The 54915-nt window shown below is 52.2% G+C and carries 50 protein-coding genes, 3 tRNA genes, 1 rRNA gene and 4 pseudogenes (1 of these 58 running past the window's edge); 30 read left to right on the top strand and 28 right to left on the bottom strand.

Annotated features, from left to right (window positions below; translation table 11 throughout):
- A 5S ribosomal RNA gene (gene rrf / locus ACN0UH_RS07405) occupies positions 1-98 on the top strand; the annotation flags it as partial.
- On the opposite strand, the gene ACN0UH_RS07400 is transcribed toward rrf, so the two are convergent.
- Positions 93-326 (bottom strand): hypothetical protein, encoded by a 234-nt coding sequence (locus ACN0UH_RS07400; RefSeq protein WP_417661447.1) that lies wholly within the window; start codon positions 324-326, stop codon positions 93-95. The genes rrf and ACN0UH_RS07400 overlap by 6 nt on opposite strands.
- A 114-nt stretch (positions 327-440) precedes the next feature.
- Here ACN0UH_RS07400 and ACN0UH_RS07395 point away from each other — a divergent pair, with 114 nt between their 5' ends.
- From ACN0UH_RS07395 to ACN0UH_RS07385, 3 genes are read left to right on the top strand one after another with little or no spacing between them, the layout of a single operon-like run.
- The gene (locus ACN0UH_RS07395) at positions 441-1103 is read left to right on the top strand and encodes a paraquat-inducible protein A (RefSeq protein ID WP_417661446.1); all 663 of its coding nucleotides are present in this window, start codon (positions 441-443) and stop codon (positions 1101-1103) included.
- Positions 1090-1713: a paraquat-inducible protein A gene (locus tag ACN0UH_RS07390; RefSeq protein WP_417661445.1), complete on the top strand. Its 624-nt coding sequence runs from the start codon at positions 1090-1092 to the stop codon at positions 1711-1713. The genes ACN0UH_RS07395 and ACN0UH_RS07390 overlap by 14 nt, the downstream gene beginning before the upstream one ends.
- Complete coding sequence (locus ACN0UH_RS07385) at positions 1706-4012, top strand: MlaD family protein (RefSeq protein WP_417661444.1); 2307 nt, start codon at positions 1706-1708, stop codon at positions 4010-4012. The genes ACN0UH_RS07390 and ACN0UH_RS07385 overlap by 8 nt, the downstream gene beginning before the upstream one ends.
- 87 nt (positions 4013-4099) lie before the next feature.
- Here the strand turns inward: ACN0UH_RS07385 and mksF are convergent, their stop codons facing one another.
- Genes mksF through mksB form a run of 3 tightly spaced genes read right to left on the bottom strand, consistent with a single transcriptional unit; the run spans position 4100 to position 8897 of the window.
- Entirely contained in the window at positions 4100-6934 is a 2835-nt protein-coding gene (gene mksF / locus ACN0UH_RS07380) for an Mks condensin complex protein MksF (RefSeq protein WP_417661443.1), read from the bottom strand.
- Positions 6931-7632 (bottom strand): Mks condensin complex protein MksE, encoded by a 702-nt coding sequence (mksE, locus tag ACN0UH_RS07375; protein ID WP_417661442.1) that lies wholly within the window; start codon positions 7630-7632, stop codon positions 6931-6933. Before mksE ends, mksF begins: the two co-directional genes overlap by 4 nt.
- A complete protein-coding gene (gene mksB / locus ACN0UH_RS07370; RefSeq protein WP_417661441.1) occupies positions 7629-8897 on the bottom strand; it encodes an Mks condensin complex protein MksB in 1269 nt (422 codons plus the stop codon). The genes mksE and mksB overlap by 4 nt, the downstream gene beginning before the upstream one ends.
- A 276-nt stretch (positions 8898-9173) precedes the next feature.
- On the opposite strand from mksB, the gene ACN0UH_RS07365 reads away from it, so the two are divergent.
- The 9 genes from ACN0UH_RS07365 to ACN0UH_RS07325 all read left to right on the top strand — a co-directional run bounded on the left by ACN0UH_RS07365 (position 9174) and on the right by ACN0UH_RS07325 (position 18239).
- Positions 9174-9824, top strand: a complete 651-nt coding sequence (locus tag ACN0UH_RS07365; RefSeq protein ID WP_417661440.1) for a hypothetical protein — start codon at positions 9174-9176, stop codon at positions 9822-9824.
- A 135-nt stretch (positions 9825-9959) separates the two neighbouring features.
- The gene (locus tag ACN0UH_RS07360) at positions 9960-11003 is read left to right on the top strand and encodes a DUF6160 family protein (protein WP_417661439.1); all 1044 of its coding nucleotides are present in this window, start codon (positions 9960-9962) and stop codon (positions 11001-11003) included.
- A gap of 2 nt (positions 11004-11005) precedes the next feature.
- Positions 11006-12052: a hypothetical protein gene (locus ACN0UH_RS07355; protein WP_417661438.1), complete on the top strand. Its 1047-nt coding sequence runs from the start codon at positions 11006-11008 to the stop codon at positions 12050-12052.
- Positions 12042-12647, top strand: coding sequence for a DUF6160 family protein (locus ACN0UH_RS07350; protein ID WP_417661437.1), 606 nt, complete (start codon positions 12042-12044; stop codon positions 12645-12647). Before ACN0UH_RS07355 ends, ACN0UH_RS07350 begins: the two co-directional genes overlap by 11 nt.
- Before the next feature lie 11 nt (positions 12648-12658).
- The gene (locus ACN0UH_RS07345; RefSeq protein WP_417661436.1) at positions 12659-14983 is read left to right on the top strand and encodes a DUF6160 family protein; all 2325 of its coding nucleotides are present in this window, start codon (positions 12659-12661) and stop codon (positions 14981-14983) included.
- A 285-nt stretch (positions 14984-15268) separates the two neighbouring features.
- The gene (locus ACN0UH_RS07340) at positions 15269-16054 is read left to right on the top strand and encodes an energy transducer TonB (protein WP_417661435.1); all 786 of its coding nucleotides are present in this window, start codon (positions 15269-15271) and stop codon (positions 16052-16054) included.
- A gap of 2 nt (positions 16055-16056) precedes the next feature.
- A complete protein-coding gene (gene rimI / locus ACN0UH_RS07335; protein WP_417661434.1) occupies positions 16057-16509 on the top strand; it encodes a ribosomal protein S18-alanine N-acetyltransferase in 453 nt (150 codons plus the stop codon).
- Between the two features lie 144 nt (positions 16510-16653).
- Positions 16654-17298: a carbonate dehydratase gene (can, locus tag ACN0UH_RS07330; protein ID WP_417661433.1), complete on the top strand. Its 645-nt coding sequence runs from the start codon at positions 16654-16656 to the stop codon at positions 17296-17298.
- 5 nt (positions 17299-17303) lie between these two features.
- Positions 17304-18239, top strand: a complete 936-nt coding sequence (locus ACN0UH_RS07325; RefSeq protein ID WP_417661432.1) for a DMT family transporter — start codon at positions 17304-17306, stop codon at positions 18237-18239.
- Here the strand turns inward: ACN0UH_RS07325 and ACN0UH_RS07320 are convergent.
- The gene (locus ACN0UH_RS07320) at positions 18236-18442 is read right to left on the bottom strand and encodes a hypothetical protein (protein ID WP_417661431.1); all 207 of its coding nucleotides are present in this window, start codon (positions 18440-18442) and stop codon (positions 18236-18238) included. The genes ACN0UH_RS07325 and ACN0UH_RS07320 overlap by 4 nt on opposite strands.
- A 204-nt stretch (positions 18443-18646) precedes the next feature.
- On the opposite strand from ACN0UH_RS07320, the gene ACN0UH_RS07315 reads away from it, so the two are divergent.
- Positions 18647-19135 carry a PaaI family thioesterase gene (locus ACN0UH_RS07315; RefSeq protein WP_417661430.1) on the top strand — a complete coding sequence of 163 codons (489 nt, stop codon included), beginning with the start codon at positions 18647-18649 and terminating at the stop codon, positions 19133-19135.
- A 404-nt stretch (positions 19136-19539) separates the two neighbouring features.
- The gene (locus tag ACN0UH_RS07310; RefSeq protein WP_417661429.1) at positions 19540-21195 is read left to right on the top strand and encodes a trypsin-like peptidase domain-containing protein; all 1656 of its coding nucleotides are present in this window, start codon (positions 19540-19542) and stop codon (positions 21193-21195) included.
- A gap of 122 nt (positions 21196-21317) precedes the next feature.
- Here ACN0UH_RS07310 and ACN0UH_RS07305 read toward each other — a convergent pair.
- Positions 21318-21505: pseudogene (locus ACN0UH_RS07305) on the bottom strand (integrase core domain-containing protein); the annotation flags it as partial.
- A gap of 117 nt (positions 21506-21622) precedes the next feature.
- On the opposite strand from ACN0UH_RS07305, the gene ACN0UH_RS07300 reads away from it, so the two are divergent.
- Positions 21623-21793: a YhfG family protein gene (locus ACN0UH_RS07300; protein WP_417661428.1), complete on the top strand. Its 171-nt coding sequence runs from the start codon at positions 21623-21625 to the stop codon at positions 21791-21793.
- A 112-nt stretch (positions 21794-21905) separates the two neighbouring features.
- Here ACN0UH_RS07300 and ACN0UH_RS07295 read toward each other — a convergent pair whose 3' ends face one another.
- Entirely contained in the window at positions 21906-23042 is a 1137-nt protein-coding gene (locus ACN0UH_RS07295) for a PIN domain-containing protein (protein WP_417661427.1), read from the bottom strand.
- Positions 23043-23486: 444 nt separating this feature from the next.
- On the opposite strand from ACN0UH_RS07295, the pseudogene ACN0UH_RS07290 reads away from it, so the two are divergent.
- The 3 genes and pseudogenes from ACN0UH_RS07290 to ACN0UH_RS07280 form a co-directional block, all read left to right on the top strand.
- Positions 23487-23744, top strand: a pseudogene (locus ACN0UH_RS07290) (DNA-binding protein); the annotation flags it as partial.
- Between the two features lie 30 nt (positions 23745-23774).
- Positions 23775-24219: pseudogene (locus ACN0UH_RS07285) on the top strand (tyrosine-type recombinase/integrase); the annotation flags it as partial.
- 75 nt (positions 24220-24294) lie between these two features.
- Positions 24295-24726: a hypothetical protein gene (locus ACN0UH_RS07280; protein ID WP_417661426.1), complete on the top strand. Its 432-nt coding sequence runs from the start codon at positions 24295-24297 to the stop codon at positions 24724-24726.
- 80 nt (positions 24727-24806) lie between these two features.
- On the opposite strand, the gene ACN0UH_RS07275 is transcribed toward ACN0UH_RS07280, so the two are convergent.
- Positions 24807-24883 (bottom strand) — tRNA-Met (locus ACN0UH_RS07275).
- 354 nt (positions 24884-25237) lie between these two features.
- Between ACN0UH_RS07275 and ACN0UH_RS07270 the strand changes: the two genes are divergently transcribed.
- Positions 25238-26431, top strand: a complete 1194-nt coding sequence (locus ACN0UH_RS07270) for a CynX/NimT family MFS transporter (RefSeq protein ID WP_417661425.1) — start codon at positions 25238-25240, stop codon at positions 26429-26431.
- Between the two features lie 72 nt (positions 26432-26503).
- Here the strand turns inward: ACN0UH_RS07270 and ychF are convergent, their stop codons facing one another.
- From ychF to ACN0UH_RS07225, 9 genes are all read right to left on the bottom strand, one after another.
- On the bottom strand, positions 26504-27604 hold the full coding sequence (gene ychF / locus ACN0UH_RS07265) for a redox-regulated ATPase YchF (RefSeq protein ID WP_417661424.1): 1101 nt from the start codon (positions 27602-27604) through the stop codon (positions 26504-26506).
- 36 nt (positions 27605-27640) lie between these two features.
- Complete coding sequence (gene pth / locus ACN0UH_RS07260; RefSeq protein WP_417661423.1) at positions 27641-28225, bottom strand: aminoacyl-tRNA hydrolase; 585 nt, start codon at positions 28223-28225, stop codon at positions 27641-27643.
- Between the two features lie 68 nt (positions 28226-28293).
- On the bottom strand, positions 28294-28947 hold the full coding sequence (locus ACN0UH_RS07255; RefSeq protein ID WP_417661422.1) for a 50S ribosomal protein L25/general stress protein Ctc: 654 nt from the start codon (positions 28945-28947) through the stop codon (positions 28294-28296).
- Positions 28948-29065: 118 nt separating this feature from the next.
- Positions 29066-30007: a ribose-phosphate pyrophosphokinase gene (locus ACN0UH_RS07250; protein ID WP_087515887.1), complete on the bottom strand. Its 942-nt coding sequence runs from the start codon at positions 30005-30007 to the stop codon at positions 29066-29068.
- Between the two features lie 46 nt (positions 30008-30053).
- Positions 30054-30128: transfer RNA gene (locus tag ACN0UH_RS07245), tRNA-Gln, on the bottom strand.
- Between the two features lie 64 nt (positions 30129-30192).
- A tRNA-Gln gene (locus ACN0UH_RS07240) sits at positions 30193-30267 on the bottom strand.
- A gap of 26 nt (positions 30268-30293) precedes the next feature.
- On the bottom strand, positions 30294-31187 hold the full coding sequence (ispE, locus tag ACN0UH_RS07235; RefSeq protein ID WP_417661421.1) for a 4-(cytidine 5'-diphospho)-2-C-methyl-D-erythritol kinase: 894 nt from the start codon (positions 31185-31187) through the stop codon (positions 30294-30296).
- Positions 31187-31804: a lipoprotein insertase outer membrane protein LolB gene (gene lolB, locus ACN0UH_RS07230; protein ID WP_417661420.1), complete on the bottom strand. Its 618-nt coding sequence runs from the start codon at positions 31802-31804 to the stop codon at positions 31187-31189. The genes ispE and lolB overlap by 1 nt, the downstream gene beginning before the upstream one ends.
- Positions 31804-33531, bottom strand: a complete 1728-nt coding sequence (locus ACN0UH_RS07225; RefSeq protein ID WP_417661419.1) for a tetratricopeptide repeat protein — start codon at positions 33529-33531, stop codon at positions 31804-31806. Before ACN0UH_RS07225 ends, lolB begins: the two co-directional genes overlap by 1 nt.
- Before the next feature lie 467 nt (positions 33532-33998).
- Between ACN0UH_RS07225 and hemA the strand changes: the two genes are divergently transcribed.
- The 6 genes from hemA (at position 33999) to ACN0UH_RS07195 (ending at position 39486) form a co-directional block, all read left to right on the top strand.
- Positions 33999-35279, top strand: a complete 1281-nt coding sequence (hemA, locus tag ACN0UH_RS07220; protein WP_417661418.1) for a glutamyl-tRNA reductase — start codon at positions 33999-34001, stop codon at positions 35277-35279.
- The gene (gene prfA, locus ACN0UH_RS07215) at positions 35276-36358 is read left to right on the top strand and encodes a peptide chain release factor 1 (RefSeq protein ID WP_417661417.1); all 1083 of its coding nucleotides are present in this window, start codon (positions 35276-35278) and stop codon (positions 36356-36358) included. Before hemA ends, prfA begins: the two co-directional genes overlap by 4 nt.
- A 132-nt stretch (positions 36359-36490) precedes the next feature.
- Positions 36491-37324 carry a peptide chain release factor N(5)-glutamine methyltransferase gene (gene prmC / locus ACN0UH_RS07210; RefSeq protein WP_417661416.1) on the top strand — a complete coding sequence of 278 codons (834 nt, stop codon included), beginning with the start codon at positions 36491-36493 and terminating at the stop codon, positions 37322-37324.
- On the top strand, positions 37317-38114 hold the full coding sequence (locus tag ACN0UH_RS07205) for a molybdopterin-synthase adenylyltransferase MoeB (RefSeq protein ID WP_417661415.1): 798 nt from the start codon (positions 37317-37319) through the stop codon (positions 38112-38114). The genes prmC and ACN0UH_RS07205 overlap by 8 nt, the downstream gene beginning before the upstream one ends.
- Positions 38107-38913 carry a glutamate racemase gene (gene murI / locus ACN0UH_RS07200; RefSeq protein WP_417661414.1) on the top strand — a complete coding sequence of 269 codons (807 nt, stop codon included), beginning with the start codon at positions 38107-38109 and terminating at the stop codon, positions 38911-38913. The genes ACN0UH_RS07205 and murI overlap by 8 nt, the downstream gene beginning before the upstream one ends.
- A gap of 54 nt (positions 38914-38967) precedes the next feature.
- Positions 38968-39486: an acyloxyacyl hydrolase gene (locus tag ACN0UH_RS07195; protein ID WP_417661413.1), complete on the top strand. Its 519-nt coding sequence runs from the start codon at positions 38968-38970 to the stop codon at positions 39484-39486.
- Between the two features lie 43 nt (positions 39487-39529).
- Here ACN0UH_RS07195 and ACN0UH_RS07190 read toward each other — a convergent pair whose 3' ends face one another.
- The 11 genes from ACN0UH_RS07190 to ACN0UH_RS07140 form a co-directional block, all read right to left on the bottom strand.
- Complete coding sequence (locus tag ACN0UH_RS07190; protein WP_417661412.1) at positions 39530-39859, bottom strand: YkgJ family cysteine cluster protein; 330 nt, start codon at positions 39857-39859, stop codon at positions 39530-39532.
- A 37-nt stretch (positions 39860-39896) separates the two neighbouring features.
- On the bottom strand, positions 39897-40424 hold the full coding sequence (locus tag ACN0UH_RS07185) for a DUF2878 domain-containing protein (RefSeq protein ID WP_417661411.1): 528 nt from the start codon (positions 40422-40424) through the stop codon (positions 39897-39899).
- Complete coding sequence (locus ACN0UH_RS07180; protein ID WP_417661410.1) at positions 40417-41691, bottom strand: class I SAM-dependent methyltransferase; 1275 nt, start codon at positions 41689-41691, stop codon at positions 40417-40419. The genes ACN0UH_RS07185 and ACN0UH_RS07180 overlap by 8 nt, the downstream gene beginning before the upstream one ends.
- Complete coding sequence (locus tag ACN0UH_RS07175) at positions 41678-42478, bottom strand: DUF1365 domain-containing protein (RefSeq protein ID WP_417661409.1); 801 nt, start codon at positions 42476-42478, stop codon at positions 41678-41680. The genes ACN0UH_RS07180 and ACN0UH_RS07175 overlap by 14 nt, the downstream gene beginning before the upstream one ends.
- Positions 42478-43725, bottom strand: a complete 1248-nt coding sequence (locus tag ACN0UH_RS07170) for an NAD(P)/FAD-dependent oxidoreductase (RefSeq protein WP_417661408.1) — start codon at positions 43723-43725, stop codon at positions 42478-42480. Before ACN0UH_RS07170 ends, ACN0UH_RS07175 begins: the two co-directional genes overlap by 1 nt.
- Positions 43722-44495: an SDR family NAD(P)-dependent oxidoreductase gene (locus ACN0UH_RS07165; RefSeq protein ID WP_417661407.1), complete on the bottom strand. Its 774-nt coding sequence runs from the start codon at positions 44493-44495 to the stop codon at positions 43722-43724. The genes ACN0UH_RS07170 and ACN0UH_RS07165 overlap by 4 nt, the downstream gene beginning before the upstream one ends.
- A complete protein-coding gene (locus tag ACN0UH_RS07160) occupies positions 44495-44917 on the bottom strand; it encodes a nuclear transport factor 2 family protein (RefSeq protein ID WP_417661406.1) in 423 nt (140 codons plus the stop codon). The genes ACN0UH_RS07165 and ACN0UH_RS07160 overlap by 1 nt, the downstream gene beginning before the upstream one ends.
- Complete coding sequence (gene phrB, locus ACN0UH_RS07155) at positions 44914-46353, bottom strand: deoxyribodipyrimidine photo-lyase (protein WP_417661456.1); 1440 nt, start codon at positions 46351-46353, stop codon at positions 44914-44916. Before phrB ends, ACN0UH_RS07160 begins: the two co-directional genes overlap by 4 nt.
- A 2-nt stretch (positions 46354-46355) precedes the next feature.
- Complete coding sequence (locus tag ACN0UH_RS07150; protein ID WP_417661405.1) at positions 46356-47309, bottom strand: MerR family transcriptional regulator; 954 nt, start codon at positions 47307-47309, stop codon at positions 46356-46358.
- The gene (locus ACN0UH_RS07145) at positions 47306-48268 is read right to left on the bottom strand and encodes a YbgA family protein (RefSeq protein WP_417661404.1); all 963 of its coding nucleotides are present in this window, start codon (positions 48266-48268) and stop codon (positions 47306-47308) included. Before ACN0UH_RS07145 ends, ACN0UH_RS07150 begins: the two co-directional genes overlap by 4 nt.
- A gap of 344 nt (positions 48269-48612) precedes the next feature.
- Positions 48613-49605 (bottom strand): NAD(P)/FAD-dependent oxidoreductase, encoded by a 993-nt coding sequence (locus ACN0UH_RS07140; RefSeq protein ID WP_417661403.1) that lies wholly within the window; start codon positions 49603-49605, stop codon positions 48613-48615.
- 255 nt (positions 49606-49860) lie between these two features.
- Here ACN0UH_RS07140 and ACN0UH_RS07135 point away from each other — a divergent pair, with 255 nt between their 5' ends.
- The 4 genes and pseudogenes from ACN0UH_RS07135 to ACN0UH_RS07120 all read left to right on the top strand — a co-directional run.
- Entirely contained in the window at positions 49861-50766 is a 906-nt protein-coding gene (locus ACN0UH_RS07135) for a TIGR01777 family oxidoreductase (protein ID WP_417661402.1), read from the top strand.
- Positions 50767-50799: 33 nt separating this feature from the next.
- A complete protein-coding gene (gene hemH, locus ACN0UH_RS07130) occupies positions 50800-51825 on the top strand; it encodes a ferrochelatase (protein WP_417661401.1) in 1026 nt (341 codons plus the stop codon).
- A gap of 165 nt (positions 51826-51990) precedes the next feature.
- Positions 51991-53370, top strand: a complete 1380-nt coding sequence (locus tag ACN0UH_RS07125) for a spinster family MFS transporter (protein ID WP_417661400.1) — start codon at positions 51991-51993, stop codon at positions 53368-53370.
- Between the two features lie 523 nt (positions 53371-53893).
- Positions 53894-54915, top strand: a pseudogene (locus ACN0UH_RS07120) (arsenic transporter); it runs 266 nt beyond the window's last position.

The raw sequence follows: 54915 nt of genomic DNA, 5'->3' as shown, positions 1-54915 counted from the left end.
TTGGAACCACCTGATCCCATCCCGAACTCAGTAGTGAAACGATGCATCGCCGATGGTAGTGTGGGGTTTCCCCATGTGAGAGTAGGTCATCGTCAAGCGCCTATACCGAAACCCCAGATCATGTAAGTGATCTGGGGTTTCTCTTTGTGCAAAAGAAAAGTCGTGTAAGGTGCCCAACGCACAGCTTGCCCGCCAATGCTCAACAACTGGGCCAGGGTTAGCAGCGGCAAACGGTAGATGGATAAAGCAGTATCCACCCTGCTGGGCGAGCAGAGCGTGCAAGCTGAGCGCAGAGCAGGTTGGTAGACTTCTACCGGGCCTGTCATATAGTTCTCTTGAGCGTTACACCTTTTGCAAAAATATGCGTTAGTCATGCAATTGTTTACCGCCCGAGTTAAGACTCCTCGTTTACACTAGGCACACTTTGTAAAGGGGTATATATGCCGGAGCCGATTGAAACCGCATCGCTGACAGGGCATTCCATTGATCAACTGATTGCGTGCCATGAGTGTGATCTGCTCATGAAAAGTCAACCAGTAGAAGATGGTGAGCGAATCGAGTGCCCGCGCTGTGGCTATGAGCTATATAGCCATAGGCATCAAGTTATACGTCGCAGCATGGCATTGGTTTTAGCCGCTTTGCTGCTGTATATCCCTGCGAACTTTCTGCCTATTATTGAGCTCAACCTGCTTGGTCAGCAAACTCAGGACACGGTCTGGTCTGGCGTACTAGGCTTGTATGACAGCGGGATGCAGCCTGTTGCGCTTGTCGTGTTCTTGAGCAGTATGGTGATTCCACTATTCAAGTTACTGATTCAGTTCTTTGTTTTGCTAAGCATCCGTTTCGATATTGGACGTAGCTACGGTTTGTTGTTTTATCGCATGTATCACCATATGCGCGAATGGGGCATGCTTGAGGTTTACCTCATGGGAATACTGGTCGCGGTTGTTAAACTTGTTGATGTCGCAGACCTTACCTTTGGTATTGGCTTGTTATGCTTTGTAGCGCTCTTGCTGTTGCAAGTGTGGCTAGAAGTGACTATGTCGCCACATCAGATCTGGCAAGGACTAGCAGGTGAGGAGCACGCCAGTGAGGGCCATTGATGCCGGGTTGCTGGTATGTGATGAATGCCACAAGCTAACGCCAATTGACACGAGTGTAGAGAAGCAGTTCTGTCCGCGCTGCGGCGGCAGAGTTCACGCGCGTCGACCTAATAGTCTACTGCAGACCTGGGCGCTGCTGATCACCTCGGCGATCTTATATATTCCAGCAAATATGCTGCCAATTATGCGGGTCAGCTCTTTAGGTAAAGGGCAGTCAGACACCATCATGTCAGGTGTTATTGAGCTGGTTAATTACGGCATGCTGCCAATAGCTGCGGTGGTGTTCATTGCCAGTATTTTGGTGCCTACGTTTAAGTTGGTGGGCATTGGTTTATTGCTTTACTCGGTACAACGGCGTCAGCCAATGTCCCCACGCCAACGAATGATTATGTACAGATTTATTGAGTGGATTGGCCGTTGGTCAATGCTGGATATTTTTGTAATTGCTATCTTGGTCACGGTGGTCAAATTTGGCTCCTTAGCCACCATCGAGCCAGGCTGGGGAGCGGTTGCATTTGCCAGTGTGGTTATCTTGACCATGCTCGCAGCACTAACCTTCGATCCCCGTTTGATTTGGGACAACACTGATACGGATGACAACGATGAATGATCTGCCTCTGGCTAAAAAACGGCCTGCCTCGAACTGGTCGGCTATTTGGGTATTACCCATCATCGCGTTGTTGATTGGTGGTTGGCTGGCCTGGAAGGCTTACGACCAAGCCGGAATCATGATTGAGGTAAGATTTCCAAGTGGTGGCGGCATCGAAGCCGGCAAGACAGAAGTCATCTATAAAGGTATTGCGGTAGGCAAGGTTAAGACTGTGAGCCTCGATAGCGAAGGCAAAGCAGATGATGTTGTTGCAACTATCGAAATGAGTAAAGAAGCCAAAGGGCACTTACTCGCAGAGACACGCTTCTGGTTGGTAAAACCCAGCGTGTCTTTGGCTGGTGTTACTGGGCTTGAAACCCTGGTTTCTGGTAACTACATTGCCGTGAGTCCGGGTAAGGGCGAACCCACGCTGAAGTTCAAAGCACTGGATGAACCCCCTCCGTTATCCAGTGATACCCCTGGGTTGCATCTTACTTTGAAGGCTGATCGTTTGGGCTCGATAGATAAAGACAGCCCAATCTTTTACCGCCAACTAAAAGTAGGCCGGGTAAAGGATTATGTGCTGGATGATGATCAGCAGACTATACGCATCAACATTTTCATTCAGCCTGAATACGCCAATCTGGTGCGCAAACATACGCGGTTCTGGAATGCTAGCGGCATCACTATTGATGCAGGGCTTTCCGGTTTTAAGCTGCGTACAGAGTCTCTTGCCAGCATCGTTGCTGGCGGTATTGCCTTTGGTACGGCTGAAGACCGTAAAGACAGCCCAGCGACTGATCCGTCTCTGCCGTTTCGCTTGTATGACAGTTTTGATGCTGCTCAAGCAGGGATCAAGGTCGTCGTTAAGCTACCTGATTTCGATGGACTCGAAGAGAAGCGCACCCCGGTTATGTACAAGGGGATTCAGGTGGGCACCTTAAAGAAACTCAAGGTGAATGATAATCTACAAGGAGCTACGGCTGAGTTAGCCCTTGACCCATTGACTGAGCGCTATCTGGTTGATGGCACTGAGTTTTGGGTGGTTAAGCCATCGATCTCCTTGGCAGGTATCACCGGTATTGAGGCGCTGGTTAAAGGCAACTACATTGCGGTTCGACCGGGCAAAAAAGGCGGATCACCTACTCGTGAGTTTGAGGCACTCAGCAAGGCTCCACCACTTGATTTGGGCGCGCCAGGTTTACATATGGTTCTGCGCAGTAAGAATCTTGGTTCAGTTGAGATCGGCAGTCCTATTTTATATCACCAGCTCAAAGTGGGTACGGTGCAGAGTTATCAACTGGCCCGTAACAACAAAGAGGTGCTGCTGGGGGTTCACATTACGCCTGAGTACACCCATTTGGTTAATCGTACTAGCTACTTCTGGAATGCTAGCGGCGTAACGCTCAAAGGCGGCTTGTCGGGGATTGAGGTTAAGAGCGAGTCTCTGCAAACCCTGATTGCCGGTGGTATTGCCTTTGAAACCGCTGACCTCAATGGCGCCCGTTCGAGCAAGCGTATCCAAGTGTTCAGCCTATACAAGGATCGTGCGGATGCGCTAAAAGCGGGTACAACCATCACTATTCGGGTTGATCGCGCTGATGGTCTCAAACCCGGCGCCGCGATTCGCTATAAAGGTATGGATGTCGGTACCATCGAAAGTCTTGAGCTGACCAAAGACCTGCAAGCAGTACAACTCAATGCGCGCATTACTCAAGGCGATGCAAGGATTGCGCGGTCAGGTAGCAAGTTCTGGGTGGTTAAACCAGAACTTGGTCTAACTCAAGTGGGCAACCTCGATACTCTAGTTCGCGGCCAGTATGTTGAGGTTTTGCCTGGCAATACTCAGGAGACCAAGCGAACTCAATTTATTGCCCTGACCGAACCACCAAACTTAGCCGAAAGCGAAGCGGGCTTGCGTCTGGTATTGAGTGCGTCACGTCGTGGCTCCTTGAAGACAGGTGTACCGGTTACCTATCGCGAAGTCGTGGTTGGCAAAGTCGTCAGTTATGAGTTGGGGGCCACGGCTGATCGTGTGCTGATCCACATTCTGATAGAGCCTCGTTATAAAGCTCTGGTTCACACCGGAAGTCGGTTCTGGAATACGTCAGGTATAGGCGTAGATGCAGGTTTGTTTAAAGGTGTGAAGCTAAGAACCCAGTCGCTTGAGACAGTATTGGCGGGCGGCGTGTCGTTTGCTACACCCGATAATCCTGACATGGGTAAGCAAGCTATTACCGGGCAAACCTTTGCGCTGTTTGATGAGCCAAAAGATGAATGGCTGCATTGGGCACCGAAAATCCCACTGCCTAAGCAGTAATAGCCACATACAACAAGGGCCGCATATGCGGCCCTTGTTGTTTATTCATGCTCAATGTCCTGGAGCGAGTTATATATCGTTTGGGACTTAACTTACTGCTTCTTCAGTCTGGGCCGGCTCTGTCACTTTCACCGCATTTTCGCGCGGTTTGATGTACTTCCAGTCGGCCTCGTCAATATAAATACCGTTCGGGCCACTGCCGCCTTCAAGGTCGATCGCGACGTGAGCAGAAACCTGTGGCTTAACGGATGCCAGAATTGGCACAAAACCAAGCTGAAGACTGGTTTCGATCAAGGCTTGTTGGTTGCGCTCGTCAATGTCTGCCGCTTCATCCAGATAATAAGGTAGGCGCACACGACCCGCTTGATCGCGATCCATCAAGTGCAGCAACAGGTACATATTGGTCAGCGCTTTGATAGTCATAGTCGTGCCGTTGGATGCGGCGCCGTCAATGTCAGTATGAATCACCGGCTGGCCATGAACCTTGGTGATCTCAAACGACAGCTCAAACAGCTCTTTCAAACCCAACTGGTTGTGATTGGCAGCAACTAGGCGGGCTAAGTACTCTTTAGCTTCTTCGTTTTTGATATCCTGATCGGCTGACTGTGACAAATCAAATACCGACAGTGTTTCACCTTCTTCGTATTGGCCCGCACTGTGGATAATCTGGTCAATATGCTTAAGGGCTTCTTTGTTCGGCGCCAGAACAATACGGAAGCTTTCGAGGTTTGAGACCTGACGTTTGTTGATCTCGCGGTTAAACAGCGCGAGCTGATGCTCCAGGTTGTCGTAGTCGCTGCGGATATTGCGCAAGGTACGTGCGATGTCCGTAACAGCTGCGCGGCGCGCCTTGGCCAGCGTTAGCGCTTCGTCTTGACGGTGGGCATAAGCGTTGATCAGCAAGTGCAAGCGGCGCTCGACATCGTCCTCGCTGTCGAACTTAGCTACACCCTTCAAGCGCACTTGTGCGTAAAGGGCATCAACTTGGCCATCAATACGCTGTAAACCTTGCCAGGCATCTTGATAATCATTGAGCAGTGGCAGCAGGTTATCCAGTGAGTCATCAACCGGGTCAGTGAAAGGTGTGCCGAAAGGTAAATCAGACGGCAACAATTGGCGTCGGCGTAATGCATCTTCGAGGGTGCGTTCTTTGGCCTCAAGATCAGCCAACTGACGACCCACCAACTGCAGTTTGGCCGAGAGTTGTTGTACGCGTTCAGTGAAGGCATCACTTGAACGCTTCAATTCGTCTTGGGCGGCCTCATGTACGGCTAGCTGTTCTAGTTTGCCTGGTTTTTCTGCAACCAGTGTCTCGCTACGTCGAAAATCTTCCAGTGCTTTCTGCGCGTCGAGTACATCTTTGTACAACTGCTCAGCCTGCGACTTGCTTGCGGCGCGGTCAGCGGCGACTGCCTGTTGAGTTTTCAACTGCTTATATTCACGGTCCAGACGGTCTTTCTGGTCACGTAAAGCGGCTCTGTCAGCCAGTGCTTGCAGGGCTGGAGGCTCGATGTTGGTAAGGTTAATAGACAGTCCGGGCACTTCAAACTGTTCACCTTTGAAACCATCCAGAATTGCTTCAAGTGATTTAACCCAAGCATCACCGTCTTCAACGTTAATACCTTTCTCACCCAGTGGCAGGCTGAATAGTTGGCCGTTGAACAGGCGCATCAGTCGATCTACATCTTGCTGCGAAAACTCTTCGCGCAAACGCGAGTAGCTGTTGTTGTCGGCGTGCTCAAGCTGTTGTTTGACTGATTTCAAACGTTTATCAAGATCACGCAAACGCTCATCAATATCTTCACTGGAGAACTGTCGAGATTGCGCCAGTGCTCCGGCGAGTTCGTCGTGTGCATCCTTGGCTGCAAGCAGTTGTTGCTCAAGAACCTGAACGTTATCGACCAGAGCAAAGCGGTGAGTCAGTGCGTCCAACTCGCCAAGCCAGCGTTGGATTTCACTGATTTCACGTTCAAGGCGCATCAGTTCCTGAGTACCGCCGCGCTGCTCATTCTGTAAGCCATCTTGCTCATTGCGATAGTGTTCGGCTTGAATGACTAATTCCTCGCGCCGTGCCGCCGCGTAGTCCTGCCAAGTACCGAGCAGGCTATCGAGTAGCGGCGACAGGCGATGCAGTTTACCGCGCAGTAATTCACGTTGCGCGACACCGGCGGACAGCGCTTCAATCAGTGATCCGGCAGTTACCAATGCTTGGTAATCCTGCTCCATGCGGCGTACATCGCGGAAGGCTTCTTCGGTGGCAGCAATATAGTCAACACTGCCTGAGCGCAGGCTGTGTTCGAAAGCATCAAGAAATAGCTGCTTAAGTTTGGCAGCGGTGATCTCGCGCATGTGCAGTAAATTGATGAACAAAGCACGGAAGGTTTTCAGGCTCTGCTCACTCGTCGAGCGTAGCGGAATAATTGTCAGATCCAATGGGATCGAGGTGTGTCCGCCAACCAGTAAGCGACGTAGCTCATCAGGCTTGAGTTCATAGGCTTTGATGCCTTCGCGTTCGAGGACGTTAAACAGTTCACGCTGACGTAAGCAGGTACCGTTTTTCTGGTAATGCTCAAGATCCAGTTCGCCTGCATATGCAAAGAATTGATGGCCAAAACCGCCGCCCGGCCCGCGCCCGGCAACGCCAATGACATGGGGGCCATGCGGAAGTGAAACTTCAACCAGGATATAGCTTGTGTCGGTGGCGAAGTAGAACTTGCGCGACTGCTCAAGGCTGTACTTACCGAAGCTCATGTCCGACATACGTGCGAGGATCGGGAATTGCAGCGCGTTAATCGATGCACTCTTGCCCAGGTTATTGGCGCCATAAACAGACAGTGGGTTTTCCAGAGGGAAAATACCAAGGCTGTAGCCAGCGGTGTTTAACAAGGCAAAGCGGCGAATGCCGTAGCGTTCCTGGCTCATGCATCAACCTCCTGGTTAGCGCGTTCTGCGGCAATGGCTGCAGACATTGCCTGCTCTTCGGATAGTTCGTCATCACTTGCTGCTGATTCGTCGAGGCGAATAATCTCTTCCTCTTGATCATCAATCAGGACTGGAGTTGGCAACGGTAGATTGCTGTGCAAACTGGCCGCTAGGTCGCGGTCTTGTTGGACCGACAGGCAAACGTCCAGAAAACGGTGCATCGGCGCGAGGAAACGGTAGATGCCGTTGTCTTCGCTGGCAAAACCCAATTGACAAAGACGGCGCATAACTTTTTCTTCAAGCTCATCTTGAGTGGTCACTTCCGCCTGTACGAACAAGTCGCGGTATTTTTCCAGCACAGCAGGCAACTCATCACGGCCCAAGCTGCCACCGTCGAGTACTGCTATCGGATCTCGGCCCTGGTCGGCCAGGTGTTCAACCAAAATAAAGGTGAACAAAGCAAGACGCTGGGCGGTTTTGTTGACCTGAGCACCAATTTGCTCGGGTACGAAATAGTAGAAACCGCGTGGATCACAGGTCAGTTCAAAGCCCAGAGCTTTGAACAGCGCCCTGTACTGATCCTGCTGGTTGGACAGCTGCGTATAGAGCTCCGGGTCGCGACGGCTAACGTGGTAACCCTTGAACAACTCACGGAATACAGGGGCTAAGTGGCTCAGTTCGGAAAGATCGATATTCATACGCTGCTCTTCTCGGCTTTGCTGGACGCCGCATTGCTTTTAATCAGGGCGAATGAGCTCAGGCTGACCTGATGCTCGGCGGTGAGGTATTCGCGGCGCTCGAGGCGGTCGCGCTGGAAACGCGAGTCACGTGATAAACGTGAGAACCAGTACAGCAATTCATCGGTTGCGCCGTTAGGTTCCTGCTCAAGCAGCCAGGTCATTAGATCTGGCAAGGGTAAGGCTTGTTCGCAACGCTCAAGCATTTCTCGGGCAGTACGCGGTGCGCGAGGGGCTTGTCCCTTGCGGCTGCTACTGGCTTTGGGGAACTGCGCAGGTTTTGGCTCAAAGCGGGCGAGGGCATAAACGTATGCCTCAACCTGCGAAGCACTTCCCAAGAAAGTACTTTGCGGACGGCTGAACATCGGCATTGATGCCTGCGGTACTGCATCAAGCCCTTTGCGGCGAATGGCCGAAAGCGCCAATGCGGCCCCACGTGTGACGGCGTTATGCCTACGCGCTTCTTCACGCAGTGGCAGTAATAGCTCACGTGCGCGGCGCAGGGTCAGTTGCGCAGTGGTTTGCATTTCGAGAATACGCGCATGGGTTCGCAGCAACAGGTCGTCGTCAACCAATTGGCCAAGGCGCTGCTGCTCACTCAATAGGCGCAGCAAAACGTGCTCGACACGATTGACGCCTTGCTCAAAAGCGCCGTCGGCAGCGACCAACTGGATCATCGGCTCGACGTATTCGTCCCAGGTTGCCAGTACTTCAGCGTAACGCTGGCGCAGCGGGATTTGCCGGTCGCTGGTCTTGGCTCGGTCCGCAACAGCGACTAGCGCCTGTTCGTCATTCAAGAGCTTTTTCAGTACGTCACGTACGCGCATGTCGAGCAAGCGCAGCTGGCGCGCTAGATCATGCGCATCGCGAACTTCGAATGCGTCCTTTATATAGCCTGCCAAGCGCTCGAGGTGACGCAAGTACGCTTCGATTTCCAGACACAACCCCAAGCGGTGTTCGCGGCGCAGGTAGGCAAGAAAGTCATGAATCTGTGCGTTGAGCTCAAAGCGATTCGGACTTTTGGCGACCGGCACCAATATATCGAGACGAATCCACTGGTCGAGCAACGCGGTTATATCGACTGGAGTGCTATCCGGCAGTTGCGCTGCAAGCTGACTGCGCAACTCAATCAGGCTTAAGGTCCCGGAGTCGAAGTGCTCGCAAAGCGGCTCAAGTAACGTCCAGTGTTCGGCTAGGGCACGCAATACGCGCTTGGGATCAATCATTGAGGGGCCAATCACCCAATTGAGAAAAACGGCAATTGTACTGCATCGCTGGCAAAACGCTTCAGTTACAACCGATCAGAGGTTATTTCGCGGGTATGCAGCATTTCGCAGGTGTCTTGTGACGTCATCGATGTGACAGATTACGGCAGTATGCGACTGCCTAAAGAGCTTGCAAGGCCTAGACGTGTGAGCTGCTTCGCATTTAGGCGTCGGATTCTTATGGCATTGATTTTGCGATGCAGATGAAACAGTACACGTTTGTTTGTGGTGCCTGATATGTCTGCCAATACCGCTGTATTAATTGATGATTGCTGGGCCGGACTAGAAGAGCGGGGCGATCTCGATTGGGACCTGCATGCAATCTCTAATCGACGTGAAGCCATTGCGTTCTTGCAACGCTTTGAGAATCGTTTGTGCGTTTACTCCCCGTACATTGAAAAGCTATACAGCAACTACAGCTTCGTGGTCCCTCAGAGCGACCACGGAAGCATTACCATCCTGCCAGACGAGCAGGCATGGCATGATACTTTTCAGGATATTCCGGCTCACGCAGTGGAGCCAACAGGGGTTTACATTATCCCGGGTGAAACCATGGGCCATTCTGGGCTGTATTTGAAAATCCCAAATGAAAATCGTCTGGTGGCGTCCAAAGAGTTGCCCTTTTATGAGGGGTTGAGATTGCTCATCCGGCATTACAAAACCTTAGGCGAAGCATTCCTTCCGGTGCTGGTTAAAGGCGATTTGCGCGAGTACGAGGCTCGTATGCCCTCGCTCCATCTGCACAGGGTCAAGCTCAATTGCCTTACGCACTGCTCGCAACTCAGCGTGAATGCTCTGGCACGGGCGATTACGGCCCATGTACTGGCGCTGTTCCAGCAATATGGACAGCGTGCTGCGGATGTAGCGATGCGTAACAGTTGCCATTAACTCAGGCCGGCTAATGACCTCTCTGCTCTTTTAGGCCTCGACTATGGGTTGGGGTTGTTCTGTGTCAGTGGTTCTTATAGTGGTAACCAGAAAGAAGGTTACTAGCTTTCGTCAGATAAGAACCCTGGAGGCGGTATGTATTCGGTTTCCCGATTTAGAAAAAATGCATTGGCATTGCTCTGTGCTGGGTTAGCCAGTGCCGGTGTCAGCGCGCAAATGATCGAGATGGCGGATAAAGAGCTTTCAGGTGTATCTGGCCAAGCGTTTATCAACCTCACAACTGATCAAAATGCAGGTATTGACTACACCCGCTTGAACCTTGGTCTGAATGTTGAAACTCAGTTAAACATCAAAAAGCTCGAATTAGGCAAATATGATCGTGCGGGTGAGGCCGCAGGTACAGCAGATATTCTGATCGACAATTTTGCTTTGGGTACGGTAAACGCAGACGACACAGTTAACCCATTCCAAATCACTGACCCCTACTTAGAGCTGGCGTACGATGGCAATAAAGTCGTTGGTGTCAGGGTCGGTTTTGGTGAAGCGAAGGGGTATCTTTCCGGTGATATCGAGCGTTTGACTGGCAATATCCCAATCAAAATCGAAGGTTCAGCCTCGCCGATCTTTGATGCTGCTAATACGTTTGAAGATATACTCCTGACTCTTGCCGGTGTTACCAGAAGTACAGCGCTTCAAGCTGATGCTGGCTTGGTTACTCAGGGCGGAGACCCCGACTCAATTCGCGCCACGTACTCAGGGCTTGAGAACGGTCAAAGGTTGAGTTGCAGTGATTGCAACTTGACTGGTTTCACTGATGCGTTGCTTAGTTTATTTTCCTCAAGAGGCTGTGAGGTTCTCTCACTGCCCACATGCTTCCCATTAAGCAACTTTAAATCCCTGCCTGTTGGCAATTTGAATTTAGCTGACAACCCAAATACCGCTGCGATAGAGGGTGCCGCTCGAGGATTCTTTTTGTCCTTGCAAACCCAAGATGTTGCCTGGCGTGACAGGGACAGTAATGCATTTCGTAATGTTCTTGCTGGCGCATTTCTAAATATTCCTAACTATCGCGATGAAAACGGCAACGTAGTGGCGCCAATTAAACTTAATTTTGAACAGGCCTTTAACGGTATCGCACGACAGGATACCTGCTTGGGCTCCGCGACGGCGGGGTGCTGAGCATGAGCCGTTTATTTAGCGTATTGCTGGGGGCTTTGTTCGTGCTTCCGGTGCAAGCTGACCTGCAAGAAATGGACGATCAGCAACTTGCAGGTGTCAATGGACAAGGTATCGCTTTCTCCTTGGAAGGCATCCTGCTAGATGCTTCTGAGTCGAGCATATTTATTAACGATATTACCAATGCTGCGGGTGAGAATATCCCAATATCGGTCCATGAGTTCTACTTTGCCTCAACCGGAAGTAACAAAGGGAGCAACCTACAACCGGTCAACCTTGGACGTCTTAACAATCCGTTCAAGTTTCAATTCGGTAACGGGGAAGACCTATTAACTCTTAGAGATGATGGTGTTTGGGTGCAAACGACACCTAATGAAGTCGCTATTCTAGAATTGAAGTTTCCCGAGCGCTTGACCGGTGTTATGGGGCAACCTTGTATTGCTGGCTTTGCATCAGCCGGTACCAACTGTTCAAGCCGTCTTAGTGAGCGCCTTGATGCAGGTATTCGCTTTGACTTTCAAGTCGCAGCAGGACGTACCGACATACTCAATATCGACATAGTCGAGTTGATTATGGATGGTAGCTATCTACGGCTTTGGGGCGATGAAACACGGGATCAGCTAGTCGGCGAAGCACGGATTAACCTTTTCGCAAAACGCATCGATTTAATGTCTTGTATCCCTGGCTCAGCGAACTGCGCCAGTGAGCAAGAACAAGCTGATCGAACTTTAAGCTTGAGTAATACTTACGCAAATATTGCTTTAGGTTACGGTAAGAGCCAGCCGCTATTGTTTGATGTGACCAGTGATGGTCAGTTTGTGCTTGAACTGCCGAACCCTGTTCGCCGTAACGCAGATGGCTCTGCTCGCTCAGTTGCCGAACGTAATGACATCGCCACTGATTTCTATACCAATGCTCCAAAAACCAATGTCGTTATCGGTAACTTAAGTTCTGGTAATAGAAATACTTTGTCTGGCGGATATAACTATGGTCAGAACGTCATCAAAGGTATGAGCATCAATTACCTAAAGGCGACTAGCCGTGATTTATAAAATAATTTGTGTGGCTTCTCTCATATTTTCGTCACCTTTATACGCAGAAATGCAGGCACTTGATGATTCTGCTTTGAGCGAATTAAGTGGCCAAGGTGGTGTGTACTTATCGGGTGAATTAAGTATTAACAAAGATGGCGGTGTTCTATGGGACACACCAACTAGCAATAATCCTAGCACCTGGACTGCAAATCAGCGTAGCTGTGCGGCCGCGAATGCAACAGTTGCAGCTGACTGCGGTTTGCGAGTGGCTGTTCGAGCTGAAAAAGCGGGTGGGTGGTATGTGTTGGATAATATAAAAGGCATTTTTAGCTTTGAAGGTTTGACCTTTCGTACTCGTACCATCAACAGTGGCTTTGATGGTGATGGTGCAATATTTAATCAAGATGTATTGGAATTTGGTTTGCCGAACGAAATCATTTTTAAAAATGCAAATTACACATTTGGTGTTGCTAATCAAGGCAGTTGGAGAAATAACGCTCTAAGTACAGCGCAAGGCGGCGACCCCAGTTACCAGCAAACTAATATCTTCTCTGTCACGATTGATGGTATCACCCGTGTTCAAGGCAATGTTCTAGTTTTTCCGAGTAACTGAGGGCTTAAGTCATGTATCGTTATTCACTTTGTCTTATTGGTCTTTTTAGTTCGACTCTGCAGGCCATGCAAGCGCTTGATGATAACGACTTATCAGCGGTTACGGGGCAGGACGGTATTAGCATACAGACCAGCGGTCCGGGTTGGTCCACAAGCAGTATTGATTATGCTCAAGACGGGCAAATGCTGAACCTTAAAAATGTCAGTGGCCGGCCGCAATCACCCAACACTGCATCAAATACAACGATAGATATCTTGGATGGTCGACTTCAGGTTGAGCATAAAGGGCGTGCTAATGAGTTGTCCGTTGGCAAGGTTGAAATCGCACGCAACCCGAACAACTTTGGCAGTCTACGGATGTTCTCAACATTGGGCGCCAGCCTGAAGTTAAGGGGCGGAGGTGCAAGTGGTGTTAGTGGATTCTCGATTGATGACAGCAAACTTTCACTAACCGATACTACATTTTACTACCGTGATAATGGACTTGATCTGATCGTTAAAGGGGTTTCGTTCGATACCTTTCTGAATAATGCCTATATAGATATTGTTAGCGGCGGTAATGGCGAGCAGGTAAAGCTTGATCTTGGCGACTCACGCTTTGTTGCTTCGGTTGCGGGTATTGGCCTTGACCTTGCTCATTCTGATGCTGTCGCTGGTATTCCAGCTACGCCAAGCGCCCCTGATCGTCGTGACCCGCAGTCAGGGCGCAGCTTTGGCCAGCTAAATATGGATCTACGGCTTGGTGGCAGCATCAGTATCGCGGGTGGTGGCCAGAGCGGAGAGGGATTACGCCTGATACCTGACATCACTATTGCCAACAGTCTTTTTCAATACACTGACTCTGGCGTATTACGTGCTGAAAACTACTCAGGCGTGGTTACTAGCCAATCAGGTTTGACCCTCGACCTTGAGCAAGATGCCCAGGGCAGCTATGTAAAATTAGCGTTTCAAGATATCAACCTCGCCGCAGCGCTGGAAGGGTTGATTATTGGTGACCCTGCTAGTCAAAGAGTCGGTAGCGTCGGCTTTGACCTCAGTTTTCAAAATCAAGGCGTGTATGAAAATTATCTGAAGTTACGACCGGGAGGAGATACCAATTCAGGCAGCGAAGGGGTAACAGCAGATGTTAGTTGGAGTTTGGCTGATGGCGCTTTATCACTGACCGATAACGGCAATAGTTTGTGGTTTAGCGGCTTGCGCAGCTACGGTACAGGTCAAGTGGAAGTTGATATAACCAAAAGCTGTGCAACCGGCCTCACTGCAGGTTGTTACTCTGGGCTCAATGATCTTGACTCTTCTAGCGGGAGTTATGACGGGTATTTCGATGGCATTAGATTCGGCCTTAACGATGTCGTTGGTCGTTATAGTCTCGATGGGATACGTGTTGGGCAGCCTGATGCGCCACTCCAAGGCGGTAGCGAGTTACTGGTATTGCTCGCGATTTTTCCAGCTTACGATTTCACCCTTAATGGTCAGTTGACACTTAAGCCTGGCGGCTTTGTTGATGATGGCTTTGGTTTTAACGCCGACTTCTACGCCACCGAAGCGAATGCTGCGATAACAGTTGATGAGAATAGTCAGGGGTTATGGCTGAGTGGCGCCGAGTATGAGATGCATTATCGTGATGGTTCTGTGGATGTCGGCAATCAGGGAGTTGAGTTCAGAAAAGGCACTTATTGGTCAAAGCTTGATGTCTCTGATTTGCGTCTGGGTGATAAAGACACTGGAAGAAGCGTAGGCAGAATTGTGCTTAAGCGTTATGAGCAGGGCTCATTACTGGCGTTGAGCTCCGGTGGTGCAGGCGCTTTGTGTGTCGGTGGTTCGGGGACGAGTTCCGGCGCTTGTTCTGCAAGTGGCGGGCGCTGGGATGATCGCGGCAATGAAGGGCTTAGCGCTAAATTGAAGAGTGTTTTTGTTCGGGACAACACTGGTAGTCCAGAGAATGCGGTCTCAAACAATGATAAGCGTAATCAATTTATTCTCGAAAACGGCCGGGTTAATAAAGTCAATGGCAGTGGTAGTCAGTGGGTTATTGATAATTTCTACACTTCAGATGGTGATCCTGCGAATCCCGATCAAAATACCTATGGCTTTAATGTCGACCTAGGCCTAGATGTTGCGCCTTCCAGTGTCTGTATAAAAAACAGCACCGGCTGCACACCGATTACCCCTGACCCACTTGGTTTCGCAGTGAACGCACGCGCACATTTCAAGGAGATCAATATTGAGCGGTTTCAAAATGTTCACCCCACCGGTGGCAGTGTTACCTCCTTCTATGGCGTAAAACTACAAAATGCGGATATCCGCGCAAACCTTACAGCTACACCGATCAATTGAGTGTGTGCTTATCCTCGTGCATCACAAGCACCCTGGATTGTGCTGGCTGGTCGGTGCCAATCTGGAAAATCACTAAGCCCCATTCTTATTAGAAATTGTTCTTGCTCCCACCTGCATAAATAGAGGCGATCAAGGAAATATGCTGGCTCTTCTGGCAAAGAGTGGGCGTATTGTTATTGGTCTTGGCTGTGTTACTGGTATTCTTGGGGCACCTGTTAAGCCTTGCATAAGTGCTTTGGGCTCAACGCAGGTAGGCCAATAAGCACATCCACAGGTAGTTGTCCTTTGATTCCAGAATTACGCCGCAGGGCTTATTTGAGTGCAATGCAGGTCGCCAATTGGCTGCCTCGCGTGGCATTACCCTTTGCTGCGCCTTCACGGCCAGAGCTTTTAGAGCCATTTGAAGAGCCGATTGTAGAGGCTCAACCACAGGTAACTACTGCCCCTGAGACACAACCAGCCGTTGATGCATCTGCAGTCGCGCGGCCTCGAGTTGAAGTACCACGGTCTAAGCCACACGAGCGCAATGTTCGTCCAGTGGTGAGTGATGAGCAGCAGACGCTAAAGGCTTCGGTAAAACCCAAGGTAGAACCACCTCCGCGTTTTGCTTTACAGCTGCTGCGCGCAGGTCATTGTGCAATCCTGGTTGAGCTACCCACCGGTGAGCCTTTGCAAGGGCGCGATCCAGCCTATTTGCTTCTCAAAGATTTGCTTTGCGCCGCTGGTTTGCCGGATAGCCCACACATAATTGGCCAGCCCGTGCGTTGGCCATTATTGTCACGTGGCAACATGGACCAAGGTCCGGCTGCAGCCCTTGAGTTCGTGCAAAGTTTTGTTTCGGCTCGCTTAGAAGAGCAGGAGCCTTGCACATGCTTATGGTTAGTGGGTTTGCCTGCAATTCGCTTTGCCGGTGAAGCCGATGCAAGCGACTACAACCGAGAGTTGCAAATTGATGGCATTGGCAGTGCGTGGGCGGTACCTGGCTTGGAGTTGTTAATGGATGAGCCTATACGTAAAGCTGCGCTATGGCAGGCGATGCGCCGCGTAAGTCAACGTTGGATGAGTCCGTAGGAATGAGTGACGTACTATCTTTCCGCCCTATGACAGAGGCGGATATTGAGGCTGTACTAAAAATTGAGTACGCCGCTTACAGCCATCCATGGACACGCGGTACCTTCACTGACAGTCTTAAGTCTTACGACACTTGGGTGATGTTTGCAGGTTCGCAACAGGTGGGGCACGGTGTCATCAATGTGATCATCGATGAAGCACATCTGCTCAATATCACGGTTAAGCCTGAAAGTCAGGGTTGTGGATATGGTCTGCGCTTACTTGAGTTCCTAATGCAACGTGCGATGGAGCTAAAGGCGGGCGAGTGTTTTCTGGAGGTTCGCTCTAGTAATCAGGCGGCCTATAGACTCTATGAACGCTACGGCTTCAATGAAATCGGCCGCCGCCGTGATTACTACCCTGCGGTGGGCGGTCGAGAAGATGCACTGGTCATGGCTTGTACGCTGATAGATTGAGCACGTTACTGCTATTCAATCTTTCTGGGTGCTGGCTTCAGTATTGGTGGCGACGGTGCGTAACTGTGACTGTTACGCGAACCGGCTTGTCAAACCTTCATTGCGGCGCTTGAAGCGCACCTCAGTATTTTTGGAGTAAACGGAATGAGTGATTTACAACACCTCTTCGATAATAACGAACGGTGGGCTCAGGCAATCACTCAGCGCGATCCAGAGTTCTTTGCCAAGCTGGCACGGCAACAGACGCCCGAATATTTGTGGATTGGATGCTCAGATGCGCGCGTACCGGCCAACGAGATTGTTGGCATGCTACCCGGCGACTTGTTTGTACATCGCAACGTTGCCAACGTGGTGCTGCACACTGACATGAATTGCCTGTCGGTGATCCAGTACGCGGTCGAGGTGCTAAAGGTTAAGCATATTCTGGTCACAGGTCATTACGGCTGCGGAGGTGTGCGCACCGCTATGCAAAACCGCCAATACGGACTGATTGATGGCTGGTTACGGACTATCCGTGATCTCTACTACGAACACAGCAAAGATCTCGAAAAGCTAGCCAATGAGGAAGACCGGGTCGATCGCCTGTGTGAGCTCAATGTCATGCAGCAAGTCGCCAATGTCAGCCACACAACTATCGTGCAGAACGCCTGGCATCGTGGCGAGTCGCTGTCTGTACACGGCTGTATTTACGGCATCAAAGACGGTCGCTGGAAGGACCTGAACGTGACCGTCGACGGTATTAATCAACTGCCAGCGCAATACCGGTTACTTCCCGTCAGCCCCAAATAACCGATATGAAAAACTCTCGTACATGGGCCACGCTAGGCCTATTGCTAGCCATATTGTGCTGGTCAGGGAATGCGTTAGTTGCCCGAGCGGTTCACAATGACATCTCGCCCTTTGCCTTAGCATTTTGGCGCTGGAGCCTCGCCTGTGCGCTGCTCTTGCCGTTTGTGATTGTGCCGTTGCACCGACATATCGCCGATTTGAAACATGCTGGTTGGCGTTTATTGGTGCTCTCTGCTTGCGGCATCAGCGCCTATAACTCACTGCTCTACAGCGCAGCGCAAACGACCGTCGCGATCAACATCACGCTAGTGAGTACATGCTTGCCGCTGGTGACCTTTATTGGCGGGGGGCTACTGCTTGGTGAGTGGCCAGTGCGACGTGCTTGGCTGGGCATGTTTATCGCGGCGATCGGTTTGTTGATTTTGATTACTCAGGGCAGCTGGGCGACGCTGACTTCAATGTCGTTCAACCCTGGTGACTTGATCATGCTGCTGGCTGTGACGGATTGGGCCTTTTACTCCTTGCTGCTTCGGCGTTGGTCCAAGTACTTGCAGCCCATACCTCCGCTGGCGCTGCTTGGAGCTCTGATGGTGCTCGGTGTGCCGATGATTCTGCCGTTTTACCTGTTCGAGCTGGCTCAGGGTGCCCAAGTCAATATAAGTGCTACCACTATTGGCGCGATTATCTATACGGCACTGTTTGCATCCTTGGTCGCCTATCTCGCATGGAACCACGGCATTCGTGTGGTTGGCGCCGCAAAAGCAGCGCTGACCAGTTACTTAATGCCGGTGTTCACCGCTATCTTGGCTTGGCTGCTGCTGGGCGAAAGCTTGCAGGTATATCACTGGATCGGTGGTGGCTTGATCTTCAGTGGCCTGTTGCTGGCAACTCAGATGAAAGCCAACAATGCGCCCAAGGTTCAAGCTAGGGTTATTGACTAGCTCGGGACCTGTAATTGAAGGCCGCTCGCAGCGAGTTTCAGCCACAGCATCGTGGCAACGAAACCAAGCAGGCTCAGCACTGTATAGCCGACCACAATCCCCAGCGCGATCTGCTTCCACAAACCCGCGTAGTTAGCGCTGGGCTTCGCGCGATAGTATTCAATATCACGCTCAGCGCGCAGATTTTCAAAGTTGTTGCTCACAGCATCGCTCCATACATTCGGGCGCAGGGTATTGCAGGCTTGCGGCCAGTAAACACTGCTAGATTGGTTGCTGATTATGCGGCTCTTCGAGCGAGCCGTATGCTGAAATTATTGCGCCTATACGTGATTTTACGGCATGGTTGCGGTCGCTATCGTTGTGCAAACTGAAGCGCACAGCAAAAAGTAATCAAGAGGTGTTCAAGCATGCACAGGGTTTCCCTCCAAGACGCCGCCGCGCCAGAAGGTATCTGTTATGGATGCGGCAGTAGCAACCCGCATGGGTTGCATGTCAAAAGCTACTGGCATGAGGATGGCGTGAACATCATGGCTGAGTACTTGCCAGATGATAAATACACCGGTTGGCCAGAACTGGTTTACGGCGGGTTAATTGCGATGCTGGTTGATTGCCATTCGAACTGGACTGCCATGGCCTATCATTTTCGCGCCGAAGGTCGAGAAGTCGGCAGCCTGCCGCGCATTGACTGCGTCACCGGCAACCTCGGTATAAAGTTTATCAAACCAACCCCAATGGGCGTGCCGCTCACCCTAAGCGCTAAAGTTGAAGGCGAAGTAGGGCGCAAGAGCCGAGTCATCTGTGAGGTCTACGCAGGCGATGTACTCACGGCAATTGGTGATTCAGTATTTGTACGCGTCGACACCGTACAGCTAAGTGCCGCAGCGTACGGACGATGAGACGAACACATGCAAGGGCGCTAGGGAATAGCGCACTCGCGCACACAAAAAAGGGCTTACCTTTCGGTAAACCCTTGTTTTGTTTGGTGGCTACGCAGGGACTTGAACCCCGGACCCCAGCATTATGAATCGCTTGATTGCTTGCTCATGTGTCCATAGTTACCCATAAAATCAGGTGATCACCTCACATCTAGCTCGCTTAAGCCAGTCTGTTTCATACAGTTTGCTGTTTGTAGTCACTAGATCTATACCATTTTATTGATTTTGTGTATTGTCACATTGCTCCCACCCGAATTAATCAGGGTTGTTCAAATGCGACCAGAACCAGAAAGGGTAGGCTCAATTGCTATCATGGTTACATTAGTTAACTTGAATGGTTAGCTCTAGTAGATTTAAGGTGAAATATGGGTGGGGGCAACTTCAAAAATAAAAATTTTCGTGAGTCTATATTAACACCTGAGCTTCTAGCTGAGTTTCTTGGTACAAGCTATAAGAAAATAAGGTATTTTTATTATCAGCGAAATATTTCGGGTCATTATACAAGTTTTAATATTTCCAAAAAGAGTAAGGAGAAAAGATTAATTAGGGCGCCTAGCCCTCAATTGAAGTCACTCCAAAAAAAGCTCTCTTTGACTCTTGCTCAATTATACAGACCTAGAAGTCCTGTTAAAGGTTTTGTTGAAGGGTTTTCTATCTCTGATAATGCTTATGAGCATGCTAGAAAAAAATTCGTTTTTAATGTTGATTTAAAAGATTTTTTCCACTCTATTACTTTTCCTCGTGTTCGTGGGCTTCTTATTAGCGAACCTTACGGAATTTCTGAAAGTGTTGCTAGTGTTATCGCACATCTATGTACTGTTGATGGCGTTCTCCCTCAGGGAGCACCCACTTCCCCTTTGATTTCTAATATGATCTGTTCACGTCTTGACCGAGAGCTAAGTTCTCTCGCTAGAAAACACCGTGCAAAATATACTCGCTATGCAGATGATATTACTTTTTCATTTTATTGCCCTGTTGAGTTTCTTCCTCATGATATTGTTGTTCCGAGAGGCTCTATAGAGGGTTTTAGCCACTATGGTGCGAAAATTGGTAAAGCCTTTTCAGATATAGTCACAGGAAATGGTTTTTCTATTAATAACTCGAAGGTAAGACTTCAAGGGCAGTATGAGAGGCAGGTAGTTACAGGTTTAACGGTCAACAAAAAAATTAATATTGATCGTCGTTTTGTCAGAAAAACTTGTGCTTTAATCCATTCAATGGAAACTTATGGTTTAGAGCAGGCTGCTGCTAAAGGTCGAGAATTACGCAAAGACGAAGATTTCAATATTGAACCCCATGTGCAGGGTAGACTTCTGTTCATCAAGCAAGTGCAAGGTGTTGAGTCACCTGTATATCAGCGCATTGCTAGGCGATTCAATGCTTTATCTAGTAAGTATAAGGTCCCCTTGCTTCCGAGTTTTTCAAGTGTGAAGACTGGCTTAAGTAATGCAGTGGCTTTAAAATGTTGGGTCGTTGAGGACTATGATACGGATAGTCAAGGAACTGCTTTCATGCTTGAAAGCCAGCTGCTTGTCACTTGTGCTCATGTTGTAGGGACATCTCAGGACGACCACTTGTCCAGTGTTGAAGTTTTTCGCGCAAATAAAAGGACAGAAAAATATATTGCTAAAGTTGTTCATTTCGACTGGCATAGAGACATTGCTTTACTAAAGCTAGAATCCGACGCTATAGCGCTTCCATTTTTGCGTTTGGAGAATGTGTTGCTGGCCACAGTTGATAATGAAGTTTCTATTTGGGGGTTTCCTAGTTATAAATCCAGCTCTCCGCATGTTAGTAGAGTATGGGCTCTGATTACAAATACTTATATCGCTAGCACTGTTAGGTATTTTGTGGTTGATAAAGTTTTGTACTCCGGTAATAGTGGTGGTCCCGTTCTTAATAACGCAGAGCAAGTAGTTGGAGTTGCTGCGAGAGGCGCTGTTAATGGTACTCAAACAAACTCTTTTATTTGTGTCAGTGAGCTTGAAAAGGTTTTGTTAGAGTACGGCAAGATTTTGTGATTTCTCGCGTTTCAATTGTGCAGGCCCAGGCCATGTTGCTATTTTGGTTGGTCGTGATCTGTATGGCATGGTAATTCCCCCATTTATAGTGCTCGCTAGAAGTAGAGGTTACGCCGCGAGGATCAACTTCTGTTATTTTTTTTTGGGGGGGGGGCTCCCAGTGCCATATTTGGCCGCTCGTGATTGTATGTCCAGACCCTGCGAGTTGCATGCTCCTGCACTTCAGTAATTGATTCGAACAAGTATGCCCGACCCAGTCGTAACGCACCGTGCGGTTGTAGCGTTCGACATAGGCTTTCTGCCGCGGACTTGCAAAAAAAATGTGATGTAGTTATCGCTTAGCAAGCTGCTGTGGTATGTGTTTTGTGGCAGGTAGCTCTGCAGGTTCTCGTTATAATCAAACAGTACACAGCGAAAGGGCTCATCTATGCCTCCTGCGTCTCTTCAAGGTAAAAAGGCTTACTACGCTAGGGTTCGCCGGTCTAACTATGTTGCCAGTCTCCGCTTGGAAGGCTTCCAAGTAACTCAGGCAGACGCTACACGTAAGCTTCCCACCCGTGAATCCGTTTTACGTGCCTGTCTTAGAAAGCTTATTTAATATTCTAATTTTTTTTACTGAAATTGCCTTGGTAGTCACTATTCGCCTTCTTGTACATGATTTTGCGGCACTACCTATTTATTGGTGTGGTGTTATTATTGGGGGCGTATTTTTAATTTACTACTTCTATGGCGCTAATTTCTTCGATTGTGAATAACGCAAAATCTAATAGCTCGGAAAAATAAGTGTCTGGATCATCTATAGTGTCTCCAGGATCAAATTTCATGGAGATTGAAAACATTCCGCTTACTAAAATATTTACTTCTTCGCTTGCTTCAAGGTAATGGTCAGAGCTGTTTTCATTTTCTATTATTCGTATCCCGTCTGACTCGTTATCTGTCATTGAGCTGTAGTCGCTCACATGAATTGAGTAATACACCAGTGCTTCTAGTTCACAAGAGAATGGTAATAAAATAGTGTCGGGCGCTAGTCGTTCAATATTGTTGTTGTCAAATGTTATTCCTTGTAGTTCCCCTAGTGTTTCAATTCGGCCTATATTGTCATCGCTTTTGAAATGAGAGTCTCGAAAGCGCTCGTATGGTAGAAAAGCTTCAAGCATGCCAGCAAGCTGCTTTTCTAACTGGTCGTGGTATGAGTTGATATGGTTGGTGAATAACTTAAAGTTTGCAATGTTTTCTAGCTGTTGGGTCGCTTTTATGCAGGTGTCAGATTTAAGAAAGTCTTCAAGATTGCTATGTGTATGTACTTTGGGAATCATTGCACAGCAAGAGCGAAGATTATTGTCTTCAGAAATAAAGTGCAGTGACTCTTGGGTTTTAACAATGTCTTTTATAGATTCGTAAATAAACGCATCAGGGAAGTCTTTGCGTTCTTTAGGTTGCGAGAAGGGAGCAGAGCCATTGAAGTATGACTCTAGAACAAGATTTCCATGCTCTGGATCTATCGGGTAAATCGTCGCTTCTATTTTCTTTGCCCAGTTTTTTAATCCATTTTCTTGTTCAATTTTTGTTGTTTTGTATATATTTATCAGGTTTCTTTCAATGTCACTAATGGCAGTGTGGATCTGTTCGGGCGTTTTCTTTTTTAGCGAAGATATGAATTTGTTTCCTTCAGATATTAAGCTTTCCATTTGTGAGGCTTGCTGAGTTGAAAACTCTTTCTCTATTATTGTTGGGATGTGAACTTTAATAAGTTTGTTACTGATAAGTTTATTTAGTGTCCGGAAAGCTGCTTTGTTTCTCTTGGGGTCTGTTCGATAGACACTTGTATCAATAACTATATTAATCATCTTTCAGCTCTCTGTTGCGGGCGTACCAGCGCTTAGCTATTTTCTGAGTAATCGCTATCCCGCGCTTGGACTGGTCAAGTTTCTATTGGCCTCGTCATATTCAGGGCTTGTCTGTCCATTACCTGGTTGAACTTCTCCTGTGATTAGCCACCAGCGGTATTGAGGATAAGCACGCCCGAGAATTTCTATCTCGTTAGCTCCTATCCTCGCTTTTCCTCGCTTGATGTTCTGCCAGCGCACGTACTCCGTACTCCCGGTCTCTACAAGCGTTTTGATACTGGCCATCTCTAGTAATTGGATGCCTCTATCGGTAATGCCTTCGCTCATTGAAAATAGCCATAAATGTGCTATGTACATTTTATGCTTTAGGTGTAATATGTACATGTGTATTAAGTACATTTATCTGCAAGCACGTTTTCTTTGCTCGGATTATAGGATCAAAACATGGAACAGTCTGGAATAGTGGGGTTTAGCGTAGAGGGAAACGCCGAACGCGTCACCGATTTTCGTGATGCACCTTTCTGCTCTCAGCTTGTGTTTGCTGAAATGCTCGGTATTGAAGACATCAGCGCCGATGTAGTGCGCGGCTGGGTTGAGTCTCAAGCCATCCCTACGGTCAAGATCGGTCGCCGTCGCGTGATCAATCTGCATCGCATTCGCCGTGAACTTGAGCGTGGCAAGTCGATCTTCTGCGCGGGTGACCGCTTCGCCAGATCAAACCGAGCTTTCATTCCTGACGCTCTGATCTGCTTGGCAACTGGCGCTCGATGGGATGAAGCCAAAAGCCTGACGCGTGCGGCGATCTTTGGGGGAAAGGCGCATTTTCACCGCACCAAAAACCGCCAGTAGCGCTCTGTGCCAATACCTAAAGAGGTTGAAGCCGAAGCACTCAAGGTGGCCATGCCGGGTAACGGTCGTTTGTTTATGTCCTGCAGGGCTGCTTTTCGCAGTGCCTATGAGCGGTGCGGCTTCCAGACTTCAGGTCAACTAACCCACATTCTGCGCCACACTTTCGCCAGCCATTACATGATGGGAGGAGGGGATATTCTCAGCCTCCAGCGAATCCAGGGGTATTCATCGATCACGCATGACCATGCGTTATGCACATCTTTCGCCGGATCATCTTGAATCAGCGCATAGGCTCTCTCCGTTAGCCCAAACTGGCTTCTCAGCTTGATCCAAGTGGCTAATTGTTATCTATGGCTTATTCGCTTCATACTGGTTCATACCAAGATCAACTTTAAGGCCAGCTATGCAAAGCAGAATTCCATTGCCTACAGACAATATTTATAAGTTTTACGCGCTTTTTGGCTTGCTGCTTATCATTTTTTCTTGTGGTGCGGTTATATACGTCAGCCAATCCACTAATGAGACGGTTTTCTCAACGCTTGTTGAGGTTGAGACTTTAAAGGAGCAAAAGGAGCCTACGCCCTCTGTCCAGGTGAAAATTGAAGCTCTAGGTAAGCTCTTAGAGGTTGCTAAGGCTAATAAGGATTTCTTTAATAAATCCTTGGGGATACTGATAGGGATGGCTGTGTGTATAGCCTTCTACGGCTTTTACCTTTGGCAAACCGGGCTTCAAAAGGTCATTGATGAAACACAGAAGGTTCAGCTGGAAATAGCAAAGCTGCAATTGTTGAAGCTTCAAGCTGAGCTAGGTCAATCCGAAGAAGATGTTCATTAAGGGTAGGCGCGCTGTAGTCACTTTGTAGTCACTCGCGCGCACAAAAAAGGGCTTACCTTTCGGTAAACCCTTGTTTTGTTTGGTGGCTACGCAGGGACTTGAACCCCGGACCCCAGCATTATGAATGCTATGCTCTAACCAGCTGAGCTACGTAGCCGAGTGGCGCGCATTATTCTAGTCTCCGGCGTTGGTGTCAAGCATGTTTTGATAAAATTATTGCGTTTGATCAAGTGCTTACGCGCAATGCGTGCACTTGGCGGGTTTAGCTTGCCGCTGCGTCGAGCTGGTTTTTTGTTACCTGTCTAATGCGTCAACTTTTCCGGGCGGGCGTGGCACAATGCTCGGGTCTTGAATTGTCCTCCTTTGAGCTTCGGCTTTGTTTCTCTGTTGCCTATCAACGATCCATGGTTGATGGCTGTCTGGTTATTTGGCTCAAGGTGCGAGGTTTATTGTGGAGTATGCGTCTGTGCAGTGTGTTCAACGGTTTATCTGTACTGCTGGAGTGATTTGAATGGGGATCAGGTTTTGGGGTTGGCTGGTGCTGGTTGCATTGGGCCTTAACCTGCGGCCAATACTGACCTCGATCAGTCCCTTGCTGGACGATATTCGGCTGAGTACGTCATTGAGCTTCCAGGGGGCCGCGCTGTTGACCACATTGCCGGTTGTTTGCATTGGATTGGTGGCGCTGTGTGGCTCATGGATTGAGGCGCGACTGGGCGAGGGCAGGGGCATTGCTCTTGGATTGCTGTGTATTTTTCTGGCATGCCTGGCGCGAGGGTTTATCGCTGACGGCAACGTGCTGTTGGCTACGGCGTTGTTGGGTGGTGTTGGCGTCGCGCTGATCCAGGTGCTGGTGCCGGGCATGATCAAGCGGCAGTTTGTTGGTTGTGTGGCTTTGGCGATGGGGGTTTATTCGGCGTCCTTGATGAGTGGCGGCGGTCTGGCTGCCTTGCTTAGTCCGCATATGGCCCATGCATTCGGGCACTGGCAGGCGGGGTTGTGGATTTGGCTGATTCCTGCGCTGCTCGCCGCATTGCTGTGGTTCAAAATGCCGTCGCACAGGCCTCACCCCTCGGCGCAAAAACTTTCATTCAAGACATTCATCAGCAACCGTCGTGCCTGGCTGTTGGCGATTTATTTTGGCTTTTGTAACTGGGGCTTCATGACCATGGTGGCGTGGCTGCCTGCGTATTATCAGCAGCTTGGCTGGAGCCAGCAGGCCAGTGGCGCGTTGTTGGCGTGGATGACGATCTTTCAGGTGCTGGCGGCGTTGTCGATGCCGGTGCTGGCCCATCGCCTTAAGGATCGGCGGCCTCTGCTCGGTATTAGTTTGGGAGCGCAAGTGGTTGGCTATGCGGGGCTACTCTGGGCGCCATTGGCGGCATCGGCGATCTGGGTGGGGTTGATCGGTTTTGGTTTAGGCGCTTGCTTTGTGTTGTGCTTGTTACTGAGCCTCGACCACTTGCATGAGCCGAGAGCGGCTGGCCAATTGGTGGCTTTTGTGCAGGGCTTTGGCTTTTTGATCAACGCTATTGCGCCGTCACTGGGAGGCTGGCTACGGGAACTGAGCGGGTCTTTCTACAGCACGTGGCTGGTGATGTTGGTCGGCTTGGTCCTGATGCTGTTGTTGACCTTGCGGTTTAGCCCGGCCAGCTACGCGAGGATTAATCAGCGTGAGCCGCTTGTTGGCGCAGGGCCGGTTTAGTCCGGACGGTTGGCAATAAAAAGCCCCCGGCTCACAAGGTGAGTCACGGGGGCTTGGTAAATGCCTGCGGTGTTAAACGTTAAAGCGGAAGTGCATGACGTCACCGTCTTTGACGATGTATTCCTTGCCTTCCAAGCGCCATTTTCCGGCTTCTTTGGCGCCTGCTTCACCTTTGTATTGGATGAAGTCGTTGTAGGCGATCACTTCAGCGCGGATAAAGCCTTTTTCGAAGTCGGTGTGGATGGCTGCTGCGGACTGCGGAGCGGTAGCGCCGACGCGAACGGTCCAAGCACGTACTTCTTTTACGCCTGCGGTGAAGTAGGTCTGCAGGTTCAGCAGTTCGTAGCCGGCGCGAATTACGCGGTTAAGGCCTGGCTCGTCAAAACCCAGTGATTCAAGGAACATGTCCTTTTCTTCGCCGTCGTCGAGTTCGGCAATTTCAGCTTCGATCTTGTTGCAAACAGGAACCACGATAGCGCCTTCGGCGTCTGCAATGCCGCGGACGATGTCGAGCAGTGGGTTGTTCTCGAAGCCATCTTCAGCAACGTTGGCAATGTACATTGCTGGCTTGCTGGTCAGCAGGTGGAAGCCGCGAACCAGTTGCTTCTCGTCATCACCCAGGTCTTTGAGCAGCGTGCGGGCTGGCTTGCCTTCGGTGAAGTGAGGGATGAGTTTTTCCAGCAAGGCTTTTTGCGCGACTGCGTCTTTGTCGCCGCCCTTTGCGTTGCGGGTGGTTTTCTGCAGTTGCTTCTCGCAGCTGTCGAGGTCGGCGAAGATCAGCTCAAGGTCGATAATCTCGATGTCGCGCTTTGGGTCAACGCTGTTTGATACGTGAATGACGTTTTCGTCTTCAAAGCAGCGAACGACGTGGGCGATGGCATGGGTTTCACGGATGTTGGCCAGAAACTTGTTGCCCAAGCCTTCACCTTTGGAGGCACCTGCGACCAAGCCTGCAATGTCGACGAATTCCATGGTGGTTGGAATCACGCGCTCGGGCTTGACGATCTCAGCCAAAGCATCCAGGCGCGGGTCCGGCATTGGCACGATGCCCGTGTTCGGCTCGATGGTGCAGAAAGGGAAGTTCTCCGCAGCGATACCGGATTTGGTCAGGGCGTTGAACAAGGTTGACTTGCCGACGTTCGGCAGGCCGACGATGCCGCAATTGAATCCCATGGTGTTTTCCTCGCGCAGATGTTGTCGAAAGTTAAGTTAGGCTTTTTGGCTGTGCAGCTTTTGCATCGCTTTGTTCCACTCTCCGGCGAGCATCTCTGGGAGTACGCCGAGTGAGAAGTCGATGCTGGTGTCGAGCAGTTCTTGTTCGCTGCGCGGGGCACGTCCCAGAACATAATTGGACACCATGCTGCTGTGCCCAGGATGGCCAATGCCAAGCCGTAAACGGTAAAAATTATTTTGGTTGCCCAGCTGCGCGATGATATCGCGTAAGCCGTTATGTCCGCCGTGCCCGCCACCCTGTTTGAGTTTGGCGACGCCGGGGGGCATGTCCAGTTCGTCGTGAGCCACCAGAATCGCTTCGGCAGGGATGCGAAAAAAGTTCGCCAGCGCTGCAACGGACTGGCCGCTGCGATTCATGAAAGTGGTGGGGATCAATAAACGAACGTCGCGACCTTGATGGCTGAATTTGCCAGTCAGGCCAAAATACTTGCGATCAACGCTAAGGTTGATGCGTTGACTGTCTGCCAGTCGTTCAACGAAAAGGGCCCCGGCATTATGCCGAGTCTGGTCGTATTCAGGACCTGGGTTACCAAGGCCAACGATCAGTTGTACGGCAGTCATACTGGAGCCCTTTATCGAAAACAGCTCAAGCGCAAATGCACTTGAGCTGTTGATCTGCGTCGCAGGTGTTACTCAGCTTCTGGAGCGTCAGCAGCTGGAGCTTCTGGAGCTTCCGGTGCGTCAACTTCAAGGTCTTCAGCTTTTGTAACGCGTGGCATGTGGGCGTTTGCCACGGCCAGGTCGTTATCGTGAGCCAGAGCAACCAGTTCAACGCCTTTTGGCAGAACCAGGTCAGACAAGTGCAGAGTCTGGCCAACTTCGATCTTAGCCATGTCGACTTCGATGAACTCAGGCAGGTTGCGCGGCAGAACGCTGATTTCAACTTCAGTAGCGGTGTGAGAGATCTCGCCGCCTTGCTTCTTGACTGCAACTGCTTTGTCTTCGTTGATGAAGTGCAGGGGAACCTGAGTAGTCAGTTTCTGGCCAGCAACAACACGGATGAAGTCAGCGTGCAGAACGAAACCTTTCGACGGGTGACGCTGCAGAGCTTTGATCAGTACGTTTTCTTTGGCGCCGTCAACAGACAGCGACAGGATGTGGCTGAACGAAGCTTCGTTTTCCAGCAGCTTGGCGAAATCTTTAGCAACCAGGCTGATGGATTGTGGAGCCTTTTCGCCACCGTAAACTACGGCTGGAACCAGGCTGGCGTTACGACGCAGGCGGCGGCTCGCACCTTTCCCCAGGTCTGAACGCGCTTGTGCGTCGATGTTAAAATCACTCATTTCATTTCTCCAAAATAACCTTTCCACCCGTTACGCTTGCGACCAGCGACAGGGTGGTTAGGTAAAAAAGCCCCGCATTAAGGCGGGGCGCATTTCGCTCAGGGCACAAGATTCCGAATTAACGGAACATTGCGCTGATCGATTCTTCGTTGCTGATGCGGCGAACCGCTTCGGCGACAATTGGGCCAATATCGAGCTGGCGAATACGCGAGCACGATTGTGCGGCAGCGGACAATGGGATGGTGTTAGTCACCACCAATTCGTCCAATACCGAATTTTCAAGATTCTCGATGGCGCGACCCGACAGTACAGCGTGGGTGGCGTAAGCGAAAACCTTGGCAGCGCCGTGTTCTTTCAGTGCCTTGGCACCGTGGCACAGAGTGCCAGCGGTATCGACCATGTCGTCAACCAGAATGCACGTGCGGCCTTCCACGTCACCGATGATGTGCATCACCTCGGAGTGGTTAGCTTTTTCGCGGCGCTTATCGATAATCGCCAGATCAACACCCAGAGACTTGGCTACAGCACGCGCACGCACTACACCGCCAATGTCAGGGGAAACGATCATCAGATTTTCGAAGCGTTGATCTTCAATGTCATCCACCAGAACCGGGGAGCCGTAGATGTTATCTACTGGAATATCGAAGAAACCTTGAATCTGGTCAGCGTGCAGGTCGACAGTGAGAACACGGTCAATGCCTACAACGGTGAGCATGTCGGCCACGACTTTAGCGCTGATTGCAACGCGGGCGGAACGCGGACGGCGATCCTGGCGTGCATAGCCAAAGTAGGGGATAACAGCAGTGATTCGGGTCGCTGATGAGCGGCGGAAGGCGTCAGCCATCACTACCAGTTCCATCAGGTTATCGTTTGTTGGCGCGCACGTCGGCTGAATCAGGAAGACGTCTTTACCACGAACGTTTTCGTTGATTTCAATGCTGATTTCGCCGTCGGAGAATTTACCGACAGAGGCATCGCCGAGGGGGATGTGCAGCTGGCGTACAATACGCCGCGCCAGATCGGGGTTAGCATTCCCCGTAAAGACCATCATCTTGGACACGCGCAGTACCTACCGGCTGAGGGTATACCTGGATGAGTATAGAAAATGGCAGGGGCGGCTGGATTCGAACCAACGCATGGCAGGATCAAAACCTGCTGCCTTACCGCTTGGCGACGCCCCTGTATCGTGTTTCATTGCTGACGCTTGTAGTTTAATCCAGACATTAAAGCCTAATCAGACATTAATGGCAGGGGCGGCTGGATTCGAACCAACGCATGGCAGGATCAAAACCTGCTGCCTTACCGCTTGGCGACGCCCCTATCTGGTGTAGCTAACTACTTTGCATCTACTTCCTGTCCAATTCCTGCAGCGCTCGGTGCAACATCGAGATGTTACGCCCTTGTGCAACAAAACTTGGCAAAGTGGCTGGAAGTTGGCGGGCGACTTTACCAGCATCGACCTCATTTGGGAAGCTCCCAAATACACAAGCTCCAGTGCCAGTTAATCTTGCGGGAACAAATTTGTTCAACAAGATCAAAGCGTTACGTACTTCTGGATAACGCTTTTCTACAACTGGCTGGCAATCATTTCGACCGCCCCCCTCAAGAAGGCTGCGAACTTTAATGGGCGGCGTATCGCGTGTCAACTCGGCGTCAGAGAAAATTTCTACTGTAGGTACAAGTACTTGCGGTATTGCCACGAGAAACCAGGGTTCCGGAAGCTCTATTGGCGTTAGTTTTTCACCTATGCCTTCGGCAAATGCGGCATGCCCACGAACGAATACCGGAACGTCTGCACCCAGCGTCAAGCCTATGTTTGCTAGTTCATCGAGATCGCAATTGAGCTGCCACAAGTGGTTAAGGCCGAGCAGGGTGGTGGCTGCATCAGAGCTGCCGCCACCAATACCGCCGCCCATCGGCAAGTTTTTTGAAAGCCAGATATCCGCGCCATACGAAGTATCGCTGTGTTTCTGCAACATACGTGCGGCGCGCACTATCAAGTTGCTGTCATGAGGCACGCCGTTAATTTCCGTGTGCAAGCGAATCTCACCATCATCGCGCGAGGCAAAACTCAGCTCGTCGCCAAAATCGAGAAACTGAAACAGGGTTTGCAACTCATGATAACCATCGGCGCGGCGGCCAAGGATGTGCAGCATTAAGTTGAGTTTGGCGGGGGCGGGCAAGGTCAGCCGTGCGCCGCTGCTGTCGCAAGCGGCAGTGGCGTGGTGTCGCGCGGTCATTATTGTCCCAACTGGCGAGGTTGCCAGTCCTTGACCACGATGGTGACTTGCAAGTCTTGGCCGTGCAGCTTGATACGTTCTGGTAGCCAGTAACCGTTTTGCTCAACATAACTGAGATACTCGACTTGCCAGCCGTCTTGGCTCAGGTGCGACAGGCGGCTGTCGGTGTCGAGCGTTACATTGCTCTTGGTGTCTGGGGCTGGTAGGCCGCGGACCCACCACAGCAAGTGCGAGACGGGCAAATTCATGCGCAGCTGTTCCTGCAGCAGGGCTTCGGGCGATTCGGCTTTATAGCGGCCTTTGTTGGCAACCTCGAGCAACACTTCGCCTGGGCGACCGGTCAGGCGCGCGGCACCTCCACCCAGAGGTCCGGAGAGGCGAATATCGAAGTAGTCTTGGCGTTGCAGCCAAAACAGCGTCGCGCTCCCTGAGTCTTTTGGCGCACGGATACCGATCTTGCCGCTGATTTGCCAAGCATCTAAAGCCGTTAGCTGCTCTTTATGAGCTTGCCAGGCGGCTTGATTTCCTTGGCCTTCTACTGATTCGTGGGAGACCAAGCCGGCGCAGCCGGTCAGCAGGGCGAACATGCTGCATGCAATAAAGTGGCGCAAACGCATTAGGGTTTCTCTGCTCCTGTCAGGCGCTTTATGGTGCTGCGCAAGATTTCACTGTCGGGTTGTTTTTCCAGGGCGGTTGCCCACACGTCTCGGGCTTCGCTTTGATTGCCCTGGGCCCAAAGCACTTCGCCCAAGTGGGCCGCGACTTCATGGTCGGGGTAGTCTGCAAGCGCTTCACGTAGGAAACGTTCAGCTTCATCAAGCTTGCCAAGGCGATAGTTGATCCAGCCTTTACTGTCGAGAATGGCCGGGTCATTCGGGCTCAAGCGGTAAGCTTTGTCGATTAATTCATCGGCTTCCTGATAGCGGGTGGTGCGGTCGGCCAGGGTGTAACCCAAGGCATTCAGTGCCATGGTGTTTTCTGGGTCACGCTCCAGAATAAAGCGCAGGTCGGTTTCCAGCTGGCCCAGGTCGTCACGATCTTCGGCGAGCATTGCGCGGGTATAAAGCAGGTTAAGGTCGTCCGGGAACTGCTCAAGCCCTTGCTGAATCAACTGCCAGGCCATGTCTTCCTGTTTATTGTTAGCCAGCGCTTCCGCTTCGATCAGGTACAGCTGGATCGCGTAATCAGGTTCGGCGCCTCGTGCTGCGCGGAGCTTGGCTGAGCCTTCGCTGGTACGGCCACTCGCAAAAAGGATCTCGGTCTGACGCGCTTGGGCGGACAGGTAATCATTGCCGGGGCCAACGAGGTTGTACTCAATCAGCGCGCTGTCCGTGTCATCAAGCTCTTCATAGGCGCGAGCGAGGTTGTAGTGTGCGGCGTCCACATGGCTGCCGCGCTCGACGAGCTCATCGAGATACACAATCGCTTCTCTCCATGCTTCAGCCTCAAGGCAAACCAAGGCCAGCGAGAAGCGCAGGTCGTCGTCCTCCGGAAACTGCTGCACCAGCGATGAAAACTCGCCTTTGGCGTCTTCCATGCGGCCTTGCTCAACCAAGGAGCGCGCATAGGTCAAGCGCAAGCGTTTGTCGTCAGGGTGCTTGCTGATGCCGTCTTCAAGCAGAGGCAATGCTTCATCGCCACGCTGCAAGCTGGTTAGCAGGCGGGCGTGGAGCAGCAGTGGCGCCACATCATCGGTTTTGGCCGGATGACTTTCGAGGAGTTCAAGGGCTTCTTGAGGGCGACCGTCTTCCTGCATCAGCAGGGCTTTGCCAAAAATCAGCTGGCCATTCTCGGGGTACTTGGTCAGTAACCGATCAAAGCTCTGTAGCAAGCCTGCGCGCGAATCCGGGTCTGTTTCAGCGGCGGACAGGGCTAGAAAGTCGAAGTGCGTGTCGCCTTGGCGTTGCAGGACTTTCTCCATGTAAGACATGGATTCGTCATAACGTCCGGCGCGCGCCAGTTGCACGGCTGCCGCGCGTTGCGCCTCGATTGAGTCGGGGGCGTTTTTCGCCCAGATCAACGCGGTGTCGAGGGCGGATTGATCTGCGCCCAGGTATTCGGCGATACGAAAGCCGCGTTCAGCAACGCCAGCATCTTGTGTCGCGTTAGCCTGCTGCACGTAATTGCCCAGCGCAATATCGAAGCGATTGCGCTGCCCTGCCATTTCAGCCGTCAGCAATGCCAGCAAAGTATCTTTGCGGAACGAGCCATAAACCTCGGGCTTCGCCGCTTGCTCAGTTGCGGTCGCGTCCTCAACCGGTGGCGAACCATCAGTTGAGGTATTGAAGGTTTGGCAGCCACCCAAAAAAGCCATGGCTGTCAGTAGCGCTAAAGATCTATTCATAGAGACGAGACGGCTAACCTGCGGTCGGAGCAACATGACATAGGCCATTGGGCAAGCCCATGGGACGATATTAGTGAGGGAACATCTGAAAAACTACTGCGCTAGATATTACGGCGTTAAAAACTGCTAAAAATGCTCATTTACAATGCGTAGACTCCGCTTTTTCGCATTTTTTGCCTTGTACTATCGTCGCTCGCTACCTTTTTCAGATGTTCCTTCGGGCAATTCAACCTGCCCTCACTATTGCATGATGCTGAGTTAAAGCTGAGCAATGAACAACAGTGCAGCGCAAATATTTTACTCAAAACATTTAAATTTGTGGCTTTCTTGCCTCAGGCACCCTTTGTCCAAGCCTGCTGAGCTGGATAAATTGTGCTTGAGATGTTGTGACAATAACGAGCGGTGGTTGTTCTCAATCGGTCGAAGTAGGACAATTGCCGGCTTATTTCATCTGTCAGCGATCATGCATGGCCTTTATTGCCCTCGGTATTAACCATAAAACTGCTTCGGTGGACGTCCGCGAACGCGTGGCTTTCACTCCAGAGCAGTTGGTTGAGGCATTGCAGTTACTCTGCCGGGATACGGCTAGCCGCGAAGCCGCCATTCTTTCGACCTGTAATCGCAGTGAACTTTACATCGAGCAAGACACCCTCACATCGGAGGCGGTCCTGCAGTGGTTGGCCAAATACCACAATCTAAGCTTCGAAGACCTGCGTGCCTGTGCTTATATTCATGAAAATGATGCGGCAGTTCGTCACATGATGCGCGTGGCCTCTGGCCTCGATTCCATGGTTTTGGGCGAACCGCAGATTCTCGGACAAATGAAATCCGCATTTGCGGTCGCCCGCGAGGCTGGCACGATGGGCCCGTTGCTGGGGCGCCTGTTTCAAGCAACTTTCAGCACCGCCAAGCAGGTCCGCACCGATACCACTATTGGTGAAAACCCGGTTTCCGTGGCATTTGCCGCGGTCAGTCTGGCCAAGCAGATCTTCAGTGACCTCAATCGAAGCCAGGCGTTGTTGATCGGTGCGGGTGAGACGATCAGCCTGGTTGCCCGGCATCTGCATGACCAAGGGGTTAAGCGGATTGTCGTTGCCAACCGTACTTTGGAACGTGCGAGCACCCTGGCGGAACAATTTGGCGCGCATGCGGTTTTGCTCTCGGACATTCCCCAGGAGCTTGCCAAGAGCGACATCGTCATCAGCTCGACTGCAAGCCAGTTACCGATTCTGGGTAAAGGCGCTGTAGAAAGCGCGCTCAAGCAGCGTAAGCACAAACCGATTTTTATGGTTGATATCGCCGTACCGCGGGATATTGAGCCGGAAGTTGGCGAGCTTGATGATGTTTATCTGTATACAGTTGATGATCTGCATGAGGTCATCGCCGAGAACCTCAAGAGTCGTCAGGGGGCGGCCCAAGCGGCGGAAGAGTTGGTTTCGAGCGGTGCTGATGACTTTATGCAGCGCCTGCGTGAACTGGCCGCTGTCGATGTGCTTAAAGCGTATCGCCAGCAGGCTGAGCGCTTGCGCGATGATGAGTTAGCCAAGGCTCAGCGGATGTTGAGCAATGGTGCCGCCGCTGAGGATGTGCTTGCGCAACTGGCGCGTGGTTTGACCAATAAACTGCTGCATGCGCCTAGCGTGCAGATGAAAAAACTGTCGGCTGACGGGCGCATTGATGCCCTGGCTGTGGCACAAGAACTCTTTGCCCTCGATGAGGGCGCGTCATCCAACAAAGGCACGCAATGAAACCTTCGCTGCTCAATAAACTTGATTTGATGCAGGACCGCTTTGAGGAACTGACAGCATTGCTTGGCGATGCTGAAGTGATCAGCAATCAAGCGCAATTTCGCGCCTATTCCAAGGAATATGCCGAGATCGAGCCGGTAAACAAAACCTTTAGCGAGTTTCGTAAGGTTCTGGCTGACCTCGAAAGCGCTCAGGCACTGTTGAAAGATAGCGATCCGGATATGCGTGAAATGGCTGAGGAAGAAGTCGCCGAAGCCAAAGAGCAGTTGGTTAAGCTCGAGGGCGACTTACAGCGCATGTTGCTGCCTAAAGACCCCAACGATGACCGCAACGTGTTCCTGGAAGTGCGCGCGGGTACGGGCGGCGATGAAGCAGCGATTTTCTCCGGCGACCTGTTCCGCATGTATTCGCGTTATGCCGAACGTCGTGGCTGGCGGGTTGAGATTCTCTCCGCCAACGAAGGCGAGCACGGCGGTTACAAAGAGGTTATCGCACGTATCGAAGGTGACAACGTATACAGCAAGCTCAAGTTCGAGTCTGGCGCGCACCGTGTGCAACGCGTGCCAGAGACTGAGTCCCAAGGCCGTGTGCATACCTCCGCCTGTACCGTTGCAGTGTTACCTGAACCTGATGAACAAGCTGAAATCAACATCAATCCGGCCGATTTGCGCGTTGATACCTATCGCTCATCTGGCGCTGGTGGCCAGCACGTAAACACCACCGACTCCGCAATTCGTATTACCCACATCCCAACGGGAACCGTGGTTGAGTGTCAGGAAGAACGTTCGCAGCACAAGAACCGGGCTAAAGCGATGTCATGGCTGGCTGCCAAGTTGAAGGATCAGCAAGACGCCGCTGCACACAAAGAGATTTCCGATACGCGTAAATTGCTGGTGGGCTCGGGCGACCGCTCTGAGCGCATTCGCACTTACAACTTCCCGCAGGGGCGGGTGACCGATCATCGCATCAACCTGACCTTATACTCGCTGGCAGAAGTCATGGCTGGCGGTGTTGAGGTGGTAATTGAGCCGCTGCTAGCCGAGTATCAAGCGGATCAGTTAGCTGCGCTGGGTGACTGATTCAACCCGCGCTCGTTGCCCGAATCGCAGGCGATGGTTGTGAGTAACAACACAGCCGCAGTCTGCGAGCGTTAACACCAACGGCTCGGCGCGCTACTCTATATGACCTTCGCCTAAGCCGACTTTAAACCCATGCCGACGATCCAAGCGCTACTCAGCAACACAGAGCTGCCGGACTCTCCAAGTGCCCGGTTGGATGTTGAGTTATTACTGGCGCATGTGCTGGGTAAGTCGCGTAGCTACTTGCATACGTGGGCCGATAAGGCCTTGAGCGATGAGCAGCTCGAACAGTTCGCAGCGGCAATCAAGCGGCGCCAAGCCGGTGAGCCGGTGGCTTATATACTTGGCCAGCAAGGTTTCTGGAGCCTTGAGCTGGAAGTCGCACCGCATACCCTGATTCCTCGTCCCGACACTGAATTACTGGTTGAAACAGCGTTGCAACTGATCGCTGCAACGCCCGCCAGCGTGCTCGATTTAGGCACCGGCACCGGCGCAATCGCTCTTGCCTTGGCATCCGAGCGCCCGGTATGGCGGGTGAGTGGCGTTGATCGGGTGCCGCAAGCGATTGAATTGGCTGAGCGTAATCGCAGTCGTTTAAAACTTGGGAATGCACAGTTCTTGCTTAGTCATTGGTTTGACGCGATAGGCGACCAGCGCTATCAGATGATTGTCAGTAACCCGCCGTATATCGCAACGGGCGATAAACACCTGAGCCAAGGTGATGTACGTTTCGAACCGAGCAGCGCACTGGTCGCTGGTGATGATGGTCTCGACGATATTCGCTTGATCATTGAGCAAGCGCCGCATCACCTCAATGCTCAAGGCTGGCTTTTGCTTGAGCATGGCTACGATCAAGCCGCAGCAGTGTGCGCGCTGTTGAGCGAGCGCGGGTTTAACCAGATTGAAAGTCGTCGCGACTTGGGCGGCCATCAACGCATCAGTATTGGACGTTTTGATCATGAGTGAACGCGCCGGTTTTTACGACGAACTCAGCGACGAAGAGTTACTGCGCTATAGCCGACAGATTCTTGTTCAGCAGATAGATGTTGCCGGTCAATTACGCTTAAAAAATAGTCGGGTGCTGATCATCGGTGTTGGCGGGCTGGGTTCGCCGGTTGCGCTATATCTGGCGGCGGCTGGCATTGGTGAGTTGCATCTGGCCGACTTCGATACGGTTGATCTGAGCAACTTGCAGCGCCAGATTGCTCACGACAGCTTGAGTGTCGGTCAGGCCAAGGTTGACTCAGCTGCCACACGACTCAAGGCGATCAACCCGCTGATCAAGCTGCAATTACAGCGCACAGCCATGGATCAGGATTCACTGGCCAGCGCTGTGGCCGCAGTCGATGTGGTGCTTGATTGCTCGGATAATTTCACCACGCGAGAAGCGGTTAACGCCGCCTGCGTTGCCAACAAAAAACCGTTGGTGAGTGGCGCCGCTATTCGCCTTGAAGGGCAGTTGTCGGTATTTGACCCGCGTAACGACAGCAGCCCTTGCTACCACTGCCTGTATGGCCATGGCAGCGAAGCTGAATTAACCTGTAGTGAAGCCGGTGTGGTCGGTCCATTAGTCGGTTTGGTCGGCAGCTTGCAAGCGCTTGAGGCCTTGAAGTTGCTGGCGGGCTTTGGTGAGCCAATGGTTGGTCGTTTGTTACTGATAGACGCCTTGGGTGCACGTTTCCGTGAGCTGCGGGTTAAGCGTGACCCCGCTTGCAGCGTCTGCTCAGACACTCATCAACAGGTCGCGCATGAGTAAGCTTACGATCAATAAAAATGCGCCTGTCGGGGTATTTGATTCAGGTGTTGGCGGTCTATCTGTTTTGGCTGAGATTCGTCAGCTATTACCCAATGAATCACTGCTCTACGTCGCCGACAGCGCACACGTGCCTTACGGTGAGAAAAGCCCTGAATTCATTCGCCAGCGTTGCCGCGAAATTGCCCAGTTCTTGTTGGGTCAAGGCGCCAAGGCGTTGGTGCTGGCCTGCAATACCGCGACGGTTGCGGGGGCGGCTGATTTGCGCGAGCTCTATCCAGATTTGCCTATTGTCGGCATGGAACCAGCGGTCAAGCCGGCGGCGGCAACAACCCGTTCAGGTGTGGTCGGTGTGTTGGCAACTACCGGCACACTCAAGAGTGCAAAGTTTGCAGCCTTGCTCGATCAATTTGCCTCCGGCGTACGCGTTGTCACCCAGCCTTGCCCGGGTTTGGTTGAGCAGATAGAAGCAGGAGATCTTGACGGGCCCGCGACTCGCGCTTTACTTGAGCGCTATGTCGAGCCTTTGCTGGCGCAGGGTTGTGACACGTTAATCCTGGGGTGCACCCACTATCCGTTTATCAAGCCGCTATTGCGCCAACTTGTCCCGGCAGATGTCGGTTTAATTGATACTGGCGCGGCAGTAGCCAAGCAATTACAGCGGTTATTGACTGAACGCAATTTACTTGCAGGGCAATCTGATGTTAAACAGCTTTTCTGGAGCAGCGCGGACCCGCAAATAATGCAGGCAGTGCTGCCCAGACTTGGGGTGGATAATGCTGAGGTTATGGCGTTCACATAAAAATATACTGGCCTAGTGAGTAGGACTCACATAAACATAGGAAAAAGGAAGCTTATGAAAAAGGCAATCTCTTTAGCTGTAGCAGCAGTTGTTGGGTGTGGAGGTGTTTGCAGTTCTGCTCAGGCTGCAGACTTTAGTTTTTCAGTTGGGCAAACCGGTGAGTCAACTCAAACCTACCGTTTCGGTGTGCAGTATGATTTTGATAAAAGCTGGTTGCAAAGCGATGTCGGTCGCCTGACCGGTTATTGGGACGGCGCATACACATACTGGGACGGTGACGAAACATCGAGCAATCACAGCGTCTCGCTGGCTCCTGTGTTTGTTTACGAGTTCGCGGGTGAAAACTTTCGACCTTATGTCGAGGCGGGTATCGGTGTTGCGTTCTTTTCCAGCACTGAAGTCGAGGATAACGATTTATCCACCTCGTTTCAGTTCGAAGACCGCATCGGTGCAGGCGTACGCTTCTCTGGGCAGGAGATCGGTATCAGGGCTATTCACTATTCCAACGCCGGGATCAAGAATCCTAACGATGGGGTTGAGTCCTATGCGCTGCATTACCGTCTGAGCTTCTAAACGGTTTTGAAGTAACAGCGCAGGCAATTGCCGCGCTGTTACTTTAGCGGTAAATGGTGGCCATGCCGCGCCGCTCTTCAATGCATTCCGCTGAGGCCATCTCAAACTCTCGGCAAATCAGGGGGCGATTCTGGTAAATGCTGCAGCGCATGCTGTCGCGGTCCAGTGCGGCGCACCAGCCATCATCCAAGCGCAACATCACTTCACCACCCCAATCGTCAGTGCTGATATAACGCTCGGGAACGCCAGTGTCGCTGATCAACATGACTTCCAACTGACAACAACATGCTGCGCAGTTTGAGCAGGTTACGGCCTCAGCATCCGGTGCTGGAGGCTGCAACTGTGTCAGTGGGATCTGAGATGAGTCGTTCATGCGTGGCAGTGTACGCCAGCCAGAATATTTTGGTGGGTTAAGCCGATCGACGCAACCGCAACGCTTGTTCATATTGCGCACGGTAAAGCTTGGCAAACCCATGAAGCAGCGGCATTACCACCGCCCAGATCAGGGCGAGAAGAAGCATGGTGGGTACAACGCCGAGTGGCAAGCGCACGTCGGCGATCTGCGCTCCCGCGTAGTACGACAAAGGTCCTGCAATCGCGCCAAGCAAGCTGGCGCGCCACCAGGGTTTAGCTGTCCAGGCCAGGCAGTGATTAAGCGTGCTGGCGAGCAATATCCAGAGCAGTGCTAGCCATAGCGGAATCAACGTGCGCGGCTCGGAAAATTCAAATACACCCATATTGAGCAAGAAACTGTCGAGCGCGCTGCCTGCACAGAACACGCTGATCAGCAGCTTGCCTTCTGCCGCCCAGCTACTGACCCAGAAAAAATGCACCGCCAAAATGCCCGCCACAAGCAGTAACCATAAGCTGTCGCCGGTGAGTACACAGGTGAACCAGCCAAGCTGAAAGAGTAGGGCGTTGACGATCAGTTTAGGCATTAAAGCGTCCAAGTAAGGGAGCCGGTTGCGCAGCAGGTTTTGCCAGCAGTAATTGTGCGGTACCGATGGTGCGCTCGATAAAGCCACCCTCGCAATAGCACAGGTAAAACTCCCACATACGATAGAAGTACTCATCGTAGCCGAGCTGTTCCAAATCATGCCGCGCCTGATGCAAATTTTCGTGCCAAAGACGCAGTGTGCGTGCGTAGTGCTGACCGAAGTCTTCCATGTGGTGCAGGTTCATATCGGTCTGCTCGGTAATGATATCGAGCATCGTGGTGATTGAGGGCAGCGCACCACCGGGAAAAATGTAACGTTGAATGAAATCGACGCTGGCTTTAGCTTGCTTGTAGCGTTGGTCGCGGATGGTGATTGCTTGCAGCAGCATCAGCCCGTTGGGTTTGAGCAGATTGGCGCACTGTTGAAAGTAGTGGCTGAGAAAGCGGTGACCGACTGCCTCAATCATTTCAATCGACACCAGTTTGTCATAGCTGCCTTGCAGGTCGCGATAGTCTTCCAGCAGCAAGGTGATGCGATCTTGTAAGCCTTGCATCTCAATCCGTCGCTTGGCGTAATCGAATTGCTCTTTGGATAACGTGGTAGTGGTGACTTTGCAGCCGTAATGGGTTGCCGCATATATCGCCATGCTGCCCCAGCCCGTGCCAATCTCGAGTAAGTGATCCTGCGCTTGCAGGTTAAGTTTTTGGCAGATTCGCTCCATCTTATTCAACTGCGCCTGCTCCAGGCTGTCTTCGCTGCTGGCGAATTGTGCGGCTGAATACATCATGGTCGGGTCGAGGAATTTCTCGAACATCTCATTACCGATATCGTAGTGCGCCGCAATATTTTTGCGCGAGCCTTTGCGGGTATTGCTGTTGAGCCAGTGCAGCCCTTGGATCAACGGGCGACCTAAGCGGGCGAAGCCAGTCTCCATGGCATCGAGGGTATCAATGTTAGTGACGAACACACGCACCACCGCAGTCAGGTCGGGTGAGCTCCAATGGCCGTGGATATAAGCCTCGCCTGCGCCAATCGAGCCATTGCTGGCGACCATGCCCCAGACGGCGCTGTCGTTGATCTTGATTTCGGCGCGAGTATTGGCGTGAGGGTTGCCAAACTCAAGGCGTTGGCTGCCCTCAACTACAGTCAGGAATCCATGGCGCAGGCCTTTAAACTGGCGCAATACAGCGCGCCGCAGCAACCCTGCACTCAAACCACTGCCCATGGTTAACGCGCTCTTGGAGGAGCCAAAGCTAGAGCTTTTCATCGGTGGAGTCCTTCGATATCTGGCGGGCAACGCTGAATGAGTCAGTTGCTGGCTCATGGTTGAACAGAGGGGTTCGTTTGATCATCAAGCGCAGTGCTTGCCAATAAATTGCAACGCTCGTTTTGCCGGTCATCCAAGGGAAGCTGAGTAAGTAACGGTGCAGGCTTTGCCGGTTTAGTTCGCTGCGTGTCAGACTCAGGCTGGCGTCAAAAAGCTTATCCAGGCCTTGCCAGTTCGCCATATGAATACCCAGCCGTTCGCCAGCCGGGCTGAAGGCCATCTGGTATTCAATGTCGCGTGGCAAAAAGGGCGAGACGTGAAATGCTTTTTTTACGCTCACCCGTTGATGTGCCTTGCCATTGGCAGGCACGACGTAGTGATAGCGCTCGCGCCACGGCGTGTTGCTGACCTCGCAGAGGATGGCGAGCAGTTCACCGTCACGGTCGTGGCAATAAAAAAAGCTGGCCGGGTTGAAGGCTAGGCCCCAACTGCGTGGCTGAGCGAGCAGGCAGATAGAACCATCGGCCTGTTTGCCAATAGCCTGATGAACGCGCAGGCGTACCGCATCAATCAGGCGAATGCCCACGCGGGTGAACTGCGGTAAAAAGTCAGTTTCACGAAAGGCAAAAGGCGCGAGTCGTCCGCGCCCGGCCAAACGTGACAAGCCTAGAACCTGCTCTTGCTCATCCAGATCAAGGTAGAGAAAGCCCATGCGATAACTGAACGCATGCTTTTTGGGCGTAAAGCGCCGGTGTTGCACTGTTCCGTTGTAGAGCGCGCTGTTCATCAGAGCGTCTCGCTGAAGTGTTGGGCTACGCGCAAAGCGCTGACCACACCGTCTTCATGAAAGCCGTTGGCCCAGTAAGCACCGCAGAAGTAGCTGTGGTTGGCGCCTTGCAGTTCTTCACTGCGGATTTGTGCAGCGACACCGTCGAGGCTGTATTGCGGGTGAGCGTAGGTGTATCGGGCAAGAACTTTGTCGGGATCAATTTGTGCGCTCTGGTTCAGGCTGACGCAGAAGGTGCTGGTGCTTTGTATGCCCTGCAGGATATTCATGTTGTAGGTCACCGCCGCTGGTTGTTCTGCAGGGCCTCCCAAGCGGTAGTTCCAACTGGCCCAGGCAAGCGGGCGTTGAGGCAGAAGGCGGGTATCGGTATGCAGCACTACTTCGTTGTCTGCATAGCGCAGGGCGCCGAGGATTTGCTGCTCTTGCAGGCTCGGTTCTGCCAGCAGCTTTAGTGCTTGGCCACTGTGACAGGCGAAAATAACCTTATCGAAACGTTCAACACCGCTGGCGCTGTGAATATCCACCCCTTGTTCATCACGCACTACCCGCTGTACTGGGCAACTTAAACGGATCTGCTGTTTGAATGATTCAATCAGAGGTTCTACATAACGGCTTGAGCCTCCTTCAATTACACACCACTGCGGGCGGTTACTGACCGAAAGCAAGCCGTGGTTCTTGAAAAAGCGGATAAAAAATTGCAGCGGAAAACCCAGCATGTCCTGAGGCGACATTGACCATATCGCCGCGCCCATCGGCACGATGTAATGCTCAGTAAAGCGGCTGCTGTAGCCCCCTGTTTTTAAATATTCGCCGAGGGTCGTAGCGGGATGGATGCGCAGCTTGTCAAGATCGTCAATGGCCTCGCGGTTAAAGCGCAGAATGTCGCGGATCATCGCCCAGAACTTAACTGACACTAAGTTGCTGCGCTGAGCAAACAGGCTGTTGAGGGTGTTGCCGTTGTACTCGGTACCGCTGACCGGGTCGCTGACGGAAAAACTCATTTGGGTGGGTTTGTAAGGCACACCCAACTGCTCAAGCAGGCGGATAAAGTTTGGGTAGGTCCAATCATTGAAAACAATAAAACCGGTATCAATTGCGTGCCGTTCACCCGCGTGCTCAACGCTAATGGTGTGAGTGTGGCCACCTACCCAGTCATTGGCTTCAAAAACGCTGATCTGGTGGCGACGGTTGAGTAAATAGGCACTGGTGAGTCCTGAAATACCACTGCCGATAATGGCAATTTTCATGATTGATCCTTACCGCTGGATGGCGCGCGAGCCATACGCTTGCCGATGGCAACTTGCACAGCTTTGGGTAAATTGGCGAGTAATCGCAGGCAGGCTATGAACAGCCATGGAAAGGCAATCTCGTAAGGGCGTTTGTCGAGGCGGCTGACGATATGCTGTGCGGCAGTTGTAGCTGTGATGCGCATGGGCATCGGGAAATCATTGCTCTGGGTCAGAGGCGTGTCCACAAAGCCGGGGCTGACAAGGGTCACATCGATTCCATCGTGTGCCAGATCAAGGCGCAGTGACTCAAACAGGTAGCGCACCGCGGCCTTCGATGCGCCATAGGCTTCAGCGCGGGGCAGCGGTAAATAGGTGACCGAACTGGCAACCGCAACCAGGTGAGGGCTTTGGCTTTTGCGCAGCAAGGGCAGGGCCGCTTCAATGCAGTAGCTGGTGGCGAAGAGATTGGTTTTGATCACGCGCTCAATCAGAGCAGCTTCAAACTTCGCAGCATCGAGATATTCGCAGGTGCCTGCATTGAGAATTGCGGTATCCAGCCAACCCCATGTGGCATTGATACGATTGGCGATTTCTAAAACCTGATGCGGGTCACTAAGATCACCCGCGAGTACCAGCACCTGATGCGGGTAGCGCTCAGCCATGGCCTGTAGCGGCTCCACAGAGCGAGCGCTCAGCGCCACGCGGTGGCCCATGCCTAGCAGCAACTCGGCGAGTTCTGCGCCAATGCCACTGCTGGCGCCGGTAACCCAATAGCGACGTTGGTTCATTAGACTAATCGTCCTTTAAGCCATCTGATCACGCGACCCAAAAGCGGCAGGTGTTCGTAGAGCAAGCTGCCGGCATCGAAGTAGTCGCGATGTTGATAAACCTTGCTGTGCCACAACAGATGAGAGCAGCCGTCAACGCGAATCAAGTTGCCACCGGCGAGCCGCGGATGGCGGTAGCTCATGGTCCAGCGCAGATAACCCTGGCCGCTTGTAACTTGATCAAAGCCATGAAAGTCGAAGCGCAAGTCACTGACGTTTTCATACAGCTCGGCAAAATACTGCTGGATGTTTTGCCGGCCGCGGATCTCATGCAGAGGGTCTTGAAACACCGCGTCATCGCTGTACAGTTCGCTGACGCGTTCAAGGTTGTCTTTGTTCAGCGCAGCAAAGTCATCGGCGAAGGTGCGCAGGAAGTCGCTCATAAGCAGAACTCTTCAGTGGTTTTGGGCAGGTCTCTGAACGCGTTGATTGCCCGTTCACGGCTGCTTTTCAGATCAACCATCGGGCTTGGGTAATCTGCTACACCAAACAAACCGCCGAGTGCTGATGGATCATGGATTTGTTTGCTGCTCAGCCCGTCTAACTCGGGCAGCCATTGGCGAATAAAATGCCCGTCGGGATCAAAGCGCTGTGACTGGCTGACTGGGTTGAATATGCGGAAATAGGGCGCAGCGTCGGTGCCTGTTGATGCGCTCCACTGCCAACCACCATTGTTCGCCGCGAGGTCGCCATCAATCAGATGGCGCATGAAGAAACGCTCGCCTTCGCGCCAGTCAATCAGCAGGTTCTTGGTCAGGAACATGGCCACCACCATGCGCAGCCGGTTGTGCATCCATCCGGTGCTGAGCAACTGGCGGATTGCAGCGTCGATAATGGGAATGCCCGTGCGGCCTTGCTGCCAGGCCGCTAATTCTGCGGGGGCGTTGCGCCATTTGAGCGAGTCGGTTTCAACCCGGAATGCGCGGTGTTTCGAGACTCGCGGATAACCAACCAATATGTGTTTGTAGAACTCACGCCAGAGCAGCTCGTTAATCCAGGTCGTGGCGCCGGGGTTACCGCTGTCGAACTCGCCGCGATTAAAACCAAGCGCAGCATGCAGGCATTGGCGAGGTGAAATGACGCCCGCTGCGAGGTATGCAGAGAGTTGGCTGGTGCCGGGTTTGGCTGGAATATCACGCTGCGCTTGGTAATCGGCAATTGGCTCATCAGCAAACTCCGCCAGACGCCTCATTGCTTCATCTTCACCGGCAGGCCAAAGCTGTTGCAGCTCTTTGGTTGGCATCGCGAAGCCGTCGACCTGCGTTGGCACTTTATCCGCCTGTATCGCCAAGGGTGATTGCGCGGCAGGCATGGCGATACGCTGCGGGATCCGGTCATGCAGACGCTGATAACAAACCTTGCGGAACTGGCTGAAAACCTGAAAGTAGGTGCCAGTTTTAGTCAGCACACTGCCTGGCTGGAAAAGCAGCTGGTCCAGGTGGCTGTGTAGATTTATTCCTTGTTGGTTCAGTGTGTGCGCAACCTGGCTGTCGCGCTGGCTTTCATTGAACCCATACTCTTGGTTGAGGTGTACGTTGGTTACCTCGAGTTGCTGGCACAGTTTGCTCATTACTTTTGCCGCTTGGTCCCAGCGTTCGGCGCTGCGGATCAGCAAGGGCACATTCAAGTTGCCCAGTTCGCGACTCAGTTCTGTGAGGTTGCGCAACCAGAAATCGATTTTGCAAGGTGCGTCATCGTGCTCTTGCCATTGGGCTGGGCTAAGCAAATACACCGCAACAGTAGGTCCGCCTGCCATGGCGGCGGCTAAAGCGGTGTTGTCATGCACCCTGAGGTCGGTACGGAACCACATCAGCTGCAACATCATGCATCCTCTAGCAGGTGTCGGTCGGCCAGCGCTTGCATGGCGATAATGGGATCAATGGCGATTGCCAGGTTGCTATGCTGCGCAAGCAGTGCGTGCAGTTCGCGGTGATGGATGGTCACGGTTGGCCCGGTGATCAGCACGGTGCTTGCACAGCCTTCGAGTAGGGTCGGTAATTGGCCGATATTCAGTGGTTGAGTCGAATACAACAGCAGCGCAGACGGCCGGATATGTTCAATTGCCATGCTCAATTCAGCCTGCGGCACAGGCCAGTCAAACACTTCAACCGGGGCTTGAGCGCTACTTGCCAGCCAGGCACTGAGCCACAGTCCGGGGGCCATCGGCAGGTCGGAGCAGTTGACCATCAACAGCGGCTCACCAGTGTGTTGCCGATTGTTGTGGTAAACGCGGGCGCCAAGTTTGCTGCGCAGCCAGGAGTAGAAAAATACCTGTTCGAGCTGTGCGCCAAATTGCCCGCGCCAGCGTTGCTCTAGTTCGCTCAATAGCGGTAGCAGCAATTGGCTGCACAGCACGGTAGGCGGATACAGCGCGAGTTCGCTGTTGAATACGTCGTCGAGACGGCGCTCCGCCAGTTTGCTGACTGCCTCAAGCAACTGCTGGCGCTTCTCTGACCACTGCGAGTCCGGCCATTGTCTGCCTGCTTCAGCATGCGTCGTTACTGCGCTGTGCAGCAACTCTTTGACTTGACTAACCGAGACGCCTCGGTTGATCCACATCAGAATCGCTTGGATCTGGGCTATGTGTTGTTCGCTGTACAAACGGTGACCTTTGGCGGTGCGTTGCGGCACGATCAAGCCGTAGCGTCGCTCCCAGGCACGTAATGTCACCGGGTTGACGCCGGTGATGCGTGCGACATCGCGGATCGGCCGAAAACCATCAGCCAGCGCGAGCTGGTATTCGTTTTCAGCCGGGGCTTGATTGGCTTGGTTCATAAGGCATTTCGCAGGCTGAGGTTTTCTGGGTGCGGTTGCAGGTAAACCTGTTGATTGATGTAGTGGTCGGGGTGCATTCGGAAGTGATGCTTGAGTAGTGTCAGCGGCACCACTAACGGCACGACGCCTCGGCGGTACTGACTGATCAGCGATTGCATTTCTTGCTTTTCTTCGGCGCTTAATGACTGCTTGAGATAACCGCTGATGTGCTGCAGTACATTGCTGTGGGTGCCACGGGTGGCGCAGTTTTTCAGCGCTGTCATCAATCGGCTGAAATAGTCGCTCGCCAAGGCTTGCAGCTCATGCTGGCTAAGATTTCCCAGCAGGCTGCCAAGGATTTTGTACTGCATCGGATTGGTTGCCATCAGCAGATATTTGTAGCGGGTGTGATATTCGATCAGGCGCTTGCGGGTCAGGCCTGCCTGTAGAACTTGCTGCCAGTCGGCGTAGGCAAACACGCGGGCAACAAAGTTCTCGCGCAAAACCGGATCGTTTAAACGTCCCGCTTCTTCAATCGGCAAGTTTGGATGGCGGGCAATAAATTCAGCGGCGAATATGCCTGTGCCCTTGGGTTCGCTGGGGCGACCATTGTCTTGATAAACCTTGACTCGCTGCATCCCGCACGATGGCGATTGCTGCATAAGGATGTAGCCACAGATATCGGTCAACTCGTCAGCAATCTGCCGGCCATAGGCAGCCAATCGCTCAGTTACATCGTTGTTTCTGGAAACCGTGCCTACCGCCCTTGGCGCATCTGGGTTTCCGACCAGGCGTATGGGCTCGCGTGGGGTACCCAGACCAATGGCAACTTCTGGGCAGATTGAGACAAAGTCAAAGTAATCACTCAGGGTCCGGCTGCACAACTGTGACTCTTTATGGCCGCCGTTGTAGCGCACCTGCTCGCCCAGCAGGCAGGCACTGATAGCGATTCTGGGTTTGCTTGCGGCAGCGTCTGACATGGTGAGCCCTTGATGATAGTTGTACACGAATTAAAAATGTACAACTTGTGTTCATCATAAGACTGGGCTTGTACAAGTCAAATTTTTTGTACAGGTTTTTTGTGGCAAATGTTGCGAGGAATTACGCAGCTTACTTACAGCCTGCGAGCCTGCCCTGCTTAGCAGGGCAGCAATCAGCTGACTTCGCTTGCTTAATAGCGTCTGTCGATCTATTTGCAGGATATGAACTTCATCGTCAGGCACTGTGACCATCATGTGCTTTTCACGATTGGGTGGGGCTGCTGTCATTGCGGCAGCAGCAGTTTTTGCGGATTGATGCGCTGAACAGTTTTTAAAACTTATGTTTATTGCATGTGTTCGAGCAGTTTGCGGGCAGCCTCCTGGCCGCTCAACCACGCGCCTTCAACTCGGCCCGATAAGCACCAGTCACCACAGGCGTACAGGCCCAAGTCTGCATCGGCCAATGCGCCCAATTGGTGCGGGGCCGAAGGGCGTGCATATAACCAGCGGTGGGCGAGGGATAACGCAGGGGCCGGGACAGCACAGCCAATTAACTCGGCGAAAGCCCCATGCAGGTGTTCGATAACCTGTTCCTTGGGCAGATCGATATGTTGACGACTCCATTGGCTTGTTGCGTGCAATATCCAGGTGTCGTGTGCGCTTTCACGCCCAGGTTTGCTGGTGCTGCGAGCCAACCAGTCCAGTGCACTGTCCTGTACAAAGCAGCCTTCTACGCGGGTATCTAGCGGGGTTGCGAATGACAGGGCGACAGCCCAGGTGGGGTCCATCGAAACGCTAGCCGCTGCCCCGGCAAGTTTGGGTGCTGCAGCCAATAAAGTACTGGCTTGCGGTGCAGGCAGAGCGATGATTACATGGCTGAATGGGCCATGACTTTGGCCCTCGGCATCTTGCAGGCTCCAGTGCTGTTCACCACGAAAAACCTCAGTTATACGGCAACTGAAATGGACCGGTAATGCACCGAGCATGGCGCGGGTAATTGCGCTCATCCGCGGCGAGCCAACCCAGCGTACCTGCTCATCGGGCGACGCACACAAAGCGCCATCTTGATAGTTATACAGATTGGGCTGCCACTGGCTGACCCAGCCGCGTGCCTGCCATTGCTGTACAACCTCAACAAAACGCCGGTCACGCGCGGTGAAGTATTGGGCACCGAGATCAAGGGCGCCGGCGTCGCTGCGCTTGCTGGCCATACGGCCACCGCTGCCACGACTTTTATCAAAGAGCTGAACGCTATGCCCGGCGCTTTGCAGGGCTTGAGCGGCGGATAATCCGGCGATTCCTGTGCCAATGATCGCGATGGGAATGCTTGAATTCATGGTCTGCCTCATGTTCTAGAACGTTAGGCTTAGCTGCGGGTGAAATCTATACAAAGCCATTTTTATGTATAAGATTACGCGACTATAGATGTGACTCATCTATAGTTAAAGTGTCACCGCCACCTCTTGCGCGGCCGTATTTCGGCGTTTTATTCAGCTTAGTCATTGTTAATAAGATGCCGTGCTCTATGTCAAAAATAGACCGCAGAAACTGCGCTTAATTACCTCACGCGAGGAACATGCGAGGAAGATGCCATGCATATTTTGCTGACTGGCGGCACTGGTTTGATTGGCCAAGGCTTGTGCCATCACTGGGCTGCACAAAGCCATCAATTGAGTGTCTGGAGCCGTCGTCCTGAGCAGGTTGCAGGTCTGTGCGGTGATTCTGTTCGAGGCGTTGCCAGGCTCGAAGAACTTAACGATGAGCCTATTGATGCCGTGATTAATCTGGCTGGCGCCCCTATTGCCGATAAGCCTTGGAGCGCTGCACGCAAAGCCTTGTTGCGTGAAAGCCGGATTGCCCTGACCGAACAATTAGTCTCATGGTTAAAGCAACGTGAGCAAAAGCCTGCTGTGCTGATCTCCGGCTCTGCTGTCGGTTGGTACGGCGACGGTGGTGATCAAGCACTTACAGAACAATCACCCCAGCAAAGCGATGATTTTGCCGCACGGCTCTGTGCTGATTGGGAGGGCGCAGCACTGCAAGCGCAGGCGCTAGACATTCGTGTGGTGCTGGTGCGCACTGGATTGGTGCTGGCGACACATGGCGGCATGTTGAAACGCTTGCTGTTGCCGTTCAAGCTAGGTCTGGGCGGGCGTATTGGCAGCGGTCGCCAATGGATGCCGTGGGTGCATTTGAGCGATCAAATCGCCTTGATTGATTTTCTCTTACAGCATCCGCAGGCCAGTGGTCCTTATAATGCGTGCTCGCCGCATCCGGTACGCAACCGTGAGTTTGCCAATGAGTTGGGGCATGCGGTAAACCGCTTTACGTTGTTGCCTGTCCCCGGTTTTTTATTACGCGCAGGTCTGGGAGAAATGTCGACCTTGCTGTTGGGTGGCCAACGTGCGCTGCCTGACCGCCTGACAGACCTCGGTTTTGAGTTTCGCTTCACGCATTTGGACGTCGCATTGACGGATTTATTGAACCCGACTGACTGAGCCCTGCTGCACAGGGCATCACTAGGAACTTGCATGACCGATCACGCTTTACTTCTGGTTAATCTGGGCTCGCCAGCCTCAACAAAAGTTGCCGATGTGCGCAGTTACCTTAATCAGTTTTTGATGGACCCCTATGTTATTGATTTGCCGTGGCCGGTCCGGCGCCTGTTGGTTTCGTTGATTCTGATCAAGCGTCCGCAGCAGTCCGCGCACGCCTATGCCTCTATCTGGTGGGAAGAAGGCTCGCCACTTGTGGTGCTCGGCAAGCGCTTGCAACAGGCAATGCAGAGCAAATGGAGCCATGGGCCGGTCGAGTTGGCGATGCGTTACGGTGAGCCGTCGATTGAGTCGCAGCTAAACAAGCTGATTGCCCAAGGCGTTAAAAAAATTACCCTGGCACCGCTGTACCCACAGTTTGCCGATAGCACTACGACCACGGTGATCGAAGAAGCGCGTCGGGTTCTGCGGGCGTGTAAGTCAGAGGTGCAATTGTCGATTTTGCAGCCTTTTTATGATCAGCCAGAATATATTTCGGCTCTGGTCGACAGTGCCAAGCCGTATCTGGAGAAGGGCTTTGACCATTTACTTCTGAGCTTCCACGGTTTGCCAGAGCGGCACTTGCATAAACGTGACCCGAGTGGGAAGCACTGCTTGAAGAACGCAGACTGCTGCCAAACGGCGTCGCCTGAGGTGCTGGCCACCTGTTATCGAGCGCAATGTATGCGCAGCGCACAGGCATTCGCCGAGAAAATGGGTTTGCAGCCAGAGCAGTGGTCTGTGTCGTTTCAGTCGCGTCTTGGCCGGGCCAAGTGGATTGAGCCCTACACCGAGGCACGGCTTGAGGAACTGGCCAAGCAAGGGGTTAAAAACTTGCTGGTGATGTGCCCAGCGTTTGTTGCTGACTGTATCGAAACGCTTGAAGAGATTGGTGATCGTGGCTTGGAGCAGTTTCAAGAGGCGGGTGGTGAAACCCTGCAACTGGTGCCATGCCTGAATGATCACCCAAGCTGGGTTGAGGCCCTTAATGTGCTCTGCGAGCGGGCGCCGGTAAGCCTGTAATCACCACTTGGCAGTGAGCGACCTGTGCTGGACGCTCACTCCAAAGGATGACATTCATACCATCAATAACTCCTCTGGGCGATACTCACCAGGCGGCATATCCGCCTAAGCTGGCAGTACTTTAAACCGTCGCGCGCTGCATTTGCGCTGCCGAGGAAACTGCCCATGCCCAATAACAACAATGGCTACCCCTCCAATATTCGCGCCTGGACCACCGTCAGTATTTTGATGATTGCCTATGTGTTGTCATTTATTGACCGGCAGATCCTTAACTTGCTGGTTGGTCCCATCCGTCGCGACCTGGCGATTTCCGATACCGAAATGAGCCTGTTGATGGGGTTGTCATTCGCCTTGTTCTACACGGTGTGCGGCATTCCGCTTGGCCGCTTGGCGGACAGCAAAAGTCGTCGCGGGCTGATTGCCTTTGGTGTTCTGTTTTGGAGTGCAGCTACCGCCGCGTGTGGGATGGCGCGTCTTTACTGGCAGTTTTTACTGTGCAGAATTGGTGTCGGCGTTGGCGAGGCGGCGCTTTCACCTGCCGCCTATTCGTTGATTGCTGACAGTTTCCCGCAGGAGCGTCGCGCAACCGCGATCAGCGTTTACTCGATGGGGGTTTACCTAGGCTCGGGCTTGGCATTTTTGCTGGGTGGTCTGGTTATCAAGTTCGCCTCAGCGCAGGGCGATGTGGTGTTGCCGGTGCTGGGTGAAGTTCGCCCTTGGCAGCTGATATTCATCGTTCTTGGTGCTGCAGGTGTGCTCTTTACTTTATTGATGCTGGCAGTTAAAGAGCCCGCGCGTCGTGGTGCTGGGGCCGGTGTTGTGGTGCCGCTGTCACAAGTTGCCAGCTACATTCGGAAAAATCGGCGCACGGTGCTGTGCCACAACTTTGGTTTCGCAGGTTTAGCTTTCGCCGGTTATGGCAGCGCGGCGTGGGTGCCAACGTTCTACATTCGTACTTATGGTTGGGATGCCAGTCACGTCGGTATCGTCTACGGCAGTATCGTTGCGGTATTTGGTTGTTTGGGCATCGTCTTTGGCGGGCGCTTGGCTGACTGGATGACCAAGCGTGGCCGTACCGATGCCAATATGCGCGTGGGCTTGTATGCGGCGATTGGTTCTGTGCCCTTTGTGCTGGGTTTCCCGTTGATGGAAAGTGCCTTTTGGGCTTCGGTCTTGATGGCGCCAACGGTGTTTTGCCTGAGCATGCCATTTGGCGTGGCACCGGCTGCTATTCAGGAAATCATGCCCAACTCGATGCGTGGACAGGCCTCGGCAATTTATCTGTTTGTCATTACCTTGCTCGGTTTGGGGATCGGCCCGACTGCTGTAGCGCTGGTGACTGATTACGTATTCGCCGACGATAACGCGCTGCGTTATTCGCTGCTGATTGTCACCTTGTTGGCGGTTAGCACTTCGATCATTCTGCTTAGCAAAGGGCTCAAGCCTTACCGCGAAAGCATAGAACGAGTCCGTGGTTGGTCAGCGGAAACGCCTGAGCCAACACCTGCTGAAGTGGTGACTGGTGCAGCGCCTAACCGTTCGTAGGGATATCGGCTTGCGCATGCAGCAGGCAATGCTGCATGCGCTTTTTGATCAGAACATTTGCCGTTGTCCGCCAGCAACCAACCTTGATGCGAAATCGGCTGAAAGATCGCCTTGATCTTCAATTGGCAGCTGATTGCGTCTCGCAGTCAGCCAAGCCGGTGCAAATACCGGTTTTACCGAATATTGGTTTTCTATATATTCGCTTTTTCCTATAAGAAGAACGCCGCATTCTTGCGTAGCCGATGCACAGGCACAGCGCTGTTTGAATACCTGGGCTGCGCATAACCTATGACTTGTTGCCGAAGCTAAATGCTGCGCAGCAGTTGCACCCGCTGCCACTGCTGCTTGCTCTGCTTAGGCAACAGTCTTCATCCTGAGCTCTCGGTTTGGCTTAATTCAAAGGTTGTTGAGGCTAATCAGCAAGGGCCTGAGAGCGATAGATACTGCATGCTTGTAATAAACAGTCGTCCACCCAGCCAGTCGATGTGCGACTGATAAATCCTTCTTTAATTGAGTGACCTGCATGCTGATCGCGCTGTCGATATTCATCATTACCATCACCTTGGTTATCTGGCAGCCGAAGGGGCTTGGTGTCGGCTGGAGTGCCAGCTTTGGAGCCGTCTTGGCATTGATCTTCGGGGTGATTGGTTTTGGTGATATCCCGACTGTTTGGCAGATTGTGTGGAACGCCACCGGAGCGTTTATCGCGATAATCATCATCAGTTTATTGCTTGATGAAGCGGGGCTTTTCGAGTGGGCGGCGCTGCATGTGGCCAAGTGGGGAGGGGGCAGTAGTCGCCGGCTCTATGCCTTTATTATTTTGTTGGGCGCTGTGGTTTCTGCGCTATTTGCCAATGATGGTGCGGCGCTGATCCTCACGCCGATTGTTATTGCCATGCTCCTGGCGCTGCGGTTTTCAGCGGCGGCAACTCTGGCATTCGTAATGGGAGCTGGCTTTATTGCCGATACCGCCAGCTTGCCGTTGGTGATATCGAACCTGGTGAATATCGTTACCGCTGATTATTTCGGTATCAGTTTCAGCGAGTATGCCTCGGTGATGGTGCCGGTCAATATGGTCAGTATCGCGGCCACGCTGGGCATGTTGATGTGGTTTTTCCGCAAGGATTTACCGGCGAGCTACAACCTCGCAGATATCAAGCCTCCTGTTGAGGCGATTCGTGACCGGGCGACCTTTATTGCCGGCCGGCTGGTGGGTGCTGGTGCTGCTGCTGATTGGCCTGTTTGTACTTGAGCCACTGGGCGTGCCGATCAGTGCGATCGCCGCTGTGGCGGCCTTTGTACTTTATCTGATTGCCGCGCGCGGGCATGTGATCTAAACCCGTAAAGTGCTCAAGGAAGCGCCGTGGCAAATTGTGGTGTTTTCCCTGGGCATGTATCTGGTCGTTTACGGGCTGAAGAACGCCGGGCTGACTGACCATATCGCGCAATTGCTCAATGTTTTTGCTGATTACGGCGTGTGGGGCGCAACTTTGGGGACGGGAATACTGACTGCATTGTTGTCGTCGCTGATGAATAATCTGCCGA

Origin of the sequence: Pseudomonas sp., assembly GCF_048265905.1 — a bacterium.
GTDB lineage: Bacteria > Pseudomonadota > Gammaproteobacteria > Pseudomonadales > Pseudomonadaceae > Aquipseudomonas.
This window is presented reverse-complemented; position numbering and strand designations above follow the sequence as displayed.

Coding starts and splice junctions, on each gene's coding strand:
- ACN0UH_RS07400 (WP_417661447.1), bottom strand. CDS start 326: ATGACAGGCCCGGTAGAAGTCTACCAACCTGCTCTGCGCTCAGCTTGC.
- ACN0UH_RS07395 (WP_417661446.1), top strand. CDS start 441: ATGCCGGAGCCGATTGAAACCGCATCGCTGACAGGGCATTCCATTGAT.
- ACN0UH_RS07385 (WP_417661444.1), top strand. CDS start 1,706: ATGAATGATCTGCCTCTGGCTAAAAAACGGCCTGCCTCGAACTGGTCG.
- mksF (WP_417661443.1), bottom strand. CDS start 6,934: ATGAGCCAGGAACGCTACGGCATTCGCCGCTTTGCCTTGTTAAACACC.
- mksE (WP_417661442.1), bottom strand. CDS start 7,632: ATGAATATCGATCTTTCCGAACTGAGCCACTTAGCCCCTGTATTCCGT.
- mksB (WP_417661441.1), bottom strand. CDS start 8,897: ATGATTGATCCCAAGCGCGTATTGCGTGCCCTAGCCGAACACTGGACG.
- ACN0UH_RS07365 (WP_417661440.1), top strand. CDS start 9,174: ATGTCTGCCAATACCGCTGTATTAATTGATGATTGCTGGGCCGGACTA.
- ACN0UH_RS07360 (WP_417661439.1), top strand. CDS start 9,960: ATGTATTCGGTTTCCCGATTTAGAAAAAATGCATTGGCATTGCTCTGT.
- ACN0UH_RS07355 (WP_417661438.1), top strand. CDS start 11,006: ATGAGCCGTTTATTTAGCGTATTGCTGGGGGCTTTGTTCGTGCTTCCG.
- ACN0UH_RS07345 (WP_417661436.1), top strand. CDS start 12,659: ATGTATCGTTATTCACTTTGTCTTATTGGTCTTTTTAGTTCGACTCTG.
- rimI (WP_417661434.1), top strand. CDS start 16,057: ATGAGTGACGTACTATCTTTCCGCCCTATGACAGAGGCGGATATTGAG.
- can (WP_417661433.1), top strand. CDS start 16,654: ATGAGTGATTTACAACACCTCTTCGATAATAACGAACGGTGGGCTCAG.
- ACN0UH_RS07325 (WP_417661432.1), top strand. CDS start 17,304: ATGAAAAACTCTCGTACATGGGCCACGCTAGGCCTATTGCTAGCCATA.
- ACN0UH_RS07315 (WP_417661430.1), top strand. CDS start 18,647: ATGCACAGGGTTTCCCTCCAAGACGCCGCCGCGCCAGAAGGTATCTGT.
- ACN0UH_RS07310 (WP_417661429.1), top strand. CDS start 19,540: ATGGGTGGGGGCAACTTCAAAAATAAAAATTTTCGTGAGTCTATATTA.
- ACN0UH_RS07300 (WP_417661428.1), top strand. CDS start 21,623: ATGCCTCCTGCGTCTCTTCAAGGTAAAAAGGCTTACTACGCTAGGGTT.
- ACN0UH_RS07295 (WP_417661427.1), bottom strand. CDS start 23,042: ATGATTAATATAGTTATTGATACAAGTGTCTATCGAACAGACCCCAAG.
- ACN0UH_RS07280 (WP_417661426.1), top strand. CDS start 24,295: ATGCAAAGCAGAATTCCATTGCCTACAGACAATATTTATAAGTTTTAC.
- ACN0UH_RS07270 (WP_417661425.1), top strand. CDS start 25,238: ATGGGGATCAGGTTTTGGGGTTGGCTGGTGCTGGTTGCATTGGGCCTT.
- ychF (WP_417661424.1), bottom strand. CDS start 27,604: ATGGGATTCAATTGCGGCATCGTCGGCCTGCCGAACGTCGGCAAGTCA.
- pth (WP_417661423.1), bottom strand. CDS start 28,225: ATGACTGCCGTACAACTGATCGTTGGCCTTGGTAACCCAGGTCCTGAA.
- ACN0UH_RS07255 (WP_417661422.1), bottom strand. CDS start 28,947: ATGAGTGATTTTAACATCGACGCACAAGCGCGTTCAGACCTGGGGAAA.
- ispE (WP_417661421.1), bottom strand. CDS start 31,187: ATGACCGCGCGACACCACGCCACTGCCGCTTGCGACAGCAGCGGCGCA.
- lolB (WP_417661420.1), bottom strand. CDS start 31,804: ATGCGTTTGCGCCACTTTATTGCATGCAGCATGTTCGCCCTGCTGACC.
- ACN0UH_RS07225 (WP_417661419.1), bottom strand. CDS start 33,531: ATGAATAGATCTTTAGCGCTACTGACAGCCATGGCTTTTTTGGGTGGC.
- hemA (WP_417661418.1), top strand. CDS start 33,999: ATGGCCTTTATTGCCCTCGGTATTAACCATAAAACTGCTTCGGTGGAC.
- prfA (WP_417661417.1), top strand. CDS start 35,276: ATGAAACCTTCGCTGCTCAATAAACTTGATTTGATGCAGGACCGCTTT.
- prmC (WP_417661416.1), top strand. CDS start 36,491: ATGCCGACGATCCAAGCGCTACTCAGCAACACAGAGCTGCCGGACTCT.
- ACN0UH_RS07205 (WP_417661415.1), top strand. CDS start 37,317: ATGAGTGAACGCGCCGGTTTTTACGACGAACTCAGCGACGAAGAGTTA.
- murI (WP_417661414.1), top strand. CDS start 38,107: ATGAGTAAGCTTACGATCAATAAAAATGCGCCTGTCGGGGTATTTGAT.
- ACN0UH_RS07195 (WP_417661413.1), top strand. CDS start 38,968: ATGAAAAAGGCAATCTCTTTAGCTGTAGCAGCAGTTGTTGGGTGTGGA.
- ACN0UH_RS07190 (WP_417661412.1), bottom strand. CDS start 39,859: ATGAACGACTCATCTCAGATCCCACTGACACAGTTGCAGCCTCCAGCA.
- ACN0UH_RS07185 (WP_417661411.1), bottom strand. CDS start 40,424: ATGCCTAAACTGATCGTCAACGCCCTACTCTTTCAGCTTGGCTGGTTC.
- ACN0UH_RS07180 (WP_417661410.1), bottom strand. CDS start 41,691: ATGAAAAGCTCTAGCTTTGGCTCCTCCAAGAGCGCGTTAACCATGGGC.
- ACN0UH_RS07175 (WP_417661409.1), bottom strand. CDS start 42,478: ATGAACAGCGCGCTCTACAACGGAACAGTGCAACACCGGCGCTTTACG.
- ACN0UH_RS07170 (WP_417661408.1), bottom strand. CDS start 43,725: ATGAAAATTGCCATTATCGGCAGTGGTATTTCAGGACTCACCAGTGCC.
- ACN0UH_RS07165 (WP_417661407.1), bottom strand. CDS start 44,495: ATGAACCAACGTCGCTATTGGGTTACCGGCGCCAGCAGTGGCATTGGC.
- ACN0UH_RS07160 (WP_417661406.1), bottom strand. CDS start 44,917: ATGAGCGACTTCCTGCGCACCTTCGCCGATGACTTTGCTGCGCTGAAC.
- ACN0UH_RS07150 (WP_417661405.1), bottom strand. CDS start 47,309: ATGAACCAAGCCAATCAAGCCCCGGCTGAAAACGAATACCAGCTCGCG.
- ACN0UH_RS07145 (WP_417661404.1), bottom strand. CDS start 48,268: ATGTCAGACGCTGCCGCAAGCAAACCCAGAATCGCTATCAGTGCCTGC.
- ACN0UH_RS07140 (WP_417661403.1), bottom strand. CDS start 49,605: ATGAATTCAAGCATTCCCATCGCGATCATTGGCACAGGAATCGCCGGA.
- ACN0UH_RS07135 (WP_417661402.1), top strand. CDS start 49,861: ATGCATATTTTGCTGACTGGCGGCACTGGTTTGATTGGCCAAGGCTTG.
- hemH (WP_417661401.1), top strand. CDS start 50,800: ATGACCGATCACGCTTTACTTCTGGTTAATCTGGGCTCGCCAGCCTCA.
- ACN0UH_RS07125 (WP_417661400.1), top strand. CDS start 51,991: ATGCCCAATAACAACAATGGCTACCCCTCCAATATTCGCGCCTGGACC.